The following is a 57671-nucleotide window of genomic DNA, read 5'->3' as shown; positions in this document are numbered from 1 at the left end:
GTAGACCGGCATCCGCATCCGCCGCGCCATCAGGGCGGCGATGCAGCTGTTGGTGTCTCCGAGCACCAGCAGCGCGTCCGGTCGCAGCTCGGCGATGGCCGTCTCGACGCCGACCAGCACGCCGCCCAGCACCCGGCCGAGCGAGGACGTGTCGACCCGGAGAAAGCGGTCCGGCTCGCGCAGCCGCAGTTCGGTGAAGAAGACGTCGGAAAGCGTGCTGTCCCAGTTCTGACCGGTGTGCACGAGCACGTGGTCGACGGTGTCGTCCAACCGGGCGATCACCCGGGAGAGCCTGATGATCTCGGGTCGGGTACCGACCACCGTCATGATCCGGGTCATGGCCGTCCTTTTTCCGCGGCCACCTTGGCCAGAATGTCCTCGATCTGGTCGACGCCCGCCCGGAGCGACATCCGGTCCCGGTAGACCTGGCGGGCCCGGTTACCCAGCTCGGCCCGGGCCGCCGCCGGCCGGGCCGCCGCCTCGATGAAGCGTTCGGCCAGTGCGCGCCAGTCCTCGGGCGGGCAGACCAGTCCGACGCCGGTGGAGCGAACCAGCGCGGCGGCATCACCGCCCACCGCCGCGATCACCGGCGCGCCGCAGGCCAGCGCGGCCTGCAGTTTCGACGGGATGGTGCCGCGCAGGGCCGGTAGGTCGCGCAGGCAGACCAACTGCCAGTCGGCGGCGGCGTACAACGCGGCCATCTGCTCGGGCGGACGACGGCCGACGAACCGTACGTTGTCGGCTCCGAGCTCGGTGGCGAGCCGCCGCGCGGCGTCCTCGTCGGCGCCCGAACCCACCAGCACCAGGTCCATCCGGTCGCCGACGGCGGCCGCCGCCCGGATGGCCGTCTCGATCCCCTGCAACAGTCCCAGGTTGCCGGCGAACATCACGGTGCAGCGGCCGCGAAGGCCGAGCACGGCACGGGCCTCGTCGGTGGCCGGCACCGGGCGGAAGAGGGCGTCGTCGGTCCAGTTCCACACCACCCGCACCCGAGCCGGGTCGGCCCCCCGCTCCACCATCAGGTCGGCCATCGCGGGCGAGATCACCACGATGGCCCCGGCCAGCCGATACGTGGTCCGCATCAGCGCGGTCAGGCCGCGCTCCAGGAGGCGGCCACGCCGACCGGTCGGCGCCATCCCCGACTGCAGCACCGACTCGGGCCACATGTCCTGCACGTGCAGCACGATCGGGGTTCGCCGGGCCGCCCGGACCAGTGCCGCGGCGGCGATGGCGGTCGGTGGCGGGTGGTAGACGTAGGTCACGTCTACGCCGCCCAGCCAGCCGAGACCGGCCAGCGCGCTGCTGGCCCCGAAGGAGAGATGGCTCAGCGCCCGCCGGGCGGCCGAGGTGTCGTGGCTCGGGTACGCGGGCACTCGCCGGATCGCCACCCGGCCGTCGATCTCGCGGTGCCGCCATCGCTGCCGCCAACCGGGAAAGACCCGACCGTGCGGGTAGCTCGGAAAGGTGGTGAGCACCCGCACGTCGTGGCCCCGTTCGGCGAGCTGGTTGGCGAGGTTGCCCGGGATGAACACTCCCTCGGGCGGATACCACTGACTGACCAGACCGACCTTCACGCGGCGACCGCCACGGGCGCCGGGCGAGCCGGCTCCACCGGCTCGGGCCAGGTGTCCGGCCGGGCCGGGTCGAACAGCTCGTTCGTCCAGAACATGGTGACCAGTTCGTCCGGGCCGGTGTTGACCAGCTTGTGCACCCACATGGTCGGCATGTCGATCAGCACCGGCTCGGCGCCGGTGACCGGGAATCGGAGCACCTCGGTGTCACCGACTCGGCGCAGGCTGATCTCGGCCGAACCGCGCAGCACCACGAAGCGTTCCACCTTGGCCAGGTGGAAGTGTTCACCGCGGGTGATCCCCGGGCGGGTGGTGGAGCAGAAGGTCTGACCGGCGCCCCCGTGGGCCTTGACCGTCTCGACAAGCTCGCCCCGGGCGTCCGCCCGGCGCGGCAGGGCCAGCGGGTAGTGCGCCGGGAAGCAGTGGGAGCGGTAGGTGTTGAACAGTCGCAGGTCGTGCCGGTCCAGCAGGGACGGAATCTCGCCGGTGCGGTAGACGGCGGCGATCCCGGTGAGCCGGTCCGCGAGGTCTCGGACGCCGGTCCGCAGTGCCGGCATGGCGGGGTCCCACGACCCGCCGGCCGGTATCCCGGCCAGCCGGGCCGCCGCATCGGTGACGTGCACCAGGGCGAGTTCCCGGTCGCCGTGCACCTCGGGCCGCCCGCCGTCGGCCAGCAGTCGGCAGAAGGTGGCGACCGCGGAGTTGTAGTGTGGCCGGCCATGCTCCCCGTACAGGTTCGGCAGCAGCAGGTCATCGAAGGGCAGCCCGACGTCGGCGAGGATGCCCGCGGCGGTGGCCTTGGCGTCGCCGTACGGAGTGCCGTTGCCGGCCTGCACGGAGTTGGCGAAGACCAGGGCGCCGGGCGGGGTCGGACAGCGCCGCAGCCCTTCGGCGAGCCGAACGGCGAGGTCGACGTTGCCACCCGCTACCTCAGCGGGCTCCCCCCGATTCACCCCCGCCAGGTGCAGCACCCGGTCGACCCCGGCGACCTTCGCGGCCACCTGCTCCGGGTAGGCCAGGTCGGACCGGGTGACGACGGCCGGCTCGGGCCAGCCGAGGGCGCGCAGCAGCACCTGCACATGCCATCCGAGGAAGCCTCCGGCACCGGTGATCGCGAGCCTCAGCACGCCAGCACCGGATCCCGTAGGGCCAACTCGGCGCGGACCTCCGGCAGCGTCTTCAACAGCTCGACGATCTCCGGTACGCCCAGCCGCGGTGCGTTGGCCGAGTTGAAGTCCTCGGCCGGTCCCGGCCCGAGCTCTCCCTCGGAGACGTAGAGCGCGTAGTTCAGGTCACGGGCGTCCAGCGGCACCCGGAGGAAGTCGCCGAAGTCGTCGGCCTGGACGAGTTCCTCCCGGCTGGCCAGCGTCTCGTCCTGCTTCTCGCCGTGCCGTACGCCGATCACGTCGAGCTTGGCCGGTACGTCGAACAGCTGGCAGACAGCCTCGGCCAGGTCGCCGATGGTGCAGGCGGCGGCCTTGCGAATGAAGATGTCGCCGGCCCGGGCATGCTGGAAGGCGTGCTCGACCAGCTCCACCGATTCCTCCAGCGACATCAGGAACCGGGTCATCCCCGGGTCGGTCACCGTGGGCGCGCGGCCGGCCCTGATCTGCTCGATGAAGAGCGGGATGACCGAGCCACGCGAGTACATGACGTTGCCGTACCGGACGCACGAGACGGTGGTGGCGCTGTTCGGGTTGTTCCGCGCGTGCGCCTGCGCCACCTTCTCCATCAGCGCCTTGGTCATGCCCATCGCGTTCACCGGGTAGACGGCCTTGTCGGTGCTCAGCACGACCACCGAGCCGACCCCGTTGCGCTCCGCCGCCTCGACGACGTTGGCGCTGCCCACCACGTTGGTGCGGACCGCCTCCAGCGGGAAGAACTCGCAGGACGGCACCTGCTTCAGGGCGGCCGCGTGGAAGACGTAGTCGATGCCACGGCTGGCCCGCAACACCGAGTCGTAGTCCCGCACGTCGCCGACGTGGTACCGGACCCGGTCGTCCCCGAGCAGTCGGCGCAGCGCGTCCTGTTTGGCCTCGTCCCGGCTGAGCACCCGGACCTCCTCGACCCCTCGGTCGAGGAGCCGGCGCACCATGGTCTGACCGAATGATCCGGTACCACCGGTGATCAGTACCCGGCGCCCGTTCGTCGTCAACGTCACTGCGGCTCCGTTCGTCGCAGGCCGATCGTCCAGGCTCTCTCCCCCTGGCCACATGGCTCGGCCACAAACCGGGCAACGAGCCAGATACGGACAGGAAACGCCAAACGACGCAGGAGGCTCGAAAGTTCACGCCGGCCGACGGCGATCAGGCGACAACCTGACGCATCAGGCTCTGGAGAGCGGGGGCGCATGCCTTCTCCCACGACATCCGCTCCCGGGCCGCAGCGGCCGCCTCGTTGACCGCCACGCACGTGCGCTCGGCGTCGTCGCGTAGCCGGAGTATCGCGTCGACGTAGGCCGAGGGTCGCCGTGGATCAACGAGGACACCTGCGGCGGAGGTCTCGACAAACTCCCTCGCGCCGGTCAGGTCCGACGCCACGACAGCGAGACCGACGGCCACGTACTCGTAGAGCTTCGTGCTCACGCACAACGACGCCTGGCCCACGTCCTGCAGGAAGGAGATGCCGATCCCGCAGCTCGCGAGGAGTCGGGACAGCTCGTGAGCGGGCAAGGGGTCCACCAGGGTGAGGTTCGCCGGCGTTCCGTGTCGCTGCAGCAGATCGGAAAACGCCGCTCGCGCCGACTCGGACGGGAACCGCCGCACCACCACGAACTCCACCCCGGGTGCCACTCGGGCAAGTTCGTAAGCCACAGGCAGGAGTACCCCGGAGCCGAACTCCGGGGTGAGGCTCCCGGTGTGGACCACGCGATTCAACAGTGACGCCACCAGTGGCCGGTGATGGTCACCGAGCGCGTCCTCGGACGGGAAGTTGGGTGTGGCCACGGCGGGAACGCCGGTCGCGGCGAGGCGCGACGCGATGCGGTCGCTCACCGCATTGACTCCTGCCACCCTGGCTGCGTAATGCCGTTCGAGCCCCGCGATCAGGCGCCGGGCCCGCCCGCGCAACCAGGGCGGGCCGGGAAGGCGGTGAGAGTAGTACTCCGGATAATACTCATGGACGTCATAGATCACCGGCCGGCCCGTGCGACGCGACCAGGCACAGGCCGCCCGAAGCAGGTAGAAGTCGTGGATGTGCCAGGCGTCAGCCTCTCGGGACTCGGCTAGCCGCACCACCGTGGGCACGAGTCCGAGACGATGGCGGATTGAGCGCACCTCAGGCAACCGGGTCTCCCACACTCTGGGATGCGGACGGCGGTGCGTCGAGCCACCACCGAGCCAGATGAGGTCGATGTCGTAGCCGGCGTCGAGCGCGGATTGAGCGCAACGAAGCACACGTTGATCGCCGGTCGGATGAACCGTCGGGATACAAACGGTGCGGCCCAACCGGGGCGCCGCGGGCACACGAAGACGCCACCGATCCGTCCGGATCTCATCATTCAAGGTGTCCATGTCTCTCCGTTTGATCGGGTTTCGCGGTCGGGGATCGGCATTCCCACCCACATCACGCATCACTGGTGCGGAGCATGAGCCGGTCTTTCCTCTCGTCGTTGCTCCGTACGGCGACCACCGCTCGCCGAATGCCTTTCAGCGCCTGCCGCGAGAGCAGAACATGGGCCAGGTAGGCACCGACCATCGCCGTCGAGTAGAGCGCCACCGCCACCCGCAGGTCCGACCAACCGGCCAACAGTGGCAGGAAGGCCACCACCGCCACACCGAGTCGGCCGACGTCCCAGATCAACTGGCGCCGGTTGAACCCGGCTCCGGACAGCGTCTGACTAAGCGGTGCCACCGCGAACTGGCCGACCAGAAAGGGAGTAAGCAGCAGCAACATCGGGCCAACGTGAATCCACTGCGGCCCCAACACCTGCGCCGCCGAGGCATACACGCCGAGCGAGAGGGCCGTCAGCATTGCGGCACCGCAGATCGACAGTCCCGTCAGCGCCCGATCGTAACTGGCCAGAGCCCGCTCCTGCGCCGACCGCAACTGGTGCGCGATCTCTCCGTACAGAATGGGCATCAGTGCCTGCCCGAACAGCGCGGACGGGAGTGCACCCACGCGGAGTGCGAGTGCCAGGTCGGCGGCATGGGCACTGCCCACGGCCACGGCGGCGACGAACAGCGGCACGTTCATGGTGAGCCCGTTGATCAGGCCGGCGGGAGCGGAGGCAACCATGAATCCACGGTGGCGGTTCAGCACCTCGCGAACGCCGCACCGCGCTGCCGCCTCTTGTGGAGCCGGCCGGACCAGCACCAACCCGGCTGCGGCGTACCCGAGTGCGGTCGCGACCAACAAGACGGCGGCGGTCCGACCGAACAACCCCAACCCGACCTGGCCGACCCCCTGCACCACGGCGGTCAGTAGTTTCGAGGCGGCGACCAGGCCGTATCGGCGGTCACGAACGCGCGCGTAGACGAGGGTCGTCGACAGGCCGATGGCCGTGGTGGCGGCACCGAGGGCGACCGCCTCGATCATCGCGGCGAGACCGACGACGGCTGTCAGTCCCTGCCAGCACAGCGCGGCCACCATGACCAGGGAGCCGACGGTGAGGTTGAGGCGGCGCGCGGTACGCAGGAGTACAACCGCGTCGGCGGCATCAGCTGTTGTCGCCGCAAGATCCAGACGGAGGGAACTCGCTCCGCCAAGGACTGCGGCGACCGCCGCGAGGGCGGCGTATCGCCCGAAAGCCTCGGGTGCGTAGATCCGCGTGATCACCAGGAGGACGCCGAGGTTCACCATCTGGGCGAGGGCCAGGCTCGCGAAGGCGTGAAGTCCCCGGTGGGACACTTTCCGCACCCGCCGTGCGGCTTGTCTCATCGTGGCGCTGTGACGAGGGTCGGAGCCTTGGCGGATACCACATGTCGGGGCCGTGTCCTCGGTTTCGGTCGGGCGGCGAGAACAGCGGCGCACAACACCCACACCAGGTGGTTGCCGTTGATGTCCGAGCTGAACAGAGAGTTCACGAACGCGAACACCAGCAGGCAGGTGCCGGCCGCGACGGAAGGATCCGCCGCGGCGTTCGTCCTGACTGCCTTGATGAGGGCGAACGCTAGTAGCAGAAGTCCGGCCACCGCCGCCAAGCCGCCCTCGACCGCTACCTCCAGCGGAAGGTTGTGCGGGTACACGACGTGTTCCCGGCCCGGAACGACCGCCAAGAGGCCAACCGGTACGACCGAGGCGAAGTCACCCCAGCCCAGCCCGAGCGGATGCGCCACGACGGCGTCCAGCGCGAGGTGCGACAACAGCACCCGGGCCTCGGACGACTGGTCGAGTGGGCCACCGAAGAGCACCTCGAACCGGGAGGCGACAGCCTCCGGGAGGAAGGATGAGGTGAGGGCGATCGCGAGTACGGCACCCAGCCCGGCTACCGGGAGTGCGGTGCGCAGTCGGCTGCCCCGGCTGCGGATCGCGGCCAAGGCGATCGCGGCCGCGACCAGCGCAACGACCGGTCCTCTGGACCCGGTCAACACCAGCGGCACGGCGAGCACGGCAGCGGTTACGAGCGCCGCCATCCGAATTCGACGGACCAGGACACCCAGGCAGAGCAGAGCCACGACCGCGTAGCCGATGGCGCGCGCCGTTGTGATCGTCGCGCCTCCCCGCAGCACCACCGCATCCCTCGTCTCGAACAGAGGATCAGGGAAGGCGATCGCCAACACTGCCACCAGCGAACCGAGAAATGCCAGCACCCATAGAACGGCCATCCTTCGCGCCGGACGGTCGAACGCCAGAAGTGATCCAAAGACAAAGAGCGGCATCATCGTTACCATCTGCAGTACTTTGCTCGCCGAATACGGGCCGAACGACGTCAGCAACAGCGCAGGCGAAAATGACAGAAACAGCAAGATGAAAGGCCACACCCCATGCGGTGCGCGGAATCCCCGGGCGACCCAAATGCCCATCGACACCAGGATCACCGCACAGAGGTCCAGGTAGACGAGCAGGTGCTCGCCGGCCGCAGCCGAGCCGAGCAGCGGAGCGAGCGCATCCGCCACAACGGCGGAACCGTCCAGGAGAATCGCCACAGGCAATCCCACGAACGGCAGGACGAGGGCGATGTCGCTGGGTCTCACACGCAAATCGGCAGTGGGCGCGGCGGCGTCATCCGAACGGACGGCTGCGGGCCGCGAGGGGGCGCAGGCATGCATACAGGGTCCTTCCCGTCCGGCAACGATCGGATAAACGACGCACTGCCGGATCGGTCACGAGCACGCGCGCGTAGAGCAACGTATGCCCCTGCCCGCACGGCAATCGTCAACTGACGGGCGAAAAAATCATGTGCAGCTCACGTTCACCAGTCTCGCCGCGAGCACGGCGAGATCACCCCTCCGCCGGCACTCGACCACCACGCACCTGCCGCTAACATCGTCGTGGCGGCCAGGAATATGGTGAGCTGGGACCATGAAACGGATCCGGCTCGGGCTGGTGCTGCACCCCACCCGGGACGTCTCCGAGGTGGTCGGGACCATCGCCGACTGGGCTGCCCGGCACCGGATGGGCCTGGCGGTACGCGCCGAGGACAAGCACCGGGTGCCGGCCGTGGTCGAGCCGCTACCGGTCGACGAGGTGGCCGCCACGTCGGACGCCCTGGTCGCCATCGGCGGGGACGGCACGATGCTCGGCGCGCTGCGCTCCGCGGTACACGACCCGAAGCCCGTGCTCGGCGTGCACGTCGGCAAGCTCGGCTTCCTGGTGGAGGTGGAGCCGCCGGATCTGCCACGAGCGCTGGAACGGCTGGCGAACAAGGACTTCACCGTCGAGCGGCACAGCTGCCTGGCCTGTGACGTCTGCGGCGACGACGTGGTCGCGTTCAACGACGTCGCGCTGGTCCGCCAGCCCGGTGCCGGCTTCGTCAACGCCACCCTCTCCGTCGACGGCCAGCAGTACGGCTACTACCGCTGCGACGCGCTGGTGGTGAGCACCCCGACCGGGTCGACCGCGTACAGCTACGCCGCCGGCGGACCGCTGATCTCCCCCGCCACCGACGCGGTGGTGGTGACGCCCTCCGCCCCGATGTCCGGCATCTCCCGTTCGGTGGTGCTCTCCCCGGAGGAGACCATCCGGCTGGACCTGCGCCCCGGCTCCGGGCCGGTCGCCGTCGAGATGGACGGTGTGATCATCCGGGACGCCGCGACCGAGGGGTCGCTGCAGGTGCGCTACCGGCGGGACGCCGGCCTGGTGGTCCGCCTGGACCCGCGCCGCTACCAGGAGCGCAACCAGCTCAAGCTGAGCCTGCTGGATCTCCCGCTGCTCCCCGAGCAGCTGCGCGAGCTGCTCCCCGAGAACCTGCGCCAGCAGCTCAACCGCCGCGAGCTGCCCCCACCCCGCTGAACCGGGTCGAGGGCGGCTCAGGCCTGCTTGAGTACCTCTGAGACCAGGTCCTTCGCCTCCTGCTGGATCCGGGTGAGGTGCTCCGGGCCCTGGAACGACTCGGCGTAGATCTTGTAGACGTCCTCGGTGCCGGAGGGCCGGGCGGCGAACCAGCCCGACTCGGTGGTCACCTTGAGGCCACCGATCGGCGCGCCGTTGCCCGGCGCGGTGGTGAGCGTCGCGGTGATCGGCTCGCCGGCCAGCTCGGTCGCGGTCACCTGTTCCGGGGAGAGCTTGGCGAGCACCGCCTTCTCCTCCCGGCTCGCCGGGGCGTCGATCCGGGCGTACGAGGGCGCGCCGAAGCGCTCGGCCAGCTCGGTCCAGTGCTGGCTGGGGGTGCGCCCGGTGGTCGCGATGATCTCGGCGGCGAGCAGGCAGAGCAGGATGCCGTCCTTGTCGGTGGTCCAGGTGCTCCCGTCGCGGCGCAGGAACGACGCGCCGGCGCTCTCCTCGCCGCCGAAGCCGACCGCGCCGTCGAGCAGCCCGGGCACGAACCACTTGAAGCCGACCGGCACCTCCAGCAGCGGGCGGCCCAGGTCGGCGGCGACCCGGTCGATCATCGACGAGGAGACCAGGGTCTTGCCGACCGCGGCGGCCGGTCCCCACTCGGTGCGGGTGCGGAACAGGTGGGCGATCGCGACCGCCAGGTAGTGGTTGGGGTTCATCAGCCCGGCGTCGGGGGTGACGATGCCGTGCCGGTCGGCGTCGGCGTCGTTACCGGTGGAGACCTGGTAGTCGGCGCGGGCGGCGATCAGCGAGGCCATCGCGTTCGGCGAGGAGCAGTCCATCCGGATCTTGCCGTCGCCGTCCAGGGTCATGAACCGCCAGGTGGGGTCGACGGTCGGGTTGACCACTGTCAGGTCCAGCCGGTGCCGCTCGGCGATCTCGCCCCAGTAGGCCACGCTCGCCCCGCCGAGCGGGTCGGCGCCGACGCGCACGCCGGCGGTGCGGACCGCGTCGATGTCGAGCACCGCCGGCAGGTCGTCCACGTAGCCGGCGAGGAAGTCGTACGTCCCGGTGGTGTCGGCGACGCGGGCCCGGGCGTACGGGACGCGCTTGACCTCGGTCAGCCCGCCGGCCAGGATCGCGTTGGCCCGGTCCTGGATCCACTTCGTGACGTCGGTGTCCGCCGGGCCGCCGTGGGTGGGGTTGTACTTGAAGCCGCCGTCGTCGGGCGGGTTGTGCGACGGGGTGATCACGATGCCGTCGGCGAGCCCGCCGGTGCGCCCCCGGTTGTGGGTCAGCACGGCGTGCGACAGCGCCGGGGTGGGGGTGTAGCCGTCCCGGCTGTCCACCAGCACGGTGACCCCGTTGGCGGCGAGCACCTCCAGCGCGGTCACCGCGGCCGGGGCGGAGAGGGCGTGGGTGTCCCGGGCGAGGAAGAGCGGGCCGTCCGGGCCGCGCTCGCGGCGGTGGTCGCAGAGCGCCTGGGTGACGGCGAGGATGTGGTCGGAGTTGAACGCGTTGCGCAGGCTCGACCCGCGGTGGCCGGAGGTGCCGAAGGAGACCTGCTGCGCCGGGTCGTGCGGATCCGGGTGCTCGGCGTAGTAGGCGGTCACCAGCCTCGGCACGTCGACCAGGTCGGCGGGCTCGGCGGGCTGGCCGGCACGGGGATGGGCCACTGCGGCTACCTCCTCAGGCGGGACGGACGTCGACTCTTTCCCTCGGGCGGGTGGGGTCACACGTGGCGTCGGCTCACGGCTCCACCCGCTGACCCTTGCCGATCACCACGACGCCGTTGTCCGACACGGTGTAGCGCTGCCGGTCCTTCTCCAGGTCGATGCCGATCTCGGCCCCCTCGGGGACGACCACGTTCTTGTCGAGGATGGCCCGGCGGACCACGGCGTGCCGGCCGATCTCGACGCCCTCCATCAGCACCGAGCCGTCGACGTGCGCCCAGGAGTGCACCTTCACCTTCGGCGAGACGACCGAGTTCTCCACCAGCGAGCCGGAGATCACCGCGCCGGGCGAGACCATCGAGGCGACCGCCCGGCCGACCCGCTCACCCCACTGGTGCACGAACTTCGCTGGCGGGTACGGCGGCTGCTCGGTGTAGATCGGCCACTCGAAGTTGTAGAGGTTGAAGACCGGGTGCACGTTGATCAGATCCATGTGCGCGTCGTAGAACGAATCGAGCGTCCCCACGTCGCGCCAGTAGCCGCGGTCGCGGTCGGTGCTGCCGGGTACCTCGTTGTCGCGGAAGTCATAGACGTTCGCCTCGCCCCGCTCGACCAGCATCGGGATGATGCTGCCGCCCATGTCGTGCTTGCTGGACTTGTCCTCCGCGTCGCGCTCGACCACGTCGCAGAGCGCCTTGGTGGTGAAGACGTAGTTGCCCATCGAGGCGTAGATCTCGTCGGGGGCGTCGGGCAGGCCGACCGCGTCGGTGGGCTTCTCGCGGAACGCCCGGATCCGCCGGCCGTCCTCGCCGACCTCGATGACGCCGAACTGGTCGGCCATCGACAGCGGCTGCCGGATGCCGGCCACGGTGACCGCGGCGCCGGAGGCGATGTGGTCCTCCACCATCTGCCGCGGGTCCATCCGGTAGATGTGGTCGGCGCCGAAGACGATCACGTAGTCGGGCTGCTCGTCGTGGATCAGGTTGAAGCTCTGGTAGATCGCGTCGGCCGAGCCGGCGAACCACCAGGGGCCGCGGCGCTGCTGCGCCGGCACCGGGGTCACGTAGTTGCCCAGCAGGGTGGACATCCGCCAGGTCTTGGTGATGTGCCGGTCGAGCGAATGCGACTTGTACTGGGTCAGTACCACGATCTTGAGGTAGCCGGCGTTGGCCAGGTTGGAGAGGACGAAGTCGACCATGCGGTACATCCCGCCGAAGGGGACGGCCGGCTTGGCCCGGTCCGTGGTGAGCGGCATCAGGCGCTTGCCCTCCCCGCCGGCCAGGACGATCGCGAGCACCTTGTCAGCCATGCTCCGACGCTATCCATCCGCGTCGGACTTCACCACTCGTACGGGCACACTTCTGCACTAGGGTGCGGGGGGTGACGGACTCCCCTCAGCTGCGCGTCGACCTGCTCACCCGGGAGTACCCGCCGGAGGTGTACGGCGGGGCCGGGGTGCACGTCGAGTACCTGGCCCGGGAGCTGCGCCGGCTGGCCGAGGTGCGGGTGCACTGCTTCGGCGCGCCACGCACCGAGCCGGGCGTCACCGCGTACGCCGAGCCGTTCGCCCTGACCGGCGCGAACGCCGCGTTGCGCACGATGGGGGTGGACCTGGAGATGGCGGCCGGCTGCGCCGGCACCGACGTGGTGCACAGCCACACCTGGTACGCCAACCTGGCCGGGCACACCGCGAAGCTGCTGTACGGGGTGCCGCACGTGGTCACCGCGCACAGCCTGGAGCCGCTGCGGCCGTGGAAGGCCGAGCAGCTCGGCGGCGGCTACGCGCTCTCCTCCTGGTGCGAGCGGACCGCGGTGGAGGCCGCCGACGCGGTGATCGCGGTCAGCGCCGGGATGCGCCGCGACGTGCTGGCCGCGTACCCGGAGGTGGACCCGGAGCGGGTCCGGGTGGTGCACAACGGCATCGACACCGGGCAGTACGCGCCGGACCGGGGCACCGACGTGGTGGACCGGCTCGGCATCGACCCGGCCCGGCCCAGCGTGGTGTACGTCGGCCGGGTCACCCGGCAGAAGGGGCTGCCGTACCTGCTGCGGGCGGCCCGGGACCTGCCGGCGGACACCCAGCTGGTGCTGCTCGCCGGCGCGCCGGACACTCCGGAGATAGCGGTCGAGGTGGAGAACCTGGTGCACGAGCTGCGGGCCACCCGGTCGGGGGTGGTCTGGGTGGCCGAGATGCTGCCCAAGCACGAGGTGATCCAGGTGCTCACGCACGCCACCGTCTTCGTCTGCCCGTCGGTCTACGAGCCGATGGGCATCGTCAACCTGGAGGCGATGGCCTGCGAGACCGCCGTGGTGGCCACCGCCACCGGCGGCATCCCGGAGGTGGTCGCCGACGGCGAGACCGGGCTGCTGGTGCCGATCGAGCAGGCCACCGACGGCTCCGGCCGCCCGCTGAACCCGGCGGCCTTCGTCGCCGACCTGGCGACCCGGATCAACGAGGTGCTGGCCGACCCGGAGCGGGCCGCCGAGTTCGGCCGGGCCGGCCGCCGCCGGGCGGTGGAGCACTTCTCCTGGGACACCGTGGCCCGGCGGACGCTGGAGGTGTACCGGTCGGTGGGCGCCGCCGGCTGAGCCGCGCGGGAACGGATCACGCGCAGTAGGTTGGCGGGGTGACTGGACGGTTCCCGATCGAAGACGTCTCCCCCGTCGTCTCGTGCGGTCGCTACCCGGCCAAGGCCGTGGTCGGCGAGGCGGTGCCGGTCTCGGCGCGGGCCTACCGCGAGGGCCACGACGCGCTCGGCTGCAACGTGGTCTGGCGTGGACCCGACGGGCAGCCGCGCCCGTTCACCCGGATGCGTCCGGGCGAGCCCGGCCAGGACCGCTGGCACGCCACCGTCCGCCCGGACGCGGTCGGCACCTGGACCTTCGCCGTGGAGGCGTTCCAGGATCCGTACCTCACCTGGCAGCACGCGGTCAGCAAGAAGATCGCCGCCGGTCAGGGCACGGCCGAGCTGGCCAACGACCTGGCCGAGGGCGCCCGGGTGCTGGCGGCAGCGCTGGAGCTGGTGCCGGCCGCCGACCGGGACCGGGTGCGGGCGGCGGCGCAGGCGCTGCGCGACGACGACCTCGACCTGCCCCGGCAGGTCGCGGCGGCTCTCGACCTGGCCGGGCTGCTCTGGGAGCACCCGGTGCGGGAACTGGTCACCACCGGCGCGGAGCACCAGCTCTGGGTGGACCGGGAGCGGGCGCTCTTCTCCGCCTGGTACGAGTTCTTCCCCCGCTCGGAGGGCGCGATCCCGGCGACCGTCGACGCGCCGGCCCGCTCGGGCACCTTCGCCACCGCCACCGAACGCCTGCCCGGCGTCGCCGCCATGGGCTTCGACGTGCTCTACCTGCCGCCGATCCATCCGATCGGCCGAATCAACCGCAAGGGCCGCAACAACTCGCTCACCGCCGGGCCCGACGACGTCGGCTCGCCCTGGGCCATCGGCGCCGAGGAGGGCGGGCACGACGCCATCCACCCCGATCTGGGTACGGCGGAGGACTTCCGGAACTTCATCGCCGCCGCCGCCGAGCAGGGCCTGGAGGTGGCGATGGACCTGGCGTTGCAGTGCGCGCCGGACCACCCCTGGGTAGCCGAGCACCCGGAGTGGTTCACCACGCGGGCCGACGGCACCATCGCGTACGCGGAGAACCCGCCCAAGAAGTACCAGGACATCTACCCGCTGAATTTCGACAACGACCCGGAGGGGATCCGCACGGAGATCCTCCGGGTGGTGCTGCACTGGGTCGGCGAGGGGATCCGGATCTTCCGGGTGGACAACCCGCACACCAAGCCGTTCGACTTCTGGCACTGGCTGATCTGGCAGGTCAAGCAGGTTCACCCGGACGTGCTCTTCCTCGCCGAGGCGTTCACCCGCCCGGCCATCATGCACGGGCTCGGCAAGATCGGCTTCACCCAGTCGTACACCTACTTCACCTGGCGCACCTCGGCGACCGAGATGCGGGCGTACTGCGCGGAACTGGTCGCGGCGGCCGACTACATGCGACCGAACTTCTGGCCGAACACGCCGGACATCCTGCACGAGTCGTTGCAGCACGGCGGCCCGCCGATGTTCAAGATCCGGGCAGTGCTGGCCGCCCTGCTCTCCCCCTCCTGGGGCGTGTACGCCGGCTACGAACTCTTCGAACACGAGGCCCGGCCCGGCGCCGAGGAGTACCTGGACAACGAGAAGTACGAGCTGCGCCCCCGGGACTGGGCCGGCGCACAGGCGCAGGGTCGCTCGCTGGCTCCGTTCATCGCCACCCTGAACCGGGTCCGCCGGGACAACCCGGCCCTGCACCGGCTGCGCAACCTGGTCTTCCACGACATCGACAACCCGGCGCTGCTCTGCTGGTCCAAGCACGACCCGGACACCGGCAACGCGGTCATCGTGGTCTGCTCGTTCGACCCGCGCGAGGTGCAGTGGGGCAACACCACCCTGGACCTGCCCGCGCTCGGCTTCGAGTGGCACGAGCGGTTCACCGTGCACGACGAGCTGACCGGCGCCCGGTACGAGTGGGGGCAGCGCAACGCGGTCCGCCTCGACCCGTACCTGCAACCCGCGCACGTGCTCACCGTGCACCGCCCGACCGCTGCCGACACCCCGCCCCCGGCGGTGCCGGCCCCGGCCGAGCTGACCGTCGCCGACGTGCCCGCCGACCTGTCGGGCGGCACCGCCCCCACCGCACCCGCGCAGGAGGACGACGCCCGATGGAGCAGCTGATCACCGGCGCGACGTACGACCCGCACGCCGTGCTCGGCGCGCACCCCACCGACGGCCGCACCACCATCCGCACCCTGCGCCGGGGTGCCGGCGACGTGGCCGTCCTGGTCGGCGAGGAGCGGCACCCGATGAAGCGGGTGCACGACGCGGGCGTCTTCGAGGCGGCCGTGCCGGGCACCGTGCTCGACTACCGGCTGGAGGTCGACGGCACCGTCCACGACGACCCCTACCGCTACCCGCCCACCCTCGGCGAGCTGGACCTGCACCTGATCGGGGAGGGCCGGCACGAACGGCTCTGGGAGGCGCTCGGCGCCCGGGTCTTCGACGAGGGCGTCGCCTTCACGGTCTGGGCGCCGAACGCCCGCGGGGTGCGGGTGGTCGGCGACTTCACCGGCTGGGCCCCGGACGACGGCTGGCCGATGCGCTCGCTCGGCGCCAGTGGGGTGTGGGAGGTGTTCGTGCCCGGCGTCCGGGTCGGCGCCCGGTACAAGTACCGGGTCCACGGCGCCGACGGGCAGTGGCGGGACAAGGCCGACCCGTCCGCCGCGTACGCCGAGGTGCCGCCGGCCACCGCCTCGGTGGTGCACCACTCCCGCTACGAGTGGTCCGACGCCGCCTGGCTGGAGCGGCGGGCCGCCCGCCGGCCGCACCAGGAGCCGATGAGCGTCTACGAGGTGCACCTGGGCTCCTGGCGGCCCGGCCTGGGTTACCGGGAACTCGCCGACGAGCTCACCGCGTACGTCACCGAGCTGGGCTTCACCCACGTGGAGTTCCTGCCGGTGATGGAGCACCCGTTCGGCGGTTCGTGGGGCTACCAGGTCACCGGCTACTACGCCCCCACCTCCCGGTTCGGCGACCCGGACGACTTCCGGTACCTGGTGGACCGGCTGCACGGCGCCGGGATCGGGGTGATCCTGGACTGGGTGCCGGCGCACTTCCCCAAGGACGAGTGGGCGCTGGCCCGCTTCGACGGCACCCCGCTCTACGAGCACCCCGACCCGCGGCGGGGCGAGCACCCCGACTGGGGCACGTACGTCTTCGACTTCGGCCGCCGGGAGGTGCGCAACTTCCTGGTCGCCAACGCGCTCTACTGGTGCGAGCAGTTCCACGTCGACGGGCTGCGGGTGGACGCGGTCGCCTCGATGCTCTACCTGGACTACTCCCGGCAGGAGGGGCAGTGGACGCCGAACGTGCACGGCGGCCGGGAGAACCTGGAGGCGATCGCGTTCCTCCAGGAGGTCAACGCCACCGTCTACAAGCACCACGCCGGGGTGGTGCTGATCGCCGAGGAGTCGACGGCCTGGCCGGGGGTGACCCGGTCGACCGCCGACGGCGGGCTCGGCTTCGGGTTCAAGTGGAACATGGGCTGGATGCACGACACCCTGCTCTACACCTCGAAGGACCCGATCTATCGCCAGCACCACCATCACCAGCTCACCTTCTCGCTGGCGTACGCGTGGAGCGAGAACTACGTGCTGCCGATCAGCCACGACGAGGTGGTGCACGGCAAGGGCTCGCTGGCCGGCAAGATGCCCGGCGACACCTGGCAGCGGCTGGCGAACGTACGGGCGCTGCTGGCCTACATGTGGGCGCACCCGGGCAAGCAACTGCTCTTCATGGGCTGCGAGCTGGCCGACGACCGGGAGTGGAGCGAGGAGCGCGGGCTGGACTGGTACCTGCTGCACGACCCGGCCCGGGCCGGGGTGCAGCGGCTGGTCGGCGACCTGAACACCGTCTACCGGGACACCCCGGCGCTCTGGGCGCAGGACACCGAGCCGGCCGGCTTCCGCTGGATCGCCGGCGACGACGTCGCCAACAACACCGTGTCGTTCGTCCGGATCGCACCGGACGGCTCCACGCTGGTCTGCGTGGCGAACTTTTCCGCCCTGCCGCTGCGGGACTACCGGGTCGGGCTGCCGTCCGGCGGCACCTGGGCCGAGGTGCTCAACACCGACGCGGACCACTACGGCGGCTCGGGGGTGGGCAACCTGGGTGAGGTGCCCGCCGAGGACGTGCCGTGGCACGGGATGCCGGCCTCCGCCGCGCTCCAGGTGCCCCCGCTCGGGGTGCTCTGGCTGCGACAGGGTTGACCGGGGCGGGCCTCCCGGCTCGCGCCGCGCCTGCCGACGATGCCCACTCGCCCGATACCTCAGAGGCATATCCATGACTCTGAGGTATCGGCCTTGAAAGGAAGGAGCGATCCACGTCGGTCGCCCTGCGTCACGACGCCGCCGTCCCGCCGCAGCGCGACCGCCGGCCCGGCAGGTGACCGCCGGGCGCCGACCACCGGCTCGGACGTACGACAGTCAGACCAGGCCCGCCTCGCGCAGCAGCTTCCACAGCCCGGCGCCGTCGGGCGCGGAAAGCCACTTCTGCCCCACCGGTCCCCGTGACGAGGGCCCGGCCGGAGCGGGCAGGGTGCCGGCCAGCACCGCCTGGGTGGGCGACAGCCGGCGGATCGCCACCCCGGCCACGTTCTCCGGGTGGGCGACCACGAACTCGCGGTAGATCTCCTGGTCGTGCTGGCCGTCGTCGCCGACCAGCAGCCACCGCACGTCGGGAAACTCCTTGGCCAGCCGGGCCAGGGTGACCCGCTTGTGCTCGCGGCCGCTGCGGAACCACCGGTCGGCGGTCGGACCCCAGTCGGTGAGCAGCAGCGGCCCGGCCGGGTAGAGGTGCCGGGACAGGAACCGGGTCAGCGTCGGCGCGACGTTCCACGCGCCGGTGGAGAGGTAGAAGACCGGCGCTCCGGGATGCGCGGTGACCAGCCGCTCGTAGAGCACCGCCATGCCGGGCACCGCGGTGCGGGCGTGCTCGTCCAGGACGAACGTGTTCCACGCGGCGAGCAGCGGGCGGGGCAGCGCGGTCACCATCACCGTGTCGTCGATGTCGGAGATGACACCGAACCGCACGTCCGGGTCGAGGATGCGTACCGGCGCCTCCACCGGCTCGGCGTCCGGCATGCTCAGCCGCACCGACCCCCAGCCGGGCGGCAGGTCGGCCGCCACCACTGTGTCGATGAAGCCGCTGCGGTCGGCCTGCGCCTCGTGCCGCACCCCACCCGCCTCGATGGTCACCGTCACGTGCTTGGCCGGCAGGGTGGTGAAGCTGCGCCAGCCGCGCACCTTCTCCAGCCGGGCCCGCTGGCGGGTGTCCGGCCGGCCCAGCAGCACCCGGCACATCACCCGCACCCAGCCCGGCGCGCCGTAGCCGGTGTACGCGATGATGTTGATCCGCCAGCCGGTGCGCCGCAGCCGGCGCTCGACCATCTGGTGGATGGCGTCCTCGATCCGCGCGGCCCGGTGCAGTTGCGGTACGGCCAGCTGGCCGGCGGGAGTGGGTGGCACCTTGCCACCCTGCCACACACCGGCCATGCCGGCCACGCGAGACGACCGCGCCGGGGGAGCCGACTCCGCCGATCCGCCGCGCCCGTCCGGGCGTACGTGAAACACTCCGGTCGGGACGACGACGGGGGCGTTGGTCGTGTCGCAACCAGTACGCAACCGTGGGCTCCGGCGCCCGCAGCTCGACCGGCCGGCGCTCGTCGCGCTGCTGCTCGGCCTGGTCGGGGTGGGCTACCGGCTGGTCCTGACGCTGCAGACCGTGCCCGTCTCCAACAGCGACGAGGCGACCTTCGGGCTGGCCGCGCTGCACATCGCCGAGGGGCGGGACCTTCCGGTCTTCCTGTACGGGCAGCGCTACATGGGGATGCTGGAGTCCTACCTGGCCGCGCCGCTGGTGGCGCTGGCCGGCCCGAGCTGGCCGGTGCTGCGGCTGCCGCTGCTGGTGCTCTACGCGCTCTTCCTCTGGCTGATCCACCGGCTGACCCGGCGGATCTGCTCGCCGTGGTTCGCCACGTTCGTCGTCGGGCTGCTGGCGCTCGGCTCGGAACGGGTGATCCGCGACCAGATCACCGTGGTCGGCGGCCGGCCCGAGGTGAAGGTGGCGGTGCTGCTGATGCTGCTGATCGTGGTGGGGCTGGCGCGGCGCACCCTCCGGCACCGGCGGCTGGCCGTCGGGTGGTTCGGCCTGCTCGCCGGGGTGGCCGTCTGGTCGGACTGGCTGATCGTGCCGTACCTGGCGGTCACCGGCCTGGCGCTGCTCTGGGTGCTCCGGCGGGAGCTGCTCGGCTGGGCCGGTGGGCTGCTGCTGGTCGGTTTCGGGCTCGGCGTGGCGCCGATGATCCGGGACAACCTGGTCGCCCCGCCCGGGGAGGACTCGGTGTCGGTGTTCCGCGAGATCAGCGCCGGAACCGGGGCCGTGCCGCCGTGGTCCGAGCGGCTGCGCGGCGGGCTGCTGGAGGGGGTGCCGCTGGCCGGCGGGCTCTGCCCGGTCGACGGCTGCGCCCGCTGGCAGGAGTGGTTCGGCCTGCTCTACCCGGTGCTGCTGGTGGTCGCGGCGGCGGTGGCGGTGGTCGCGTACCGCCGCGGTGGCGACGCCTCACGCGGCCGGCGGGTCGGCCCGGTGGTGCAGCTCGCGCTGGTCGTCGGCACCGCCGCCACCCTGGTGTCGTACCTGCGCAGCCCGCAGGCCGCCACCGACCCGCTGGGCAACGCGCGTTACCTGTCGGTGCTCCAGCTGTCGCTGCCGGCGGTGCTCTGGCCGCTCTGGCTGGCGGCGGTCGCCTGCTGGCGGGGCACGGTCGGGGTGGCCGGCCGGCTGACCGGCGCGCTCGCCACCGCCGTGCTGGCCGCGCTCGCCGCCACCACGCTGGTGGTCACCGTGCTCTTCGCCGCCACCGGCACGGCGGCGTCGCGGACCGAGGAGCGGCAGGCCCGCGAGCTGGCCGCCGCGGTGCGCGACAGCGGCCTGCGCGAGGTGTACGGGGACTACTGGACCTGCAACCGGCTGGTCTTCAACACCGCCGAGGAGGTGGTCTGCGGGGTGCTCGACGACTACCTCACCCCGGGGCAGAACCGGGTGCCGGCGTACTGGGACCGGGTGGAGCGGGCCGACCGGCCCGGTTACGTGGTCGAAGCCGGCTCGACCCTGGAGCGGCGGCTGCGCCGGCTGCTCGGCGACGGGGCCGACGCCGCGCCGGTCGCCGACGTGGGCGGGTATCGCGTGTACCACCCGGCGGAGCCGGTGCGGCCGTGGCGGTAGGCCCGCCCCGTACGCTGACCGGGCCGGCCCGACCGCCGGACAGATCGAGGAGTCACCGATGCTCGTCCTGCTGCCGCCCTCGGAGGGGAAGGCCGACGCCGGCACCGGCCGCCGGCTGGACCTGACCCGGCTCTCGCTGCCGGAGCTGACCCCGGCCCGGGAGGAGGTGCTGGCGGCCCTGGTCACCCTCGCCACCGGCGACCCGGAGGCGGCCCGCGCCGCGCTCGGGCTCAGCCCCGGGCAGGCCGGTGAGCTGCGGCGCAACGCCCGGCTGCGGGAGGCCGCCACGGCGCCCGCCGGCCGGATCTACACCGGGGTGCTCTACGAGGCGCTCGACCTGGCCTCGCTGCCCCCGGCGGCGCTGCGCGCGGCCCGCCGCTCGGTGCTGGTCAGCTCGGGCCTGTGGGGCGCGGTCCGGCTCACCGACCGGATCCCGCCCTACCGCTGCCCGATCGGGGTGAAGCTGCCGGGCGTCGGCGCGCTGGCCGCGTGGTGGCGGCGGGCGCTGTCGCCGGTCATGACCGAGGCGGCCGGCGACGGGCCGGTACTCGACCTGCGCTCCGGCGCGTACGCGGCGACCTGGACGCCACGGGGCAAGCTGGCCGAGCGCACGGTGACCGTCCGGGTGCTGCACGAACGCGACGTCGACGGGGTGCCCGTCCGCTCCGTGGTCAGCCACTTCAACAAGGCGACCAAGGGCCGGCTGGTCCGTGACCTGCTGCTCGCCGGCGCCCGGCCGCGGACCGCCGACGGGCTGGTGACGGCGCTGCGCGACCTGAAGTACCCGGTGCTGGAGCAGCCCACCGCCACCGGACGGCCACGGGTGGTCGACGTGGTGGTCACCGAGCTGTAGTGCAGCCGCAAGATTTCCTCAAGGCTGGAGCGGATCGGTACCGCGGGGGCGGCCCACGGGTCACGGTAGGAGAACCCGACGCCCCCGAGGAGCGCCCCTGTTGGAACCGACCCTGCTCGACCGCCCCCGGCTGCCGGCGACGCCGCCGCCGCTGGACTGGCTGACCCTGGCCGACGCGTTCGAGGCCGCCTGCCTGCTGCGCTGCATGCCCCCACCGGCCGGGGCCGGGCACCGGCAGTCGCCCCCGCCGCACCGCAACGGCACGGTGGAGTTCAACCGGGAGGAGGCGGCCCAGCGGATGCGGCAGCTGCTCGCCCGGCTGGACGTCCCGGTGGAGCACGAGCTGGCCGTCGGCGGGCTGCGCCGCCGCTACGAACTGCACCGGCTCTCGGTGCCCAGGGAGCACCGCCCGGCGTACGCCCGGCTGCTGGAGGCCGGCTGGCGGCAGGGGCGGCGGGAGCTGCTCGGCGGCCCGTTCCCCGGCGCCTCGATGCCGCGCCGGGTGTGGCGGCCCCGGCTGGCCGCGGCGGCCTGGCGGGCCGCCCTGCTGGCCGGGGGGCGGCACGTGCGCCGGCACATCCTCGGCGTACGGCTGACCGACCGGGAACTCGCCGCCGTCCTGATCCGCGGCGCCGCTCTGCTGGACGTGCCGGCGCTGCTCCGCCCGGGCACCGGTTGCTTCCTGGTCAGCGTCGCCGACGGTCCGGACCGCCAGCGCATCATGCACAGCACCGCCCTCGGGCCGGCCAACCGGGCCGGCTGAGCCCGCCGGCCTCCCGGCGGTCGCGCTGCACCGCGGCCCCGGCCCCGCGCCGACGAACCGCTCGGCCGCTTCGGCCGGCCGGGGCCCCGTGCTTGCGTGCCGTCGCCCGCAGGGCGCAGAGTGCAGCCCGTGAGTCGAATCCAGTCCCGCCGTGCCCGCCCGCGCCCCGCCCGCCCGCGGGCGCTGCTGGCGCTGCTGCTGGTCACGGCGCTGGCCGGCGTCGCCGGCTGCCGGGACGCCCCCGCCGCGCCGGTGCCGATCCGGATCGCCACCGGCAGCCCGACCGCCGTCTACCACGCCTTCGGGCAGTCGCTGGCCGCCATCCTCAACCGGGAACTGCCCGGCGTGCGGGCCAGCGTGGTGGTCACCGCCGCCTCCGCGGAGAACGTCCGGCTGGTCGGCGCCGGCGAGGCCGAGCTGGGCTTCACCCAGGCCGACGTGCTGCCGGCCGCACCCGCCGCGCACCCGTCGGTGCTCGCGGTGGCCCGGGTCTACGACGACCTGCTGCACCTGGTCACCACCGCCGGCGGTCCGGTACGCACGCTGGCCGATCTGCGCGGCCGGCGGGTGTCGGTCGGCGCGGCCGGGTCCGGCACCGAGATCACCGCGAGCCGGCTGCTGGCGGTGGCGCAGCTGGGCGGCGACGCGGTCCACCGCGAGCGGCTGGGCCTGGACGACTCGGCGGCGGCGCTGCGGTCCGGGCGGATCGACGCGTTCTTCTTCTCCGGCGGGCTGCCGGTGCGGGCCGTCGAGGAGCTGTCCGGCTCCACCGCCATCCGGATCGTCGACCTGGGCGACTGGACCGATCCGCTGCGCCGCAGCAACCCCGAGGTGTACGTCTCCCGGGACATCCCCCGCTCCGTGTACGGCGTCGACCCGGTCACCACGGTGGCCAACCCGAACTTCCTGGTCGTCCGGGCCAACCTGCCGGAGTCGCTGGTCCGAGAGGTGACCCGGCTGCTGATGGAGCGCCGGGCGGAACTGGCCGCCGCGCATCCGGCGGCCGGGCGGATGAGCACCCGGGCGGCGATCGCCACCGCCCCGCTCCCCCTGCACCCCGGGGCCGCCGCCTGGTACCGCGCCACCAAACCCTGACCCGACAGCGTCGATCCCCTGCCGTTCGGCGGCGCCGGCCCGGTCCCGCCGACCCGCCGGCGATCAGACGGCTCGGCCCTCCGGGGCGAGGGTGGTCGTGGGTTCGGTGGTCGTGGGTTCGGTGGGGGCGGGGTCGGCGGCGGGGAACCAGAGGCCGGCGACGAGGCCGCGGGGCTGGCCCGCGCGCATGGTGAGCCGCCCGTCCGAGGCGTCCGCCAGCACCGCGGCGATGGTCAGGCCCAGCCCGGCGCCGTCGACGTTCTGCACCTCTGGCGCCCGCCAGAAGCGTTCGGTGGCCTGACCCAGCTGGCTGGCGGTCATGCCGGGGCCGGTGTCCCGCACCTCCAGCGCGATCCCGCCGTCCTGGCGCCCGACGGTCACCGTCACCTCCCCGCCGGCCCCGCTGAACTTCACCGCGTTGTCGATCAGCGCGTCCAGGGCCTGGTCGATGGCGGTCGGCACGGTCCGCGCGTACGCGGGCGCGTCGGTGGCCGCCAGCCGGAGCGAGACCGACCGGTGCCGGGCCAGCGGCTCCCAGGCGGCCATCCGGGCGGCGGACACCGCCACCGCGTCCACGGTCACCCGCTGGTTCTCCCGCCGCTCGGCACGGGCCAGGGTGAGCAGCGCGTCCAGCACCAGGGCCAGCCGGTCGGTCTCCTCCAGGGCGAGCCGGTGCTCCGCGCGCCCCTGCGGGTCGGTCAGGCTCGGCCCCAGTTCCTCCACCCGCAGCCGCAGCGCGGTGAGCGGGTTGCGCAGCTGGTGGCTGGCGTGCGCGACGAAGGCGCGTTGCCGGTCCATCACGTCCGACACCACGTCGGCCATGTGGTTGAAGCTGGTCGCCAGCCGGCGCAGCTCGGGCGGGCCCAGCCGGTGCTGCACCCGGGCGCCCCGGTCCCCCTCGGCGATCTCGTGGGTGACCGCATCCAGTTCGGTGACCGGGCGCAGCACCCAACCGGCCAGCCCGAACGCGGTCAGCACGCAGGCCAGCACCGCGAGCAGGCCCAGGCCGGCCAGCAGCAGCCACCAGGTGGTGACGGTACGGCGGACCGCGCCGGCCGGGCTGGCCGTGACCACCGCGCCGAGCACCTCACCGCCGTCGTTGATCGGCACCGCCACCACGATCGGCCCGTCCACCCACGGCCAGACCGACTCCGGGCCGCTGGCCTGCTGGCCGGAGAGGGCGGTGTCCAACGCCAGGTCGGTGCCCGGGGCGGCCCGCCAGCTCGCCGAGGCAACCACGGTACGGCGGTCCCGGTCGACCACCGCCGCGCCGATCCCGTACAGCTCGTCGTAGCTGCGCAGCTCGTTGTCGATCGGGCCGGGCATGCCGCCGCGCAGCGCCGGGCCGGCCAGCGAGGCGAACCGGGTCGCGTCGACGAGCCGGTCGGCGCGGACCCGGTCGGTCTCCTTGGTGGCCAGGGTGGCCGCCAGCGGGGTCTCCAGCGCCATCAGGACCAACACCATCAACAGCAGGTAGCTGATCACCAGGCGGCGTCGCACCCGTCCCCCTCACTCGCCGCGCAGCCGGTAGCCGACCCCGCGCACCGTCTCCACCAGGCGCGGGTCGCCCAGCTTGCCGCGCAGCGAGCCGACGTGCACCTCGACGGTGTGCCGGTCGGCCCAGGTGGTGCCCCAGGCGTCGAGCAGGATCCGGTCGCGGGGCACCGCCACCCCGGGCTGCCGGGCCAGCGAGAGCAGGATGTCGAACTCCTTGCGGGTGAGCGCCACCGCCCGGCCGGCCACGGTCACCGTACGGGCCGCCACGTCGATCCGGACCGGCCCGGACTCGATCAGGTTGCGCTCGGGCACGGTGTGCGCCGCCCGGCGCAGCACCGCCTCGATCCGGGCCTGCAGCTCCACCATCGAGAACGGCTTGACCACGTAGTCGTCCGCGCCGAGCCGCAGCCCGAGCACCCGGTCCCGCTCCTCGCCCCGGGCGGTCACCGCGATGATGCCGAGCTGCGAGCTGCGCCGGCGCAGCTCCCGGCACAGGTCGGTGCCGTCCCCGTCGGGCAGGGTCAGGTCGAGCAGGACCAGATCGCAGGGGGCGGCGGAGAGGGCTGCGGCGACGGTGGCGGCGTGCTCGACCTCGTAGCCCCGCCGGGTGAGGGCGGACGACAGCGCGGCGGCCACCCGGCGGTCGTCCTCGACCAGCAGGATGCGCAAGCGGGTCCCCCATTCGTCGGTCCGTCGACCCGAATGGTGGCAGAACCCGGACCCGGGCGGGAGGGCCGGGCCGGTCCGGTCCGGCGTCGGTCGGCTGCTAGAGGCCGAAGGTCTCGTCGTCGACGGCGTCCCGGACCCCGTCGACGAAGCCCCGGAAGCCGGGATCGTCGTGGCTGGCCGGCACGCTGGTCACGTTCTCCCCGGTGGCCTGGGTGACCGCGTCGACCAGGGGCGGGAAGTCGATCTCGGCGTCCGCCAGGGTGTCGTCGTCGGCCTCGCCGAGGTTGATCACGTGCTGCACGTCCTCGCTCGGCGTGTCCGGATCGTCGGCCCACTCCCCGCCGGCCTGGTAGCACTCGTCGTACAGCGCGCGCTGGCTGTCGGTCCAGTCGTCGTCGTAGCTCTGCATCGCCATCCCTCTCCGACCCGCTCCACCTGAGCATGCCGGGCCGGGGGCGACGGAAGGGCCGGTACCGGCGAAACCGGCCGCGCCGGGACGAGCCGCCCGACGCCCGCCGCGGCACTAGGCTCCCCATGTGATCTACAAGCTGCTGCCGACCACCGAGTGGGACGAGGCGCTGGCCGCCGGGCACCTGGCGGGCACGGCCGTGGACCGGCAGGACGGCTTCGTCCACCTCTCGTCCGCCGATCAGGTGGTGGAGACGGCCCGCCGGCACTTCGCCGGCGTCACCGGGCTGACCCTGCTGACCGTCGACCCGGACCGGCTGGGCGACGCGCTGCGTTGGGAGCCGTCCCGGGGTGGGCAGCTCTTCCCGCACCTGTACGGCCCGCTGCCGGTCGCCGCCGTGGTGGCCGCTCAGGCGCTGCCGGTGGACACCCCGGTCGCCGACGCGGTGGCCGCCCTGCTCGACTGAACCGGTTCCCCGGCGTACGCCGGACAGGACCGCGCCCGGGACGACGCGGTCGTCCCGGGCGCGGCGGGGTCGGTGCGGCGCGCGCTCAGCGGTGGCAGAGCCGGGCGATCTCCTCCCGGAACCGGTCCATCGGGTTGGCCTCCGCCGGGCCGAGCAGGTACGTCTTCAGCTCCCGGCGGGCCTCGGTCAACGGGTCGTCGCCGGCCCGGGTCAGCGAGACGATCTTCTCCAGCTCGCCGCAGTCGGCGGAGAGCAGGTACGCCGCGCGGGCGGTCGGGTACTCCCGGCGGAACTCGTCCTCCGGCAGCCCGCCCGGGTTGGCCACCACGTACGGCCGCTGGCTCTGCACGAAGTCGGAGACCACACTGGACACGTCGCTGATCAGCAGGTCGGTCTGGTTGAAGCAGTCGAACAGCGCCGGCGTGCGGCCGGTGACCACCAGGTGCCGGGTGCCGTCCAGCGAGGTCGCGTCGGGGTCGCCGCCGGCGGCCCGGATCCGCCCCACGATCCGGTCGTGCACCGCCTTGGCCTCCTTGGCCCGCGAGCCGGTCAGCGGGTGTGGCTTGTAGATCAGCCGGATCCGCGGCGAGACGGCGAGCAGTCCCTTGACGATCCGCTCGCCCATCAGCACCAGCGAGGTGTGGTACGGGTCGTCGTCGAGCCAGCCCTCCCAGGTCGGCGCGTAGAGGACGGTGAACGGCCGGTCCACCGACTCGGCACCGAAGGTGTGCACGCCGGCCAGCTGCGGGCGTCCGATCTCGACGATGTCGGAGTCCAGCACGCCCACCCCGGCCCGGGCGTACCGCTCGCGGCCGGCGAGCCCGGCCACCCAGACCTCGTCGTACACCTTGCTGTACGGGTTGACGCTGGCCGCCTTGTCGCTGTCGCCGTGCCCGACGAAGACGTGCTTCATGCCCGGCTCGCGGAGCATGTGGATGTTCGCGCCGACGTTGGCGGCGTAGAGCGCCGCGCGCACGCTGCCCAGTTCCAGGTTCATGAAGTCCACCCCGGCCGGTACGCAGATCACCGGCAGCCGGGTGTCGGCGAGTTCGAGGAAGGCCTCCTTGTTGCGCAGCAGCACCACCGCGCGCTGCTGGAGCGCCTCGGTCGGGGCCAGCCACATGTTGGCCTGGTAGACGTCCTTGGCCGGGCCGGCGAAGTAGAGCGCCACCTCGGGGCGGTAGCTGTCCAGCCAGCGCTGCACGGCGGGCAGCAACGGGCTCTGCCCACTGCCCCGGCCGCGCAGCCAGGTCAGCGCGACTATCGCGCCGACCACCCCGGTCACCGCTACCGTCACCGCCGCGGTGACCAGGAACGGGGTCACGTCGTCCGACACCGCGGCGACCACCGCGGCCGGCACCAGCAGCACGTTGACCACCGGCATCCGGTCACCGGCGATGGCGGACGCCCAAGCCGGCGGCTCGGGAGCCCCGCGGAGCGAACCCAGCTCGATGTTGCGCACCAGCGCCGACTGCGGGTTGCGCCGGTCGATCATGGTGACCAGCGCGCCGGAGAAGACCGCGACCACCCAGACCGCGGCGGGCAGCACCAGCAGCAGGCTGAGCTCGGTCCCGCTCAGCGCCACCTCGGCGGCCACCAGCAGCACGGTCGCCAGGTCCCGGCTCAGCTGCCGGTAGCCGCGGTTCAGGCCGACCTTCTCCAACAGCACGTCGGAGGCGGGCGACCAGCGCATCAGGGCGAATTCGCCGAGCACGGCGACCAGCCCGGCGACGGCGAACACGCCGATCCAGCCGAGGGCACCGGCGGCGAGCATGACCAGGTAGGACAGCACCAGCAGCGCGCCGCGGGCGGCGACTCCGATCCGTCCTGTCAACGTGCCGAACAACGAGTACGCTCCCTACGAAGATCGATGACGGGCCGGGCCCATGTGTCGTGCTCTTCCCCCCGCGGCGGGCCGTCAGCGCGTGCTGCGACCTTAACGCGAAGGGACAGCCGGGCGTCGCTCGGGTATCCGGCACCTTTCGGTCAAACCCGCACCCGGCCGTCCACGCCGCACCGCGGGCCCACTCCCACGGCGTCGTCGCGGACGGCCGGCGTACGGTCAGCCGCGCCGGAAGCAGGTCACCGCGCCGGGCGCGGGACGCTGGGCGAACTGCTCGAAGCCGAGCCGCGGAGCCATCTCCCGGGCGTAGCTGTTGCCGTTGTAGACACAGATGGTGCCGACACCGAGCCGGTCGATAGCGCCGGCCACCTCCACCTCGGACGGGGTGATGGCCCCGTCGGCGAACTTGGCGAGCAGCAGCCGGTCCTTGGCGAAGTCGGAGTTCAGGTCGTACTCCACGAGGTAGAAGTCGCGGGGCAGGACCACCCGGACCCGGCTGGTGACGATCAGCGAGGTCCGCATGATCACCGACGGGGCGAGGAGGAGCCCGTCCGGCCGGTCCAGGTCCTTGATCCAGAACGCGATCCCCTGCCGCTGCTGCGGCAGCTTCCAGGTCGGCCGGTCGTGCACGGTCACCCAGCTCTCCTTCGACCACATCGGGGTGGCGAAGACCGCGAACGAGGCGACCATGGTCACCGCGACGCCGACGCCGACCAGCCGCCGCAGCGCCGGCACGGGCGAGGGGATGTCCACAGTGCAGAGCAGCCCGATCAGCGTGGGCAGCGCCAGCAGCCACGGCACCCGCCAGAGCACCACCGAGATGCCGCTGAGGTCGCTGAGCAGTTCCAGCACTCCGGGGACGAGCAGCACGCTGAGCGTCAGGGTGCCGCCGGCGGCGAGCAGCGCCGGGGTGCGCCGGCGGGCCAGCAGCGGGCCGCACCACAGCGCCAGCCCGCAGAGCACCCCGACCACGCCGATCATCAGCGTCCGCCGGTAGGTGTACTCGGCGTCGAAGAACGCGTCGTCCGCGCCGGTGGCGGCCGCCAGGTCGAGGACCAGCTGGGAGACCACCACCGAACCGACCGGGTACGCCACCGCGGCCGCGCCGGCCAGCAGCGCGTCCTTCCAGCGGCCGACCAGCAGCATGGCGAACGCCGCGGCGCCGACCAGCATCGGCAGGATGATCGCGGCGGTGGTGGTCAGCCCGGTCGCGGTCACCGAGAGCGCGACGATGAGCAGCAGCCCCCACCGGGAACGGTTGTCGAACCAGTTGGTCAGGTAGAGCCACATCAGCGGGATGACCGCCGAGACGAACATGCCCTTGCCCTCGTAGAGCCGGGGCAGGTGGAAGGTGCCGAGCGCGGCGTCGCCGCCGGCCACCAGGTAGAGGAAGGCGACGGCCACGCTGAACGCGAGCAGCGGCCGGCGCGGGGCCCAGCGGTGCACCAGCCGCCACAGGGCGAGGATGGCGAGCACCGCGAGCACCGGCAGCAGCACGTACCAGGTGGCGGTGGCGCCGTGGATGCCGAAGACCCGGCCGAGCGCCCCGGCGAACACCTCGATGGACGCGATCGGCGGCTGGGACCCCATCGGCGGCGCGACGTTCTCGGTGAACAGGAAGTCGTTGAGCGGGATGATGTCCCGCTCGGCCACCCACACCGACTTGCCGACGTAGTAGACGTCGTCCGGGGTGTTGCGGGCGAGGAAGAACGAGGAGACGGCGACCAGCAGCGAGACGACCAGCGCGTACCCGGACTGGAACGCGGTCGGCGCCGGCGCTGCCGGCGCGGTCACCGGAGAGCTCAGCCACATCCGGCGGATCAGCAGCATCCCGCCGACCGCCGCGACCGCCCCGGCGCTGGCCGGGACCCACCAGGACATCCCGTCGCCGGCCGTGGTGTTGGCCAGGCCGGCGGTGACCGCGGCCACGGCCGCCGCGACCAGCACCACGACCAGCCAGCGGCGGGGGTACCCGGCCGCCTCCGGGTCGGTGGCCGTCGGCGCGGTGGACGCCGGCGTCGCCGGGTCGGCCACGGGCGCCGCCGGGCGCCGCCGCACGGCCCGCAGCACCGCCACCCCGGCCAGCACCAGGCAGCTGGCCAGCCAGATCCTGAAGGTCACCGACGGGGCCAGGCTGAACAGGAACGCCGCGTGGTAGAGCACCGTCCAGAGCGCGAACGCCAGCACGCCGGCGTCGGTGAGGACGGCGGGTGTGGCGGCGATCAGGGACCGGAGCCGGCCGGGTTCCGCCGGAGCCGGGCTCGCGGCCGCGGCGGAGCGCGGCGGGGCGACGGCGACGTGGTCGACTTTCGACACGGGGGGTCCTTGTCGGTTGTACGGGCACGGTGTGAGTGATGAAACGGGACGGCGGTGCCGACGGGGCCCGTCGGCGACCCGATTGGCAAGCAGAGTAGCCGGACCGTTCGGGCGCCGGTGCCCGGCGCGGGCGGCGCCGGCGGGTCGGCAGGTCAGCCGGTGACCGGGGCCTCCCGCTGCCGGGGCAGCGCCCCGTCCGCGCCCAGCCCGACCGCGACCGACTCCACCAGGGTGTCGAGGTAGCCGTTGGTGAGCGGGGTGCGGGCGATGGCGAGCCGCCAGTAGAGCGGGCCGACGATGAGGTCGACCGCCGCGTCCGGGTCGGTGTCGGCGGGCAGTTCGCCGCGCTGCACCGCGCGGCTGATCAGCCGGCCGACGATCTCCTGCTGCCGGGCCCGCAGCACCCGCCGCAGGGTCTCGTCGATGGTCGGGTTGCGGGCCGCCTCGGCCAGCAGGTCGGGAATGATCTGCGAGGCCAGCGGGTGCCGCAGCGCGCGCGCCACCACCTGGAAGAGCAGTTCGAGGTCGCCGCGCAGGGTCCCGGTGTCCAGCGCCGGCAGCTTGCCGCCGGCCGCGGCGGAGACGATCTCCAGCACGAGTTCCAGCTTCGAGCTCCACCGCCGGTAGATCGCGGTCTTGCTCACCCCGGCGCGGCGGGCCACCGCCTCGATGGAGAGCCGGCCGTAGCCGACCGCCGCGAGCTCCTGCATCAGTGCCCGGCGGATGGCCGTGGTGATGTCGTCACGGAGCACGGCCGCGCCGGCCGGCGTGCGCCGCTTCTCGGTCGTCACCTGGGACTCTTCTCGGCTGTCACGTGGAACAATGTAGCGCAACGACGGTACGGTTGCGTCCCGACGTGTTTTGAACTACGGTCCACGCAGCGACGGGGGCGGCGCTCCACGCACTGGCCACGCTAGATTCCATCGTCGCGCGCATCCCCGTCGAACCGAAAGATCGGAGCGCCCATCCATGGCCGACACGGCGCTGGCCGACCCCGACGCCGGCCTCACCCAGGCGCAGCTCGCCGCCCGGTACGGGCTGCGGGTCGCCGGCGAACGCCCCTCGCTGGCCGAGTACAGCCGGCGGCTCTGGCACTACCGGCACTTCATCTCCGCGTACGCGAACGCCAAGCTGGTCGCGTCGTTCAGCAACGCCAAGCTGGGGCAGCTGTGGCAGGTGCTCACCCCGCTGACCAACGCGGCGGTCTACTACCTGATCTTCGGCCTGGTGCTGGAGCAGCGGGAGATCCCGAACTTCATCGCGTACCTCTGCACCGGCCTGTTCATCTTCAACTTCACCCAGACCGCGGTGCAGAACGGCACCCAGTCGATCACCGGCAACCTGGGCCTGATCCGGGCGTTGCACTTTCCCCGGGCCTGCCTGCCGCTCGCGGTCACGGTCACCCAGTTCCAGCAGCTGCTCGGGGCGATGGTGGTGCTGATCGCGATCGTGCTGATCACCGGCGAGCCGATCACGCTCGGCTGGCTGGTGCTGGTGCCGGCGATCCTGCTCCAGACGATCTTCAACGCCGGGCTCACCATGGCGGTGGCCCGTCTCGGCGCGAAGGTGGCCGACCTGAAGCAGGTCATGCCGTTCCTGCTGCGCGCCTGGATGTACGGCTCCGGGGTGCTCTACAGCGTCACGCTCTTCGCGGAGAACCTGCCCGGCTGGGCCACCCGGCTGGTGGAGCTGAACCCGATGCTGGTCTACATCGAGCTGGGCCGGGTCGCCCTGCTGGAGGACGCCCCGCTGCTCAACTCCTCCCTGCCGCAGCTCTGGCTGGTGGCGGTGGGCTGGGCGATCGTGATGGGCGCCGGGGGTTTCCTCTACTTCTGGCGCGGCGAACAGGAGTACGGCCGTGGTTGAGCACTTCGAGACGTCCAACGACGTGACGGTCACCCTGCCCCGGGTCCGGGAGCGGATCCCGACCGTGGTGGTCGACGACGCGCACGTGATCTACCGGGTACACAAGGGCGCCGGGGGCGGTGGCGGGCCGGTGGGCGCGCTCAAGCGGATCGTGACCCGCACCTCCGCGCCGAACATCCGGGAGGTGCACGCGGTCAAGGGGGTCAGCTTCACCGCGTACCGGGGTGAGGCGATCGGGCTGATCGGCAGCAACGGCTCGGGCAAGTCGACCATCCTGCGGGCGATCGCCGGCCTGCTGCCGGTGAACCGCGGCGCGATCTACACCCAGGGCCAGCCGTCGCTGCTGGGCGTGAACGCCGCCCTCTTCAACGACCTCGCCGGCGAGCGCAACGTGGTGCTGGGCTGCCTGGCGATGGGGATGCACCCGACGGAGGTGCAGCGGCAGACCCCGGAGATCATCGAGTTCTCCGGGATCAACCAGCGCGGCGACTTCGCCTCGCTGCCGATGCGTACCTACTCCTCCGGGATGGCCGCCCGGCTGCGCTTCTCGATCGCCGCGGCGAAGAAGCACGACGTGCTGCTCATCGACGAGGCGCTGGCCACCGGCGACAAGGGCTTCCGCAAGCGCAGCGAGCAGCGGGTGCGGGAGCTGCGGGAGAGCGCCGGGACGGTGTTCCTGGTCAGCCACCAGCTCTCCTCCGTCCGCGACACGTGCGAACGGACAATCTGGCTGGAATCGGGCGTCATCCGGATGGACGGCCCGACCGACGAGGTGGTCCGGGCCTACGAGGCGTTCGCCAACGGCAAGTAGGCCCGAGCCATCGACCCGCGTGCGCGCGGGCCGCGTCGTCGCGTTGGGGCGGCGCGGCCGGCGCGTTAAGGTTCATCCCGTCGCCGCGCCGGCGGAACCTTCTGTTCACGTACCCCTGAGAGTGAGGATCGGCAATGACGCAGGACCACACCACTGGCCCGGACGCCGCGCCGCAGACGCCGGCGCCGTGGCGGCCCTCGCGGACGGTGGCGGTGGTCCTGGCGGGCGGCACCGGGACCCGGCTGGGCCTCGGCATCCCGAAGCAGCTGCTGAAGATCGCCGGCAAGCCGATCATCGAGCACACCCTGGCGGTCTTCGAGGCGGCCCCGGAGATCGACGAGATCATCGTGCTGATGGCCGCCGGCCACGTCGCCGACGCGCAGCGGATCGTCGAGAAGGCCGGCCTCCGCAAGGTCACCAAGGTCATCGAGGGTGGTGACACGCGCAACGCCACCACCCGGATCGCGCTGGACGCGGTCGGCCCCGACGACTGCAACATCCTCTTCCACGACGCGGTGCGGCCCCTGGTCAGCGGCCGGATCGTGCGGGAGTGCGTGAACGCGCTCTGGACGTACTCGGCGGTCGACGTGGCCATCCCGTCGGCCGACACGATCATCCAGGTCGACGAGGACGACTGCATCACCGACATCCCGGTGCGCTCGTCGCTGCGCCGCGGGCAGACCCCCCAGGCGTTCCGCTCCGGCACCATCCGGGAGGCGTACCGGCGCGCCGAGGGCGACCCGGACTTCGCCGCCACCGACGACTGCGGCGTGGTGCTGCGCTACCTGCCGGGCACGCCGATCAAGGTGATCGACGGCTCGGACGAGAACATCAAGGTCACCCACCCGGTCGACGTGCACCTGGCGGACAAGCTCTTCCAGCTCGCCGCCGCCCAGGCGCCCCGGCTGACCGACCACCGCAGCTACACCGAGGAGCTGGCCGGCCGGACGATCGTGATCTTCGGCGGCAGCTACGGCATCGGGCACGACCTGGCCGAGCTGGCCCGCGGCTACGGCGCCCAGGTCTTCCCGTTCAGCCGCTCCAGCACCGGCACCCACGTCGAGCGCGCCGCGGACGTCGAGGCCGCACTGAAGACCGCCTTCGAGGCCACCGGCCGGATCGACCACGTGGTGGTCACCGCCGGCATCCTGGAGAAGGGCGCCCTCGTGGAGATGGACGAGGAGACCATGGACCGGGTGCTCCAGGTCAACTTCGTCGGGCCGGTCATCGCCGCCCGGCAGGCGCTGCCCTACCTCCAGCAGACCAAGGGCCAGCTGCTGCTCTACACCTCCAGCTCCTACACCCGGGGCCGGGCCCAGTACGCGCTCTACTCCTCCACCAAGGCCGCCCTGGTCAACCTCACCCAGGCGCTGGCCGACGAGTGGGCCGAGTTCGGCGTACGGGTCAACTGCGTCAACCCGGAGCGGACCGCCACCCCGATGCGCACCAAGGCGTTCGGCGAGGAGCCGGAGCACACCCTGCTCGCCGCCGAGACCGTCGCCCGGGCGTCGCTGGACGTGCTGATCTCCGACCTCACCGGGCAGGTCATCGACGTACGCCGGGCGCCCGGCGAGGTGCCCGCCCAGCCGACGCCGGCGCAGGCCGACCAGGCGGCGGGCGCCGCCGTCAGCGGCTGACCCGGGCGCGGCGACGGCGGGAGGCGCAGCCGAGATGCGTGGCGACCTGGTCCGGAAGCTGATCGCCCGGGGCCTGACCACCGGGCTGGCGGTGCTGGCGTTCCTGGTGGTGGCGCTGACCGGCGCCACCGGCTGGGGGCTCGGCCTGGCGCTGGCCGCGCTCGCCGCGGCGGCCTGGGAGCGGCGGGTCCGGCCGGGCGCCGACAGCGTGCCGGAGACCGTGCTGGTCGCGGCCGGCATCCTGGTCGGCTACGCCCGGCGGCTCGACGCCGGGTTCGACCCCGTGCTGGCCGCCACCGCGCTGGTGCTGCTGGGCCTGGTACTGCTCGTCGGGCCGCTGCGCGACGCCGGCAACCTGGAGATCCGGGCCGCCAACCTGCCGGTGCGCGGCTGGACGCCGCTGGTCGCCGCGCGGCTGGGCAGCGCCCTGCTCGGGCTGCTCGCGGTGGTCGCGCTGGCGGCCGCGTTCGCGCCGCCCGCCGCCGTCGCGCTGGTCGCCAGCCTGCTGGTCGGCGCGACTGCCGGCGCGGTCGGCCTCGACCTGGCCCGGCGGCGGTTCCGGCCGCCGGCCGGCGGGTCGGCGGTGACCCGGGCCCTGCGCCGGCACCAGCCCGAGTTCCTGCTGCACTTCTCCGCGCCGCCCGGCTCCGAGTACCAGGTCACCATGTGGCTGCCGTACCTGGAACGGATCGGCAGGCCGTTCCTGGTCATGGTGCGCGAGCCGGAGTTCCTGCGCAGCATCGCGGCCGCCACCACCGCCCCGGTGGTCTACTGCCCGACCCTGAAGGCGATGGACGAGGCGCTGGTGCCGAGCCTGCGGGTGGCCTTCTACGTCAACCACGGCGCCAAGAACAGCCACTGCATCCGGTTCACCCAGCTCACCCACGTGCAGCTGCACCACGGCGACAGCGACAAGGCGCCCAGCGCCAACCCGGTCTCGGCCATCTTCGACCGGATCTTCGTGGCCGGCGAGGCAGCCATCGACCGGTACGCCCGGGCCGGGGTCGAGATCCCGGCGGAGAAGTTCGAGGTGGTCGGCCGCCCGCAGGTGGAGGCGATCAAGGTCCGCCCGGAGCCGGCGCGCGGCCTGGCACACCCGACCGTGCTCTACACGCCGACCTGGACAGGGCACCACGCGGACGCCAACTACTGCTCGCTGCCGGTGGCGGAGACGCTGCTGCGGCGGCTGCTGGCGCGCGGGGCCACGGTGATCCTGCGGGCCCACCCGTACACCGCTCAGAACCCGGCCTCGGCCCGGCAGCTGGGCCGGCTCACCGAACTGCTGGCCGCGGACCGGGCACGGACCGGCCGGCAGCACGTCTTCGGCGCGGCCGCCCGCGAGCTGACCCTGACCGAGTGCGTGAACCGCTCGGACGCGCTGGTCTCCGACGTGTCCGGGGTGATCTCCGACTACCTCTACTCCGGCAAGCCGTACGCGGTGACCGACATGGGCGGCGACGGTGACCGGTTCACCGAACGGTTCCCGCTGGCCGGCTCCGGCTACGTGCTGAGCCGGGACATGGCCAACGTGGACGAGGTGCTCACCGCGCTGCTCGACACCGACCCGCTGGCCCCGGACCGGTGGGCCACCCGGCGGCGCTACCTGGGCGACTTCCCCGCCGAGTCGTACGCGGAGGCGTTCCTGGCCGCCGCCCGCCGGGAACTCGACCGGGGCGGCCGGCCGCCGGCGCCGCGTACGGGCGGGCTGCCGGTCGAACCGGAGACCGTCTCCCCCGCCACCTGACCCGCCGGCCATCCGGCGCGGTGCCGGTGAAATCGGTCAAGAGGGACTTATCCTACGCCAAGTCCCGGTACCCGAGTCCTGCGAGTCGACATGGCTGACACCAGCACCGCGCTCTCCCCCGTCTTCGTCCACCCCACGGCCGACGTCGAGGAGGGCGCGTACGTCGGGGACGGCACGAAGGTCTGGCACCTGGCGCACATCCGGTCCTCCGCCCGGGTGGGCGCCGGCTGCGTCATCGGCCGCAACGTGTACGTCGACGCCGGCGTGACGGTCGGCGACCTCGTGAAGATCCAGAACAACGTCTCCGTCTACCAGGGCGTCACCCTCGAGGACGAGGTCTTCGTCGGCCCGTGCGTGGTCTTCACCAACGACCTGCGCCCCCGCGCGCAGAACCCGGACTGGACGGTCACTCCGACGCTGGTCCGCCGGGGCGCCTCGATCGGCGCCAACGCCACCCTGGTCTGCGGCATCGAGGTGGGCGCGTACGCGATGGTGGCGGCCGGTTCGGTGGTGACCCGGGACGTGCCGCCGTACCAGCTCGTGGCCGGGAACCCGGCCCGCCCGCTGGGCTGGGTGGACGCCCGGGGCGAGGTGGTCTCCCGCGACCCGGGCAGCCGCCCCGCCGGCCTCGGCCTGGGCGGAACGGCGAGGCTCGGCCCGAGCCGACCGGCCGGCCTCGGCCCGGGCTGACCAGCCGGCCCCGGCTCGTGCTGGCCGGGGAGGCGCGGCCGGGTGATCAGCCGCCGATCACGACCCGGCGGACGCCGGTCCAGCGCGCCGGGTCGGTGACCCGGCGGCCGTCCACCAGCACCCGCACCGAGGGCAGGTCGGCGGGGGTCAGCGACCGGTACTCCGGGTGGTCGGCCTGGATCACCGCGGCGGTGACGGCCTGGTCGCCGTACGCCGGCAGCCCCAGCGCGGTCAGCTCGGCGGCGGTGTACATCGGGTCGGCGACGTACGGCCGGGCGCCCCGGGCACGGAGCGCGTCGACGGTCGGGAAGACGCCGGAGAAGGCGGTCTCCTTCACCCCGCCCCGGTAGGCGGCGCCGAGGACCAGCACCTCCACGCCGGTCAGGTCGCCGTACGCGGTGGCGAGCAGGTCGACGGCGTACTGCGGCATCTGGGCGTTCGCCTCCCGGGCGGCACGGACCACGCTCGCGGCCGGATCGTTCCACAGGTACATCCGGGGGTAGACCGGGATGCAGTGCCCGCCGACCGCGATGCCGGGCTGGTGGATGTGGCTGTACGGCTGGGCGTTGCAGGCCTCGATCACGGTGGTGACGTCGACGCCGACGGTGGCGGCGAACCGGGCGAACTGGTTGGCGAGCCCGATGTTCACGTCCCGGTAGGTGGTCTCGGCCAGCTTCGCCAGCTCCGCCGCCTCGGCCGAGCCGAGGTCCCACACGCCGTTGGCGCGGGGCAGGTCCGGCCGGGGGTCGAACTGGAGCACCGACTCGTAGAACGCCACGCCGCGCGCGGTCGACGCCCGGCCCACGCCGCCGACCAGCTTCGGGTAGCGGCGCAGGTCGGCGAAGACCCGGCCGGTGAGCACCCGCTCGGGGCTGAACACCAGGTGGAAGTCCTCGCCCACGGTCAGCCCGCTGCCCTGCTCCAGCATCGGGCCGAACCGGTGCCGCGTGGTGCCCACCGGCAGCGTGGTCTCGTAGCTGACCAGGGTGCCCGGCCGGAGCCCGGCCGCCACCGCCCGGGTGGCGTCGTCCATCCAGCCGAAGTCCGGCAGCCCCCGGCCGTCCACGAAGAGCGGCACCACCAGGACCACCGCCTCGGACCGGGCGACGGCCGCCGCGGTGTCGGTGGTCGCCGACAGCAGGCCGGCCGCCACCGCCTCCTTCAGCCGGACGTCCAGGTCGGCCTCGCCCGGGAACGGGACCGCCCCGTCGTTGACCAGCCCGACGACCCGCTCGGAGACGTCGGCGCCGATCACCCGGTGCCCGCTCGTCGCGAACTGCACGGCGAGCGGCAGCCCGATCTTCCCGAGGGCGACGACACAAATGTTCATGGCTCTTCCTTCTTCGTCATGGAAACGGGAGGCGGCCGACCTGATGACGCAGGCACTACGGCGACAACGAGCCGGCCGGGCGGTTGGTGCCGATCGGCCGGGTCCCGGCGCTGGTCAGCGCCCCGCCGGACGGATGAGGCGCTCAGGACAGCGGGACGATCGCCGAACGTTCGGGTGCCAGGTCGGTGTCGATCTCCACCGTGCCGCCCTCGGCGGCCGACTGGAGCAGCGCGGCGGCGACCCGCACCGTGCGCAGCCCCTGCCGCAAGGTGACGACGTCGCTCTCCTTGCCGTCGACCGCATCGCGGAACCGCTCGTGCTCCACCAGCAGCGGCTCACGCTTCGGGATCGCGTACCGGACCATGTCGCCCTCGGCCACGCCACGGAAGGCGCGCAGCGCCTCCCACTCGGTGTCGATCGCTCCGTTGGCGTACCAGGTCAGGTCGGCGGTGAGGGTGTCGGCGACGAAGCAGCCCCGCTCGCCGGTGACCACTGTGGACCGCTCCTTCAGCGGGCTCAGCCAGTTGACCAGGTGGTTGACCATCGCGCCGCCGGCCAGCTGGCCGACCGCGGCGACCATGTCCTCGTGCAGCCGGCCGCTGCGCGAGACGGTCCGCGCCGACACCGTCCGGTACTCCCGGCCGACCACCCAGCTGGTCAGGTCGATGTCGTGGGTCGCCAGGTCCATCACCACACCCACGTCGGCGATCCGGTGCGGGAACGGCCCCTGCCGCCGGGTGACCACCTGGAACACCTCGCCCAGCTCGCCGGCCTCCAGCCGCAGGCGCAGGCTCTGCAGGGCCGGGTTGTACCGCTCGATGTGGCCCACCCCGGCCACCAGGCCGGCGGCCTCGAACGCCTCGACCAGGCGGCTCGCGGCGGCCACCGACTGGGCGAGCGGCTTCTCGATGAGCGCGGGCACGCCACTGGCGGCCAGCGCCAGACCGACCTGCTCGTGCAGCGCCGTCGGGCAGGCGACCACGGCGTAGTCGACGCCGATCGCCAGCAGGCCGTCCAGATCCGGTACGACCGGCACTCGCAGCGCGCCGGTCGGGTCGCCCGCCGGGTCGACGATGCCGACCAGCTCCACCCCGTCCAGGGCGGCGAGGACCCGGGCGTGGTTACGTCCCATGGCGCCGAGGCCGATCAGGCCGGCGCGCAGCCGGGCCCGGGTCATCGGGCACCCCCGGCGAGGTTGGCGCTCTCGGCGATCCGCTCCAGGTCCTGCTGGGACACCGACGGGTGTACCGGCAACGAGATCACCTCGGCGGCGGCCCGGTCGGTCTCCGGCAGCTCCCACGGGCCCGGCCGGCCGTCCTCGGCGAGGTAGGGCCGCAGGCGGTGGATCGGCGTCGGGTAGTAGACGGCGTTGCCGACGCCCAGTTCGGTGAGGCGCCGACGGGCCGCGTCGCGCCGACGGCCCGGCACCCGCACCGTGTACTGGTGGTACACGTGCCGGGCGGCGTCGGCGACCGGCGGGGTGGCCATTCCGGTGATCCGCGAGTCGAGCAGCTTCGCGTTGGCCCGCCGCTGCTCCGTCCACTCCGGCAGCTGGCGCAACTGCACCCGGCCGATCGCCGCGGCCACGTCGGTCATCCGCATGTTGGCGCCGACGATCTCGTTGGCGTACCGCTGCTCCATTCCCTGGTTGCGCAGCAGCCGCAGGGTACGGGCCAGCTCGCCGTCGGCGGTGCTGACCATGCCACCCTCCAGCGAGTGCATGTTCTTGGTGGGGTAGAAGCTGAAGCAGCCGGCCGTGCCGAACGCGCCGACCGGCCGTCCGGCCACGGCGGCGCCGTGCGCCTGGGCGGCGTCCTCGACCACGGCGAGCCCGTGCCGGTCGGCGACCCCCATGATCCGGTCCATCGCGGCGGGGTGCCCGTAGAGGTGCACCGGCAGGATCGCCACCGTGCGGTGGGTGACCGCCGCGGCGACCGCCGCCGGGTCCAGGCAGAAGCTGGCCGGTTCGATGTCGACGAAGACCGGCCGGGCGCCGACCAGCCGGACCGCGTTGGCGCTGGCGGCGAAGGAGAACGACGGGACGATCACCTCGTCGCCCGGGCCGAACCCGAGCGCCATCAGGGTCAACTGCAGGGCGGACGTGCCCGAGTTCACTGCGACGCAGTGCCGGCCCGCGACCAGCTCGCCGAACTCCTCCTCGAATGCGGCGACCTCCGGACCCTGCACGACGCGGCCGCTGCGCAGCACCCGCACCGCCGCCTCGATCTCGGCCTCGCCGATGACCGGCTTCGCCGGTGGAATCTCTTCTGTGTTCAGCCCGGCCATGGGGCTTCCTCCCGTCGAACAGCGACCGCGTCCGGATCGGACGCGGCGCTAGGTCGTTCACCTGTGGACAGGAGGGGTGGTGGGTCCAGCGACGGGTGACCCGATGGGGATCGGTGCGGAACGGCCACCCGGACAAACAGGACGCCCGGCGCACTCCGGGACGTACGGGCATGTTATCCCGAGGGATCCGGGCGGCGCGGCACAACACCCTCATCCCGGCCGGCGACCGCGGCGGCGGGGATCAGCGGTACGGGTCGACCAGGGCGAGCACCGCCTCCGGGTCCTCGACGTGCGCGTTGTGCCCGAGACCGGGCAGCGTCACCACCGGCACCCCGAGCTCCTTGAGTTGCTCGTCGGAGACCATCGGGTCACGCTCGCCCCGGGCCAGCACCACCGGCGCGTCGGTCGCCGCCAGCAGGGCCGGCAGGCGCGGCTCCCCCACCGCGAACGCGGCCGGGTCCATCGCCAGCCGCCAGCGGCCGTCGACCTGCCGCAGTCCGGCCTCGACGACGGGATGGTCGGGGGCGAACAGTCCGGTCAGCCCGGCCACCTTCAGGTAGCGGCGGGCCGCCTCGTCGCGGGTCGCGAACCAGGTGACCGGGCGGGCGGCCAACTCCGCGGCCCGGTCCAGTTCGGCCGGTGACCAGACCGCCTTGATGCCGAGCCCGACCACCGCGTCCACCGTCAGCCCCGCGGTACGCGCGGCCAGCGCCAGCCCCACCACGCCGCCGAGGGAGTGCCCCAGCACGACGAGCCGGTCAGCCGGCTTGAGCCCACCGGCGACCTGCCTGGCCAGCCCGGCGAAGGAGTACCGCGGCAGCGGCGGGGACCAGCCGTGCCCGGCGAGGTCCGGGGCCAGCCAGCGGCCGGCCCACCGGCGCTCCAGCAGCGGCGCCCAGGGCAGCCACACCTCGCCGGTGGCGCCCATGCCGTGCAGCAGCAGCAGGAGCGCCCGCCGGCCGTCCCGGGTACCCGATTCGTCGACCATAGGGCGCAGTGTGCCACCGGTCGGACGGCCGGGGCGAGAGTCGGCCGTCCGCCACCACGCGTCGGGCGCCGACTCCCAGGTGGGGAGCCGGCGCCCGGATTCGGCGACGCGGAGGCGGCGGTCAGGCGGAGTAGCCGCGGGTCGCCGCCCAGTTCGCCAGGTCGATGGTGGTCATCCAGTACGACGCGGTCGCCGGGTTCGCCGAGTCGGCGATCTTCACCAGCCGGCCGTCGTCGTCGTAACCGATCACGGCGATGTAGTGCCCACCGGGGAAGGAGTGCCAGCCGCCGTCGGTGTCGGTGGCGCTGCCGGCGACGTTCACCACGACACCGCGCTCGTCGGTGATGGCCCGGACCACGTCGGCCTGGAGCTGGTCCATCTGAGCCGGGGTGGCGGCCCCGCCCGAGATCATCCGGGTCCGGTACGGGTCGCCCTTCACCACGGCGTTGAGCACGCGGGTGGTGTCGTTGGCGGAGTTGGTGCCCATCTCGGTGGTGCCCAGCTGGGCGCCGAGGACGTCCTGGGTGCGGGCGATGCCGGCGGCGCTGAGCGCGTTCCGCACGGCCGCCGGGCCGCAGTTGTAGAAGGTCGTCTGAGCCTGGTAGTCGTAGTCGAGGATCTTGCGCGACGGCGGCTTCGGCGCCGCCTTGCGGGTCAGGTCCGGGTTCGGCGCGGCCGACGAGGCGGGGGCCGAGGGGGCGGCGCTGGACGGCGCGGCGCTGGACGGGGTGGTGCCCGTCCGGGCCTCGCCGCGCGAGGCGACGGCGGGCGCGTCACGCAGCTCGGCCACCGTGGCCTGGGCCGGGGCCGACGTCGGGGTTTCGTCGGTGCCGGCGGCGAGCGCGCCGGCGCCGGTGGCGAGCACCAGGGCCGCGGCGGAGGCGGCGGCGACCTGGTAGGGGCGCTGGGTGGCGATGCGCTGCAACTGACGCTTGACGTGGTGCTTCACGGTTCCTCCACGGGGACTCGGGGGGCGAGCGGCGCACCGGCGGTGCCGGCGGGCAGGCCGGCTCGACCACGCGGACCCCTGGTCCGCGGGTTGGTGGGCCGCTCAGGAAAGCGCCCGGATGCCGGGCGGGGCGGATGCCGGTAGGTCAGCTCGCGACCGGGGCGAGCAGTACGGGCACCGCGGGGCCGTGGAGGCCGGGGAACAACCGAAGGGTGGGATCGTGCTGCACGAGGATGGAACTCCTTCCGACACCGCCGACCGGGTTAGCTGACGGATTCGGGCGGGAAGTACGCCCTACCACGAGCCGCAGCCCGCGGATTCACCCCAGAGGTGCATTGGTTCCCCGGTACGTATGATCACGATTAGGCGGGTCGGCGCGGCGTCGCCTCTTGCGATCGGTTACCGCACCGGACGGGCCGACACTACTGGTCAGTCGGAAGCCTGCCAACCCCGTCCCACCTGCTTAAACCTGTCTCGGCCCGACGATTTTGCGGTCAGTTACGCACTGGCGTGACTCGATAGGACAGGCCTCTCGCACAACGTTACCGGGCGACAACCGGACAAGGGTGCGACGCCGTCACGGAATTGTCGGCGCACCTTGGCCGGTCCGCACCCGATGACCGATTTCCCGTCGCCTGTGACCGGCGTCACCGGAATATTTCCCGATCAACCAACCCGGGCCGGGCGCCAGCGGGCCGGGGCGGCCTGACGGGCCGGCACCGCCTCGACGCGCGGCGCGGGCAGCCGGCCCGGCCGGAGCCGGGCCGCGGCGGCGTACGCCTCGGCGGCCAGGGCGCGCGCCGCCTCGGCGGCCAGCTCGGCGTCCCGCCACGCCGACCGCTCCCGCTCCGCGGTCAGCCGGTAACCGGCCCGGCGCTGCTCGCGTACCGCACGGGCGAGCACGATCTCCTGCTCCACCGGGTGCCGTCGGGAGTCCCAGCCGGCCCGGTGGCAGAACACGTCGGACAGCTGCCGGGCGGACAGCTCCCCCCGCCAGTGGGCGGCCATCGCCGCGTGGTGCAGCCACCGCTCCCGGGCGGCGTACTCGGCCGGTGTGCGCGGGGTGCGCGGGACGGGCAGGGCGGCGGCCCCGACGAACCGGCGGGCGGCGGTCTCCGCCTCGTCGTACGCCTGCCAGGCGCGTTCCACCTCCGCCTGCGCGGCGAGCCAGTCGGCGCGCCGGCGGCGGGCGGTCTGCGCCGCGCGGGTCGCGGCGACGGCCACCTCCCCGGCGTACCGGCGCAGGTCGGCGAGGTCGGGTTCGGCCGGCTCGGCGCCCGCCGGGGCGGGCTCCTCGTCGGTCGCGCGCTCGGGGCGGGCGACCAGCACGGTGAGCACGGTCAGCGCCAGCACCAGCAGGCCGGACCAGATGGCGGCGGCCCGCGGAACGTCGATCAGGAACTGGTGGTAGAGGACGGTCTCCAAGGTCGGCACCTCACGGGGGAAGCGGATGCGGAAGCGGGAGCCGCGCCGGGCGTCGTGCGGACACGCTGACGCCGGACGGGTGCGGGGATACGGATCGCGGGCGGGGCGTCGGCCCCGCGGACGGATCAGACGCGCGGCGGGGCGCGCGGGGCCCGGGCGGCCGGGACCGACCCGGCCGGCACCGGTGCGGCGGCGCGGGGTGCTGGCGAGGCGTCGGCCGGTGCCGGCTCGGCGACCGCAGCAGCCGGCGCGGCGGGCTGCTCGTCGACGACGGCCGTCGGCGCGGACCCGGCGAGCGCGTCGGCGTGGTCGGCCGCGGCGGGGCACACCGCCGGCTCCGGCGCGGCCGGGGCGGCGATCGCGCCGGGTGCGCCGAGGGCGATCGCGACCGCGACGGCGAGACCGGCCGTCAGCCGGGCGGCCCAGCGCGCCACCCACCACAGCGGACAGGCGAGCGCGACCGGAAGCACGACGACCACGCTACCGCCCGGTCCGTCCCCCCGCACCGCCGCCGGGCGTGTCGCGGCTCCGCCGCGCCGACGGCACCGACCAGGGTGGACGGCTCAGCGCGAGTCGACGTACGCCGATGGCCGGTCGGGCGTGCGCGGGCCCGGCACGGCAACCTGCGGGACCGCCGGGCCGGCCGGGGCCGGCACCGCATCCGCGACCGCCGCCGCGTCATCGACCATCCGCTTCGGACGGCGCGGCGCGAGCCGGCGCATCATCGGCGTCTCGACGTACCGGTGCAGCAGCGCGGCCAGCCCCAGGTTCAGCAGCAGGAAGCCGAGCACCACGGCCACCCCCCACCAGCCGGTGAAGCCGGTCCCCCAGTCCCCGGTGAGCCGGAGCACGGTGATCATCACGAAGACGTGCACCAGGTAGAAGGCGAACGAGACCTCACCGAGCCAGACCATCGGCCGGGAGCGCCACGGCGAGCGCCGGCCCCGCACGTCGGCGTCCGCCGCCGCGGTGATGACCAGGATGTACGCCACCGACAGCAGCGCCGCCCACAGCTCGGCCCGGACCCACTGGGCGGCGACCACCCAGGTGACCGCGAAGATCAGGCTGGCCAGCGGCAGACCCGGCCCCCGCCACCGGCCGCGACGCATCAGCTCGGCGGCGGCCACTCCCATCCAGAACTCCAGCGACCGCACCGGCGGGAAGACCTGGGTGAACCACCAGCGGTCAGCCTCGGGCACCAGGGCCTGGCCGGGCCAGAGCGCGAGGATCAGCAGCGGCACCCCGACCACCACCGCCCACAGTGCCCACGGCCGGGCCCGGCGCACCAACGGCAGCACCAGCGGCAGGCAGAAGTAGAAGAAGAACTCGCAGGACAGCGACCAGCTCACGGTGTTGACGCTGTAGAAGTAGCCGGGTCGAGGGTCCCAGGCCTGCACGAGGAAGAGGTTGCCCAGCGCGGCGCCGACGTTGACCGGGTCGGCGAACCAGAGCCCGACCAGCAGCACCAGCGCCCAGAGCAGCAGGTGGTTGGGATAGATCTTGGCGAACCGGCGCCGCCAGAAGGCTCGCCGGGAGTCGCCCGGCCGGGCCGACCAGACCAGCACGAAGCCACTCAGGATGAAGAAGAACTGCACGCCGGACAGGCCCAGGGTGAAGAACCAGTTCACCACGGCCTGGTGGTCGGGCTCGGCGATGATCCGCATGGTGCCGGCGTGGAAGCCGAACACCAGCAGCGCGGCGATCCAGCGCAGCCCGGTCAGCGACGGCAGCCGGTTGGCGGACGGCGCGGTGGGGGCGGCGGCGGTCATACCCGACCCCCGGCCGTCGGCGGGGTGACCAGCACGTACGTCTCCTTCTCGGCGGCGGCGTGGGCGACCCGCGGCCGGAGCACCGGGGTGGCGCCGGGGGCGGAGCGCCCGCCCGGGCACCCTACCCGGCGGCGCCGACCGGCCGGCGGGGCTGGGGCACGGCGGTGACGGGCGTCTGTGCACGGGGCGGCCGGTGGCCTAATATTCCCCGAACCCTCAGGGTGCGAGCCGCCCGGCCCCGGTGGCCGGCCGGAGTCGAGCGGTGACGCGGTGTCCGCCCGGAACGCTCCCGAGGGCGGACGAGAGGCGGAGCGGCGAGATGCACCAGCGGATCCTGATGCGGGCCAAGAAGGGCCCGTTCGACGTCTACTCAGCCGAGGAGGCGTTCGAGGGCAACTGGATCGGCGAGAACAACGGCAACCTCGTCTTCAGCCACGCAGCGCACAAGCTGCTCAAGACCCGCGACGCCGAGATCACCTCGAACGGGTTCAAGATCGACCTGCGCGAGGCGGATCTGGTCAACGAGCGGTACGACGTGTTCGTCATCCCGCTCGCGAACGCCTTCCGGCGCAGCTACGCGCACCGGCTCGTCACCATGACCAAGTTCGTCGAGCGGCTGAAGATCCCGGTGGTGGTGCTCGGCGTCGGCGTCCAGACCGACGTCAAGGGCGACCGGGAGTACCTGCGGCCGATCGACGACGTGGTGACCCGGTTCGTCCGGGCGGTGCTCGACCGGTCGCACAGCATCGGCGTACGGGGCGAGATCACCGAGGGCTACCTGCGCACCCTGGGCTTCTCCGCGGTCGACGTGATCGGCTGCCCGTCGATGTTCCTGCACGGCGACAGCCTGCGGGTGGAGAAGAAGAAGGCTGCCCTCGACCGGGACGACCGGGTGGCGCTGACCATCTCCCCGTACGTCAAGTCGATGGCGAAGATCATCGCCGCGCACCACGAGCGCTACCCCAACCTGCGCTACCTGCCCCAGGACCTGAAGACCCTGGGCACTCTGCTCTACGGCGACGCGCCGGAGGACCGGGGCAAGACCGCGCCGATCCCGATCCACACCTCGCACCCGCTGTTCGTCGAGGACAAGGTGCGGATGTTCCTCGACCCGTGGACCTGGATGGACTACCTCTCCGGGTTCGAGTTCGCCTTCGGCACCCGGATCCACGGCACCATCACCGCGCTGGTCTCCGGCACGCCCGGCTACCTGTTCGCGCACGACTCGCGCACCCTGGAGCTCGCCCGCTACTTCGACATCCCGCACCGGGTGATGAAGGACGTGCCGGCCGACGTCGACGCCGCGCACCTCTACGACGAGGCCGACTACACGGCGCTCAACGACGGCCACAAGGCGCGGTACGAGACCATGCTGTCCTTCCTGGCCAAGCACGACCTGGGCAACTCGTTCGCCGACGGCGACAGCGCGGCCCGCTTCGACGCCGAGGTGCGGGCGACCACCTTCCCGCCCGCCGTGCGGCCGGCCGCCGCCACCGACCGGGCCGCCCTGCTGGCCCGGGTGCAGTGGCTGCGCGACCGCAACGCCGGGCTGCGGCAGGAGGTGGAGACCCTCCAGGAGCAGCAGCTACGGGCCCGGGTGCGGCGGGCGGTCGGCGGCCCGGTGCGGCGCATCCTGAACCGTTAACCCACCGCTCGGCGGACGTTCGATGACTCCACCTCCGCCGGCCATGTGAGGTTCCGGCGCCGGCCACCCTCGGGGTCGAGGGTGGCGGCGTGGTCACTGAGCCGACGCAACCACCGCTGCTGAGCATCGTCGTCCCGGTGTACGGCGTCGAGGCGTACCTGTACCAGTGCCTCGAGTCGGTCCGGGCCGACATCCCGGCCGGCGAGGCGGGCACGGTGGAGATCGTCGCCGTGGACGACGCCTCGCCGGACCGCTGCGGGGAGATGCTGCGCTCGTACGCGGCCGGGCGGACCGGCGTGCGGACCGTGCACCTGACCCGCAACGTCGGCCTGGGGCTGGCCCGCAACGCCGGGCTCGACGCGGCCACCGGCCGGTACGTCTGGTTCGTCGACAGCGACGACTGGCTGCCGCCGGGGACGATCCCGGCCGTGCTGGACCGGCTGCGCGCGCACCAGCCCGACGTGCTGATGCTGGACCACCTGCGGGTGCACGAGAACGGCCGGCGGGAGGTCGACGCGAGCAGCCACCTGCTGCGCGGCATACCGGGCGTGGTGCGCCTGGCCGACCAGCCGCGGCTGCTGCGGGTGCAGCACACCGCGTGGAACAAGGTGGTCCGCCGGGACTTCCTGGCCGAACTGGAGCTGCGCTTCCACCCCGGCTGGTACGAGGACATCCCGTTCAGCCACCCGCTGCTGATCGGCGCGGAGAAGATCTCGGTGCTGGACCGGGTCTGCTACCTGTACCGGCAGGGGCGGCTCGGCGCGATCACCTCCACCCGCAGCGGCCGGCACTTCGACGCGTTCGACCAGTACGAGCGGCTGCTGGACTGGGTGCGCCGCCGCCACCCGGACGAGCGACTGCACGCCGAGCTGTTCCAGCTGATGGTCAACCACTACCTGGTGGTCGCCGGCAACGACGATCGGCTGCACCCGCACCTGCGCCGGGCCTTCTTCCGCCGGGTCGCCGAGCACTACCGCCGCTACCTGCCCGCCGGCGGCTACCCCCGGCCGGGCGGAGTTGCCGGGCTCAAGCACCGCCTGGTGGGCCGGAACAACTACCTGGCGTACGCGGCGCTGCGCCGCGCCCACCGGCTGGCCGGCCGGCTGCGCCGGGCTCCCGAGCCGGCCCGCCCCGACCCGGTGACCGGTCCCGGGCCCACGGCGGCGGACCGGGCCCGACCCGAGGCGCTGAGCGGACACCCCCAGGCATGAGGACGACGACAGGACCGCACCCGGTGCGGACGTACGGTGAGCAGAGGTCGGCATGACGACGACGGTGAAGATCGGACCGCACGCGGTGGGGCCCGGGGAACGACCCCTGGTGGTCGCCGAGATGTCCGGCAACCACAACGGTGACCTGGGCCGGGCGCTGGCCATCGTGGACGCGGTCGCGGCCAGCGGGGCGCACGCGCTCAAGCTGCAGACGTACCGGCCGGACACCATCACCATCGACGTCGACACCCCGGCCTTCCGTATCTCCGGCGAGCACGAGCTGTGGGGCGGGGAGAACCTCTACCGGCTCTACGAGCGCGCGCACACCCCGTACGAGTGGCACGAGCCGATCTTCGCGCGGGCCCGGCGGCACGGGCTGACCGTCTTCTCCTCGCCGTTCGACGCCTCCGCCGTGCGGCTGCTGGCGGAGCTGGACGCCCCGGCGTACAAGATCGCCTCGTCGGAGCTGGTGGACCTGCCCCTGATCCGGCTGGTCGCGAGCACCGGCAAGCCCCTGGTCATCTCGACCGGGATGGCCAGGGTCGCGGAGATCGACGCCGCGGTGCGCACCGCGCGGGACGGCGGCGCCGGCGGCATCGTGCTGCTGGCCTGCACCGCGTCCTACCCGGCACCGCCTGCGGACAGCAACCTGCGCCGGCTGCCGGTGCTGGCGGACGCGTTCGGCGTGCCGGTCGGGCTCTCCGACCACACCCCGGGCATCGGCGTGGCGGTGGCCTCGGTGGCGCTGGGTGCCTGCTTCATCGAGAAGCACGTGACCCTCGACCGGGCCGACGGCGGGGTCGACTCGGACTTCTCGCTGGACCCGGGCGAGCTGGCGGCCCTGGTGGTCGAGTCGGAGCGGGCGTACGCGGCCCTCGGCGGCACCGCGATCGGCCCGACCCCGGCCGAGCGGGAGGGGCTGCGCTTCCGCCGGTCGCTCTTCGTGGTCGAGGATGTCCGCGCCGGCGACCCGGTGACGGCGGCCAACGTCCGGTCCATCCGGCCCGCCGGCGGCCTGCCGCCGGTGGAGATCGACCGGGTGCTCGGGCGCAGCTTCACCGTCGACGTCGCGCGCGGCACTCCCCTGAGCTGGGATCTGATCTGACCCCACCCGGCTATTAGGTCCCGCTGCCCCCGGCAGGCACCACACGCCGGCGGAGGCTGGCGCTGACCTGTTCGCGTCCTGTCGAGCTGCCCCGCCCCACGGGGCACACGCGACCGCCACGCCAGCGCCCGACCGCAGGCTCCACACGTGCCTGTCGAGCTGCCCCGCCCCACGGGGCACAAACCGACCGGCACGCCAGCGCCCGGCGTCAGCTCCCTGTGCGCCCTGTCGGCTGCCCGTGAGCGACAACCGCCGGGGTGAGGTTCCGGGTGCGAGCGCCCGGACCGCCCCACGGCACCTCCGGATGCGGCGCCGGTGCCGGCGGTCGCATGGACGGGGCAGCTCGACAGCCGCCGTACCCGTGGTCGTGCGGGCAGTTCACCGAGGTGAGCGCCGGTTCAGCGGGTGGTCGGCGGCGGGGCGAAGGCGACGGTGACCACCAGGTCGGCCAGGCGCAGGGTGCGCCAGAGCGCGCCGGTGCCCGCCGGGACGACCAGCCCGTACCGGCGCCACCAGGTGGCCATCGGCACGTCGGCGAGCTTGCAGAGGCACTCCGCCCGGGTCCACCGGGCCCAGAAGTCGGCCGCGCCGAAGCGGCGCGCCAGCGCCGGCGGGACGTCCGCCGCGACCCGCTCCGCGTCGACGGCCACCCGCCAGCCGGCGGTCGGGCCGTACCAGCCGACGCACCGGCCGTCGTCGAGGTGGCTGCGGGTGACCGCGGCGGCCAGTTCGGCGGGACTGCCGAGCCGCAGGTGCCGCTCGGCGGCGCCGAGCAGGGCCGGCACCGGGCTCGGCCCGACCGCCGACGCCGGCCGGGTGCCCGGCGCGAGCGGCGCGGGCCGGACGGACCCCACCGGCTCAGACGGACGCGGCACCGTCGACCACGATGACCTGGCCGTTGATGTTGGTCTGCTCGCGCAGCAGCATCCGCACCACCGGCACCACCTCCGCCGGCTCGGTGAGGTGCCCGGTCGGGGTGCGGCGCACGATCTGGTCGAGCTGGGTGGGACCGAGCACGGCGGACATCTCCGAGGCGAAGAAGCCCGGGGCGACCGCGTTGACCAGCATCCGGCCGCCGAGCTCCCGGGCCAGCGACCGGGTGGCGGCGTCCATCCCACCCTTGGTGGCCGAGTAGGCGACCAGGCCGGGGAAGCCGCGCTGCGCGCAGATCGAGGTGACGTTGACGATCCGTCCGCGCAGCCCCCGAGCCAGCAGCCGGCGCACCACCAGCCGGGTGAGCCGCAGCGGGGCGGTCAGGTTGGTCTCGACGATCCGGGCGATGTCGTCGGCGGCGGTGTGGGCGTGCAGCGAGTCCTGGCCCACCGCGGCGTTGTTCACCAGGCCGTCGACCGGGCCGAGCCGCTGCTCCGCCGCCCGCAGAAAGGAGCGCGTGGCGGCATGGTCGGTGACGTCCACCGCGTCGACGTGCGTCCGGTCCGGATGCTCGGCGGCGAGCTTCGCCAGCTCCGGGGTGACGGTACGGGCGAAGGCGGCCACCCGTACCCCGCGGTCGAGCAGGTCGGTGGCGATGGCCAGGCCCAGTCCGCGGGAGCCGCCGGAGACGAGCACCACCGAGGCGGGCGGGACGGGTTGGGGGTCGGTGTGCTCAGACATCGCTCTTCAGGGTCTCCTTGACGGGGATCTCGGTCAGTACCCGGATCCGGCGCGGCACGGCGTGGTCGGGCAGGCGGTCCGCGCACCAGCGGACCAGGGCGGCCTCGTCGGGCGGCTCGGCGGCGTCCGGCGCGGGGACCACCTCGGCGACCACCATCCGGCCGAGCAGCGGCGCGCGGCGACCGGTGACCCGGGCCCAGGCCAGCCCCGGGTGCGCGGTGAGCACGTCGCGGACCAGGCCGGCCGACACCTTGCTGCCCCCGACGTTGATCTCGTCGGAGTCGAGCCGCCCGGTGATCAGCACCCGGTCGTCCGCCACCCGGACCCGGTCGCCGGTGCGGACCGGGCCGGCCAGCCCGACCCCGTGGTACGGCGAGGTGATCACCAGCTCGTCGCCGCGTACGGAGAGGGTGGGCCGGCCGGGGACGTCCCGGTCCAGCCAGTCGACCGGGAAGCCGGCCCGGCCGTCGTGCACCACGATCGACGCGCCGACCTCGGACGAGGCGTAGATCCAGGAGATCCGGGCGGCCGGGAACAGCTCCCGCAGCTGGTCCAGGATCGTCTGGTCGACCGGCTCGCCGCCGAGGGTGAGCTGGCGCAGCGGCACCCGGGCCAGCGCGGCGGCGTCCCGGTACAGGGTGCGCCGCCAGAAGGTCGGCGTACCCGACACCGCGTTCACCCCATGCGCTGCGGCGAGCACCGGCCACTCGTCCAGCTCGCCCGGCTCGACCACCACCAGGTGCTGCCCGGGCCGGGTCAGCGAAAGCGTCACCACCTGCCACCAGGCGTAGCTGCCCGGCGCGTACGGGCAGAGCCAGGTGCGCTCCGGCTGAGGGCCGCGGACGGTGGTCAGCGAGTCGAGGGTGTGCCCGACCCGCTTGGGCCGGCCGGTCGAACCGGAGGTCAACAGCCAGAGCCGCCCGGGCTCGGGCGGGCGCGGCCGGCCGGAGCCCGACCCGTGGCCGGCGGCCGCCCGGACCCCGGCGTCGCCGCCGTCCCGGCCACTCCCGCCGGCCGGGGCGCCCCCGCCGGCCGGACCCGTGTCGACCCGGTCGCCGTCGTCCGGCCCAGTGCCACCGTCGCCGAGCGCGGTCACCGTGAAGCCGGCGGCGCGCAGCTCGGCCCGCATCGCCTGGTCGACCCGGCCGGGCGTGCCGAGCAGCAGCTCGGTGCCGTGCACCGCGTGGTGGCGGGCCGCGGCGAGCGCGGCCCGGGCCGACCGGGCGAGCACCGCGGCCGGGGCGGGCAGGGCCAGCTCGGGCAGCGCCCGCCAACTGACCGCGACGCCGCCGACGACCAGCCGGTTGTCGGCGCCCGCCGGCTCGCCGGTCACGGGCGGGCGGGCGGCGGAGACGGTCACTGCCGCTGCAGCTCGACGAGGAAGTCGAGCACGTCGCCGACGGTGGCGATGCGGCGCAGGCCGGGCGCGTCGAAGTTCAGCTCCTCGCCGGTCTCGTCCTCCACCCGCAGGGCCAGTTCGGAGAAGTCCAGCGACCGGAAGCCGATCTCCCGCAGCTGCGCGGCGTCGTCGTCGGGCAGCGCCCGGCCCTGGTTCCGCAACACCTGCGCCATGAGGTCGCGAATCTGCGCGCGACTCAATTCTTCCATGCGCCGGAGTGTACCGCCTGAAGAATGGATATCTGATTTACCGGGGGTTGCCGGTAGGGTGCGACGCGACCCGAACAATGGTGCGGAAAGCGAGAGTCACGTGCTGCGCGAAGCGACCGGGGACGACGTTAACCTGATGTTGTCCTGGCGTAATCAGGAAATCAACCGGCAGGTCAGCCGGAACAGCCACGAGATCACCCCGGCCGAGCACACCCGGTGGTGGTCGGCGGTGCGGGGCGACGAGTCCCGGCGGGTGCTGGTGTACGTCCGCGACGGCCGGCCGTGCGGCGTGGTGACCTTCTTCGACCTGGACCTGAGCGGCCCCAGGACCGCGTCGTGGGGCTTCTACCTGGACGCGGACGGGCTGGCGGAACGCGGCGAGACGCTGCCGGCCTGGTTGGAGATCATGCGGGAGGCGGTCGACCACGCCTTCGACCAACTCGGGCTGGACCGGCTCGACGGCGAGGTGCTCGCCCACAACACCGTGGTACGGCAGATGAACCGGCGTTTCCGGTTCGTCGAGGGCACCCCCCGCGACGAGTTCTCCGACGGCCGGGAAATCACCGTCATACCAATTTCCCTCGATCGGGCGGACCGCCGCCCCCGCTGACGTTCCGGCGCCCGTACGACAATTGTGTGTTCCGTTTTCACCACCCGTCGCCCGGCTGGCCATCCGCCGTTAACCCGGCCGGCCGGGAAGCCCCGGAATTGTCGGGACGATGTCGGATTCAGCCGCGCCGCCAGGCGGCCCAGTGCTGCGCCGGGTTGCCGCCGAGCCGGACGAACCCGTGGCGGGCACCGTCCCAGTCGTCGGGCTGGCCCGGAGCCCAGCGGGCGAGGACCACGTCGGCGGCGGCCGGCGGCCGGTCGTCGAACCACCGCACGTCGGTCCAGGTGACCTGGTGACTGAGGTTGAACCGCAGGATGTAGTGCACCCCGACCGAGGCGTAGACCCGCTCCCCCGGGCGCACGCCCAGGTCGGCCACCCGGGGGGTCGGTTCGGTCGCCGCCACCATCGGCCGGACCAGCCGCTGCGTGATCACCTGCATGGTGCCGAGGTTGACCACGACGAGCGCGACCAGCACCGGCATCCGCAGCCGGGGCGCCCGCAGCGCCGCGACGAGCAGCGCGCAGCCGGCCACCCCGACCAGCGTCCCGACGACCGGGCGCAGTTCCCGCCAGCCGCCGGTGAGCGCCATCAGGTCGGGCGCGCTGAAACCGCCGTAGCGCAGGGCGTGTCCCCGGCTGTCCACGTACGCCAGCCGGGCGGCGATCAGCGCGCCGCCCACCACCAGCAGGCCGACCGCGACGGCGGCCCGGCGCACCGCGACCCGGCGCCCGGCGGCGAGCAGCACGCCCACCCCGACCAGCAGCCAGAACGGGGCGAGCATCTGCACGTACCGGCCGTAGATGGCGTCCAGCGGCTTGCCGGTGATGCCGGCCAGGATCACCGACGCGCCGCCGGCCACCCCGACAGTGGTGACCAGCGCGACGCCCAGGGTCCAGCGGAACGCGTCGTCCCGGCCCGGCCGGCGCAGCTCCCGTACGGTGGCCGCCCAGGCCACCCCGGCCAGCCCGAACGTGATGACCACCAGGTACCACAGTTGGGTGCCGACCGCGGCGCCGAGCCGCAGCAGCCCCTGACCGCTGGCGACCGCCCGCACCGTGCCGCCGCCGGGCGGATCGCCGAGCAGGTAGACCCGATCCCCGAGCAGCCGGATGCCGGCCTCGTTGACCAGCGCCAGGGCCAGTACCGGCAGCAGCGCGGCCAGCACCGCGCCGGGCCGGATCCGGCGACGGGCCAGCAGCAGCAGGACCAGCCCGGCGTGCACTGCCACGATGACCAGCCCGCGCGAGTGCAGCAGGTGGAACGCGCCGACCAGCGCCCCCACGGCGGCGGCGGCGAGCGGGCCGGGCCGGCGTACCCAGAGGCGCACGGCGAGCAGCCAGGCGACCAGCAGCGGAGCCAGCACCGCGTCGATCATGGCGACACCGGCGTAGAAGGCCGCCGCCGGCAGGGTGGCCGCGGCCGCGGCGGCGGCCAGGGCGTACGACCGGCGCAGCCCGAGCAGCCGCCGACCCAGCAGGTAGCCCAGCGGGAAGAGGGTGGCGTTGACCAGCGCGTTGATCAGCTGCACCAGCCGGTAGCTGTCGGTGAAGTCGCGGTCGCCGAGGAACGCCGGGCTGATCAGCATCGGATAGCCGACTCGGCGCAGCGGCCCGTTCTCGCTGCTGAAGCCGCCGGGACCGCCGGCCAGCGCGCGGGCGGTGTTGAGGTAGCTGTCCTCGTCGGTGTGCGCGATCGGCAGTTCGATGTGCCGGGCGAGCCACATCCGCCAACCGACGCCGAGCAGCCATCCGACGACCAGCAGCACCGGCACCACCCAGCGCCGACCGGCCGAAGCTCCGCCCGGAACCGCGCCGGCCGCGGCCGGCGCGGGCCGCCGGGTCAGCTCGCTGCCGGTCGCCATCGCCGCCTCCTGCTCTGCTCGCCGGCGCCGGCCGCGTGGTGCCCGCGGCAGTCCCGCCGGACGACGTGTGGATGGGGCCGCGCGCACCCGGGCGACCCGGCGCGGCGGCGTGGGGGAAGCGCGTACGACGCGGCCGGTACGGCCGTCGCGTCGCCCCGCGCGCCGCCACTGTAACGGCCCCACCCGCCCCGGTCAGCCCGCCGCTGAGCTGGGCGGAAGTGTTCGCCTGCCCGCTGTCCGGCATTCACGACGGCTGCCCGAGCGGTTCATCCGCGGGCGTCGGTGCGTTAACCCGCCGGGTCTAGCGTTCCGATCCGGTCGGCCGCCCGAGGGCCGCCGGATCATCCACGACACGGGAGCACACCACAGTGAGCGAGTTGAATGGTTCGTCCATTCTGGTCACCGGAGGCACGGGGTCCTTCGGCCGGACCTTCCTCCGGCACGTCCTGGCCGAGGTCGACCCGGCCCGGGTGGTGGTCTTCTCCCGCGACGAGCTCAAGCAGTACGAGCTGCGCCAGCAGCTCGGCGACGACCCGCGACTGCGCTGGTTCATCGGCGACGTGCGGGACCGGCACCGGCTGACCCGGGCGATGCACGGGGTGGACCACGTGGTGCACGCCGCCGCCCTGAAGCAGGTGGACACCGCCGAGTACAACCCGTCGGAGTTCATCGCCACCAACATCACCGGCTCGCAGCACGTGGTGGACGCCGCCATCGAGGCCGGCGTCAAGAAGGTCATCGCCCTCTCCACCGACAAGGCGTCCAGCCCGATCAACCTGTACGGGGCCACCAAGCTGGTCGGCGACAAGCTCTTCGTCTCCGCCAACCACTACGCAGCGCACCACCCCACCCGGTTCGCCGTGGTCCGCTACGGCAACGTGGTGGGCAGCCGCGGCTCGGTGGTGCCGCTGTTCCGCCGGCTGGCCGCCGAGGGCAAGAGCCTGCCGATCACCGACAAGCGGATGACCCGCTTCTGGATCACCCTCGACCAGGCCGTCCAGTTCGTCCTGGACTCGTTCGACCAGATGCAGGGCGGCGAGCTGTTCGTGCCGCGGATCCCCAGCATGCGGATCCTCGACCTGGTCGAGGCGGTCGCCCCGGACGCCACCACGCACGAGATCGGCATCCGGCCGGGCGAGAAGCTGCACGAGGAGATGATCGCGCCGGACGACAGCCGGCGGACGCTGCGCGCCGCGGACCGGTTCATCGTGCAGCCCACCATCGCGACCTGGGGCTACCAGCCGCCGGTCGACTGCGAGCCGGTGCCGGACGGGTTCGCGTACCAGTCGGACGGCAACGACGAGTGGCTCAGCGTCGCGCAGCTGCGCGCCATGCTCGGCCTCGCGGCGTGACCGGGATGCTCCCGTACGGCCGGCAGTCGGTCACCGACGACGACGTCGCCGCGGTGGTCGCCGCCCTGCGCAGCGACTGGCTCACCACCGGCCCGCAGGTCGAGGCGTTCGAGACCGACCTGGCGGGGTGGACCGGCGGCGCCGGCTGCGCCGCCGTCGCCAACGGCACAGCGGCGCTGCACGTGGCGTACGCGGCGGCCGGAGTCGGCCCCGGCGACGAGGTGGTGGTGCCGCCGATGACCTTCGTGGCGACCGCCAGCAGCGCGGCCCTGCTCGGCGCGAAGATCGTGTTCGCGGACGTCGAGGAGGAGACGTACACCCTCGACCCGGCCGCGGTGGCCGCCGCGACGACCACGCGCACCCGGGTGGTGTCCGCTGTGGACTACGCCGGTCACCCCGCCGACTACGACGCGCTGCGCGCCGCCCTGGCCGGCTCGGACGCGCTGCTGCTGGCCGACGCCGCGCACTCGATCGGCGCCACCTACCGGGACCGGCCGGTCGGCTCCCTGGCCGACCTGACCACCTTCTCGTTCTTCCCCACCAAGAACCTGACCACCGCCGAGGGCGGCGCGGTCGCCAGCACCGACCCCGAGCTGCTCGAGCGGGCCCGCCGGTTCCGCAACATCGGGCTGGTCCGCGACCGCGCCGAGCTGCGCTGGCCGGACGAGGGCGGCTGGCACCAGGAGGTGCACGAGTTCGGGCTCAACCACCGGCTGCCGGACGTGCTCTGCGCGCTCGGCCGCAGCCAGCTGCGCCGGCTCGACGCGTTCCTCGCCCGCCGGGCCCGGCTGGTCGCCCGCTACGACGCGGA

Annotated in this window: 49 protein-coding genes and 1 riboswitch (1 of these 50 running past the window's edge); of the genes, 20 read left to right on the top strand and 29 right to left on the bottom strand. The window is 73.3% G+C overall.

All coding sequences use genetic code 11. From position 1 onward, the window contains the following. From wecB to FHX32_RS30870, 7 genes are all read right to left on the bottom strand, one after another. Positions 1–339 carry the 5' end (the start) of a non-hydrolyzing UDP-N-acetylglucosamine 2-epimerase gene (gene wecB / locus FHX32_RS30900; RefSeq protein ID WP_167191213.1) on the bottom strand. The gene continues 786 nt to the left of window position 1, outside the view, so 339 of the gene's 1125 nt are visible here — the first part of the coding sequence; its start codon is at positions 337–339; its stop codon lies beyond the left edge, outside the window. Further along, positions 336–1574, bottom strand: a complete 1239-nt coding sequence (locus FHX32_RS30895; protein WP_167191211.1) for a glycosyltransferase family 4 protein — start codon at positions 1572–1574, stop codon at positions 336–338. The genes wecB and FHX32_RS30895 overlap by 4 nt, the downstream gene beginning before the upstream one ends. Further along, positions 1571–2698: an SDR family oxidoreductase gene (locus FHX32_RS30890; protein WP_167191209.1), complete on the bottom strand. Its 1128-nt coding sequence runs from the start codon at positions 2696–2698 to the stop codon at positions 1571–1573. The genes FHX32_RS30895 and FHX32_RS30890 overlap by 4 nt, the downstream gene beginning before the upstream one ends. Continuing rightward, a complete protein-coding gene (locus FHX32_RS30885; RefSeq protein WP_208419616.1) occupies positions 2692–3786 on the bottom strand; it encodes an SDR family NAD(P)-dependent oxidoreductase in 1095 nt (364 codons plus the stop codon). Before FHX32_RS30885 ends, FHX32_RS30890 begins: the two co-directional genes overlap by 7 nt. 91 nt (positions 3787–3877) lie before the next feature. Then, positions 3878–5083: a glycosyltransferase gene (locus FHX32_RS30880; protein WP_167191205.1), complete on the bottom strand. Its 1206-nt coding sequence runs from the start codon at positions 5081–5083 to the stop codon at positions 3878–3880. A gap of 52 nt (positions 5084–5135) precedes the next feature. Next, positions 5136–6419, bottom strand: coding sequence for an MATE family efflux transporter (locus FHX32_RS30875; protein WP_167191203.1), 1284 nt, complete (start codon positions 6417–6419; stop codon positions 5136–5138). A 26-nt stretch (positions 6420–6445) separates the two neighbouring features. Continuing rightward, positions 6446–7705, bottom strand: a complete 1260-nt coding sequence (locus tag FHX32_RS30870) for an O-antigen ligase family protein (protein ID WP_208419615.1) — start codon at positions 7703–7705, stop codon at positions 6446–6448. Positions 7706–8033: 328 nt separating this feature from the next. On the opposite strand from FHX32_RS30870, the gene FHX32_RS30865 reads away from it, so the two are divergent. Then, positions 8034–8963 (top strand): NAD(+)/NADH kinase, encoded by a 930-nt coding sequence (locus FHX32_RS30865; protein WP_167191199.1) that lies wholly within the window; start codon positions 8034–8036, stop codon positions 8961–8963. A gap of 17 nt (positions 8964–8980) precedes the next feature. Here the strand turns inward: FHX32_RS30865 and pgm are convergent, their stop codons facing one another. Then, positions 8981–10624, bottom strand: coding sequence for a phosphoglucomutase (alpha-D-glucose-1,6-bisphosphate-dependent) (pgm, locus tag FHX32_RS30860; protein WP_167191197.1), 1644 nt, complete (start codon positions 10622–10624; stop codon positions 8981–8983). Positions 10625–10697: 73 nt separating this feature from the next. Beyond that, positions 10698–11930, bottom strand: a complete 1233-nt coding sequence (glgC, locus tag FHX32_RS30855) for a glucose-1-phosphate adenylyltransferase (protein WP_167191194.1) — start codon at positions 11928–11930, stop codon at positions 10698–10700. Between the two features lie 71 nt (positions 11931–12001). On the opposite strand from glgC, the gene glgA reads away from it, so the two are divergent. Genes glgA through glgB form a run of 3 tightly spaced genes read left to right on the top strand, consistent with a single transcriptional unit; the run spans position 12002 to position 17435 of the window. Next, complete coding sequence (glgA, locus tag FHX32_RS30850) at positions 12002–13210, top strand: glycogen synthase (RefSeq protein ID WP_486481428.1); 1209 nt, start codon at positions 12002–12004, stop codon at positions 13208–13210. Between the two features lie 38 nt (positions 13211–13248). Further along, on the top strand, positions 13249–15345 hold the full coding sequence (locus tag FHX32_RS30845; RefSeq protein ID WP_167191192.1) for an alpha-1,4-glucan--maltose-1-phosphate maltosyltransferase: 2097 nt from the start codon (positions 13249–13251) through the stop codon (positions 15343–15345). Further along, a complete protein-coding gene (glgB, locus tag FHX32_RS30840; protein WP_167191190.1) occupies positions 15333–17435 on the top strand; it encodes a 1,4-alpha-glucan branching protein GlgB in 2103 nt (700 codons plus the stop codon). The genes FHX32_RS30845 and glgB overlap by 13 nt, the downstream gene beginning before the upstream one ends. Before the next feature lie 216 nt (positions 17436–17651). On the opposite strand, the gene FHX32_RS30835 is transcribed toward glgB, so the two are convergent. Then, positions 17652–18719: a phosphatase domain-containing protein gene (locus FHX32_RS30835; protein WP_167191188.1), complete on the bottom strand. Its 1068-nt coding sequence runs from the start codon at positions 18717–18719 to the stop codon at positions 17652–17654. A gap of 109 nt (positions 18720–18828) precedes the next feature. Here FHX32_RS30835 and FHX32_RS30830 point away from each other — a divergent pair, with 109 nt between their 5' ends. The 4 genes from FHX32_RS30830 (at position 18829) to FHX32_RS30815 (ending at position 23159) form a co-directional block, all read left to right on the top strand. Further along, positions 18829–20448, top strand: coding sequence for a hypothetical protein (locus tag FHX32_RS30830; protein ID WP_167191186.1), 1620 nt, complete (start codon positions 18829–18831; stop codon positions 20446–20448). A 58-nt stretch (positions 20449–20506) separates the two neighbouring features. After that, positions 20507–21301: a peroxide stress protein YaaA gene (gene yaaA, locus FHX32_RS30825; protein WP_167191184.1), complete on the top strand. Its 795-nt coding sequence runs from the start codon at positions 20507–20509 to the stop codon at positions 21299–21301. Positions 21302–21398: 97 nt separating this feature from the next. Continuing rightward, positions 21399–22064: a hypothetical protein gene (locus FHX32_RS30820; RefSeq protein WP_208419675.1), complete on the top strand. Its 666-nt coding sequence runs from the start codon at positions 21399–21401 to the stop codon at positions 22062–22064. A 120-nt stretch (positions 22065–22184) separates the two neighbouring features. After that, entirely contained in the window at positions 22185–23159 is a 975-nt protein-coding gene (locus FHX32_RS30815; protein WP_486481427.1) for a TAXI family TRAP transporter solute-binding subunit, read from the top strand. A 63-nt stretch (positions 23160–23222) separates the two neighbouring features. Here the strand turns inward: FHX32_RS30815 and FHX32_RS30810 are convergent, their stop codons facing one another. The 3 genes from FHX32_RS30810 to FHX32_RS30800 all read right to left on the bottom strand — a co-directional run bounded on the left by FHX32_RS30810 (position 23223) and on the right by FHX32_RS30800 (position 25734). After that, a complete protein-coding gene (locus FHX32_RS30810) occupies positions 23223–24659 on the bottom strand; it encodes a sensor histidine kinase (RefSeq protein ID WP_167191180.1) in 1437 nt (478 codons plus the stop codon). A gap of 9 nt (positions 24660–24668) precedes the next feature. Then, the gene (locus FHX32_RS30805) at positions 24669–25325 is read right to left on the bottom strand and encodes a response regulator transcription factor (RefSeq protein WP_088995023.1); all 657 of its coding nucleotides are present in this window, start codon (positions 25323–25325) and stop codon (positions 24669–24671) included. 97 nt (positions 25326–25422) lie between these two features. Further along, positions 25423–25734, bottom strand: a complete 312-nt coding sequence (locus FHX32_RS30800) for a hypothetical protein (protein ID WP_167191178.1) — start codon at positions 25732–25734, stop codon at positions 25423–25425. A 127-nt stretch (positions 25735–25861) separates the two neighbouring features. On the opposite strand from FHX32_RS30800, the gene FHX32_RS30795 reads away from it, so the two are divergent. Continuing rightward, entirely contained in the window at positions 25862–26200 is a 339-nt protein-coding gene (locus tag FHX32_RS30795; protein WP_167191176.1) for a DUF952 domain-containing protein, read from the top strand. 85 nt (positions 26201–26285) lie between these two features. Here FHX32_RS30795 and FHX32_RS30790 read toward each other — a convergent pair whose 3' ends face one another. From FHX32_RS30790 to FHX32_RS30780, 3 genes are all read right to left on the bottom strand, one after another. Continuing rightward, complete coding sequence (locus FHX32_RS30790) at positions 26286–28046, bottom strand: CDP-glycerol glycerophosphotransferase family protein (protein WP_208419613.1); 1761 nt, start codon at positions 28044–28046, stop codon at positions 26286–26288. A 216-nt stretch (positions 28047–28262) separates the two neighbouring features. Then, entirely contained in the window at positions 28263–30359 is a 2097-nt protein-coding gene (locus FHX32_RS30785) for a DUF6077 domain-containing protein (RefSeq protein WP_167191174.1), read from the bottom strand. Between the two features lie 152 nt (positions 30360–30511). Continuing rightward, positions 30512–31111, bottom strand: a complete 600-nt coding sequence (locus tag FHX32_RS30780; RefSeq protein WP_486481467.1) for a TetR/AcrR family transcriptional regulator — start codon at positions 31109–31111, stop codon at positions 30512–30514. Between the two features lie 217 nt (positions 31112–31328). On the opposite strand from FHX32_RS30780, the gene FHX32_RS30775 reads away from it, so the two are divergent. The 5 genes from FHX32_RS30775 (at position 31329) to FHX32_RS30755 (ending at position 37107) form a co-directional block, all read left to right on the top strand. Further along, complete coding sequence (locus FHX32_RS30775; protein ID WP_167191170.1) at positions 31329–32225, top strand: ABC transporter permease; 897 nt, start codon at positions 31329–31331, stop codon at positions 32223–32225. Next, the gene (locus tag FHX32_RS30770; RefSeq protein WP_088995029.1) at positions 32218–33036 is read left to right on the top strand and encodes an ABC transporter ATP-binding protein; all 819 of its coding nucleotides are present in this window, start codon (positions 32218–32220) and stop codon (positions 33034–33036) included. Before FHX32_RS30775 ends, FHX32_RS30770 begins: the two co-directional genes overlap by 8 nt. Before the next feature lie 134 nt (positions 33037–33170). Beyond that, a complete protein-coding gene (locus FHX32_RS30765) occupies positions 33171–34673 on the top strand; it encodes a bifunctional cytidylyltransferase/SDR family oxidoreductase (protein ID WP_167191168.1) in 1503 nt (500 codons plus the stop codon). Positions 34674–34707: 34 nt separating this feature from the next. Continuing rightward, positions 34708–36417 carry a CDP-glycerol glycerophosphotransferase family protein gene (locus FHX32_RS30760; RefSeq protein WP_167191166.1) on the top strand — a complete coding sequence of 570 codons (1710 nt, stop codon included), beginning with the start codon at positions 34708–34710 and terminating at the stop codon, positions 36415–36417. Between the two features lie 90 nt (positions 36418–36507). Further along, positions 36508–37107 carry an acyltransferase gene (locus FHX32_RS30755; RefSeq protein ID WP_167191164.1) on the top strand — a complete coding sequence of 200 codons (600 nt, stop codon included), beginning with the start codon at positions 36508–36510 and terminating at the stop codon, positions 37105–37107. Positions 37108–37153: 46 nt separating this feature from the next. Here the strand turns inward: FHX32_RS30755 and FHX32_RS30750 are convergent, their stop codons facing one another. The 8 genes from FHX32_RS30750 to FHX32_RS30715 form a co-directional block, all read right to left on the bottom strand. Further along, positions 37154–38437, bottom strand: a complete 1284-nt coding sequence (locus FHX32_RS30750) for a nucleotide sugar dehydrogenase (RefSeq protein WP_167191162.1) — start codon at positions 38435–38437, stop codon at positions 37154–37156. 142 nt (positions 38438–38579) lie between these two features. Further along, entirely contained in the window at positions 38580–39614 is a 1035-nt protein-coding gene (locus tag FHX32_RS30745) for a Gfo/Idh/MocA family protein (protein ID WP_167191152.1), read from the bottom strand. Further along, a complete protein-coding gene (locus FHX32_RS30740) occupies positions 39611–40723 on the bottom strand; it encodes a DegT/DnrJ/EryC1/StrS aminotransferase family protein (RefSeq protein ID WP_167191150.1) in 1113 nt (370 codons plus the stop codon). Before FHX32_RS30740 ends, FHX32_RS30745 begins: the two co-directional genes overlap by 4 nt. A 241-nt stretch (positions 40724–40964) precedes the next feature. Then, a complete protein-coding gene (locus tag FHX32_RS30735) occupies positions 40965–41711 on the bottom strand; it encodes an alpha/beta fold hydrolase (RefSeq protein WP_167191148.1) in 747 nt (248 codons plus the stop codon). Positions 41712–41832: 121 nt separating this feature from the next. Then, positions 41833–42660, bottom strand: a complete 828-nt coding sequence (locus FHX32_RS30730) for a C39 family peptidase (RefSeq protein ID WP_167191147.1) — start codon at positions 42658–42660, stop codon at positions 41833–41835. Positions 42661–42897: 237 nt separating this feature from the next. Further along, positions 42898–43039, bottom strand: a riboswitch (cyclic di-AMP (ydaO/yuaA leader). 287 nt (positions 43040–43326) lie between these two features. Then, positions 43327–44094 (bottom strand): hypothetical protein, encoded by a 768-nt coding sequence (locus FHX32_RS30725; RefSeq protein ID WP_486481426.1) that lies wholly within the window; start codon positions 44092–44094, stop codon positions 43327–43329. Between the two features lie 116 nt (positions 44095–44210). Beyond that, positions 44211–44555, bottom strand: coding sequence for a hypothetical protein (locus FHX32_RS30720; protein ID WP_167191145.1), 345 nt, complete (start codon positions 44553–44555; stop codon positions 44211–44213). 93 nt (positions 44556–44648) lie between these two features. Then, entirely contained in the window at positions 44649–45854 is a 1206-nt protein-coding gene (locus FHX32_RS30715) for an acyltransferase family protein (protein ID WP_167191144.1), read from the bottom strand. A 319-nt stretch (positions 45855–46173) separates the two neighbouring features. Here FHX32_RS30715 and FHX32_RS30710 point away from each other — a divergent pair, with 319 nt between their 5' ends. The 3 genes from FHX32_RS30710 (at position 46174) to pseI (ending at position 49815) form a co-directional block, all read left to right on the top strand. Further along, entirely contained in the window at positions 46174–47499 is a 1326-nt protein-coding gene (locus FHX32_RS30710; protein ID WP_167191143.1) for a polysaccharide pyruvyl transferase family protein, read from the top strand. Positions 47500–47588: 89 nt separating this feature from the next. Further along, entirely contained in the window at positions 47589–48710 is a 1122-nt protein-coding gene (locus FHX32_RS30705; RefSeq protein ID WP_167191142.1) for a glycosyltransferase, read from the top strand. Positions 48711–48762: 52 nt separating this feature from the next. Next, entirely contained in the window at positions 48763–49815 is a 1053-nt protein-coding gene (gene pseI / locus FHX32_RS30700; RefSeq protein WP_167191140.1) for a pseudaminic acid synthase, read from the top strand. A 398-nt stretch (positions 49816–50213) separates the two neighbouring features. On the opposite strand, the gene FHX32_RS30695 is transcribed toward pseI, so the two are convergent. From FHX32_RS30695 to FHX32_RS30680, 4 genes are read right to left on the bottom strand one after another with little or no spacing between them, the layout of a single operon-like run. Further along, entirely contained in the window at positions 50214–50690 is a 477-nt protein-coding gene (locus tag FHX32_RS30695) for a hypothetical protein (protein WP_486481425.1), read from the bottom strand. After that, the gene (locus tag FHX32_RS30690; RefSeq protein WP_167191138.1) at positions 50674–51429 is read right to left on the bottom strand and encodes an SDR family NAD(P)-dependent oxidoreductase; all 756 of its coding nucleotides are present in this window, start codon (positions 51427–51429) and stop codon (positions 50674–50676) included. Before FHX32_RS30690 ends, FHX32_RS30695 begins: the two co-directional genes overlap by 17 nt. Then, positions 51422–52789 (bottom strand): AMP-binding protein, encoded by a 1368-nt coding sequence (locus FHX32_RS30685; protein ID WP_167191129.1) that lies wholly within the window; start codon positions 52787–52789, stop codon positions 51422–51424. The genes FHX32_RS30690 and FHX32_RS30685 overlap by 8 nt, the downstream gene beginning before the upstream one ends. Next, positions 52786–53037, bottom strand: a complete 252-nt coding sequence (locus tag FHX32_RS30680) for an acyl carrier protein (RefSeq protein WP_088995045.1) — start codon at positions 53035–53037, stop codon at positions 52786–52788. The genes FHX32_RS30685 and FHX32_RS30680 overlap by 4 nt, the downstream gene beginning before the upstream one ends. A 100-nt stretch (positions 53038–53137) precedes the next feature. Here FHX32_RS30680 and FHX32_RS30675 point away from each other — a divergent pair, with 100 nt between their 5' ends. Beyond that, positions 53138–53647 (top strand): GNAT family N-acetyltransferase, encoded by a 510-nt coding sequence (locus tag FHX32_RS30675; protein WP_167191125.1) that lies wholly within the window; start codon positions 53138–53140, stop codon positions 53645–53647. Positions 53648–53765: 118 nt separating this feature from the next. Here FHX32_RS30675 and FHX32_RS30670 read toward each other — a convergent pair whose 3' ends face one another. After that, positions 53766–55508, bottom strand: a complete 1743-nt coding sequence (locus FHX32_RS30670) for a hypothetical protein (RefSeq protein WP_167191122.1) — start codon at positions 55506–55508, stop codon at positions 53766–53768. A 368-nt stretch (positions 55509–55876) separates the two neighbouring features. Between FHX32_RS30670 and pseB the strand changes: the two genes are divergently transcribed. Together pseB and FHX32_RS30660 are read left to right on the top strand one after the other, a co-directional pair. Then, the gene (gene pseB, locus FHX32_RS30665) at positions 55877–56860 is read left to right on the top strand and encodes a UDP-N-acetylglucosamine 4,6-dehydratase (inverting) (RefSeq protein WP_167191119.1); all 984 of its coding nucleotides are present in this window, start codon (positions 55877–55879) and stop codon (positions 56858–56860) included. A gap of 5 nt (positions 56861–56865) precedes the next feature. After that, positions 56866–57671: aminotransferase class I/II-fold pyridoxal phosphate-dependent enzyme (locus tag FHX32_RS30660; RefSeq protein WP_167192156.1), on the top strand; the 806-nt coding region annotated here is incomplete at its 3' end.

Source organism: Micromonospora sp. CNZ280 (genome assembly GCF_011759515.1).
Note: the sequence above shows the minus strand (reverse complement) of the source record. Positions and strands in the feature narration are given on the sequence as shown.

Coding starts and splice junctions, on each gene's coding strand:
- FHX32_RS30745 (WP_167191152.1), bottom strand. CDS start 39,614: ATGACCCGGGCCCGGCTGCGCGCCGGCCTGATCGGCCTCGGCGCCATG.
- FHX32_RS30740 (WP_167191150.1), bottom strand. CDS start 40,723: ATGGCCGGGCTGAACACAGAAGAGATTCCACCGGCGAAGCCGGTCATC.
- FHX32_RS30885 (WP_208419616.1), bottom strand. CDS start 3,786: ATGTGGCCAGGGGGAGAGAGCCTGGACGATCGGCCTGCGACGAACGGA.
- FHX32_RS30750 (WP_167191162.1), bottom strand. CDS start 38,437: ATGAACATTTGTGTCGTCGCCCTCGGGAAGATCGGGCTGCCGCTCGCC.
- glgB (WP_167191190.1), top strand. CDS start 15,333: ATGGAGCAGCTGATCACCGGCGCGACGTACGACCCGCACGCCGTGCTC.
- FHX32_RS30715 (WP_167191144.1), bottom strand. CDS start 45,854: ATGACCGCCGCCGCCCCCACCGCGCCGTCCGCCAACCGGCTGCCGTCG.
- FHX32_RS30710 (WP_167191143.1), top strand. CDS start 46,174: ATGCACCAGCGGATCCTGATGCGGGCCAAGAAGGGCCCGTTCGACGTC.
- FHX32_RS30670 (WP_167191122.1), bottom strand. CDS start 55,508: ATGGCGACCGGCAGCGAGCTGACCCGGCGGCCCGCGCCGGCCGCGGCC.
- FHX32_RS30880 (WP_167191205.1), bottom strand. CDS start 5,083: ATGGACACCTTGAATGATGAGATCCGGACGGATCGGTGGCGTCTTCGT.
- FHX32_RS30690 (WP_167191138.1), bottom strand. CDS start 51,429: ATGTCTGAGCACACCGACCCCCAACCCGTCCCGCCCGCCTCGGTGGTG.
- FHX32_RS30735 (WP_167191148.1), bottom strand. CDS start 41,711: ATGGTCGACGAATCGGGTACCCGGGACGGCCGGCGGGCGCTCCTGCTG.
- pseI (WP_167191140.1), top strand. CDS start 48,763: ATGACGACGACGGTGAAGATCGGACCGCACGCGGTGGGGCCCGGGGAA.
- FHX32_RS30760 (WP_167191166.1), top strand. CDS start 34,708: ATGCGTGGCGACCTGGTCCGGAAGCTGATCGCCCGGGGCCTGACCACC.
- yaaA (WP_167191184.1), top strand. CDS start 20,507: ATGCTCGTCCTGCTGCCGCCCTCGGAGGGGAAGGCCGACGCCGGCACC.
- FHX32_RS30680 (WP_088995045.1), bottom strand. CDS start 53,037: ATGGAAGAATTGAGTCGCGCGCAGATTCGCGACCTCATGGCGCAGGTG.
- FHX32_RS30775 (WP_167191170.1), top strand. CDS start 31,329: ATGGCCGACACGGCGCTGGCCGACCCCGACGCCGGCCTCACCCAGGCG.
- FHX32_RS30835 (WP_167191188.1), bottom strand. CDS start 18,719: ATGGCCGGTGTGTGGCAGGGTGGCAAGGTGCCACCCACTCCCGCCGGC.
- FHX32_RS30765 (WP_167191168.1), top strand. CDS start 33,171: ATGACGCAGGACCACACCACTGGCCCGGACGCCGCGCCGCAGACGCCG.
- FHX32_RS30865 (WP_167191199.1), top strand. CDS start 8,034: ATGAAACGGATCCGGCTCGGGCTGGTGCTGCACCCCACCCGGGACGTC.
- FHX32_RS30755 (WP_167191164.1), top strand. CDS start 36,508: ATGGCTGACACCAGCACCGCGCTCTCCCCCGTCTTCGTCCACCCCACG.
- FHX32_RS30800 (WP_167191178.1), bottom strand. CDS start 25,734: ATGCAGAGCTACGACGACGACTGGACCGACAGCCAGCGCGCGCTGTAC.
- glgC (WP_167191194.1), bottom strand. CDS start 11,930: ATGGCTGACAAGGTGCTCGCGATCGTCCTGGCCGGCGGGGAGGGCAAG.